Genomic DNA, 48,449 nt, shown 5'->3' with positions numbered 1-48,449 from the left:
CGCTAAAGAAACCGCGCGAGTCGAGGCACTCAAGCTTGCCGACTTTGCGTCCGGTTTTCGGTTCAATCACCCACACGTCGGTGGCATCGGGTAATAATGCGCGTACTTCCAGCCCGGCATCGGTGGCATGCATGCCAAGCACGGAAAAAGGGTCCGCAAAATGACCGGCAATAAGCGCATTAATCACGTCTCTATCAATATGATTAGACATGGTTTCATCCTGTTGTAAGTGCCGCCCTTTCCTGTATCTGGCGACTTTTTTTGACCTGAACGGCGCAGCACGCTGTGCATCCCTCTGCTCCGTCCCACCTTCAGGCAAGGAAACGTCGTTCCTTACTAAAGCATAGCCAAGGCTTTCTTACCCCCGTTGAGAAAAATCAAACATCCGCGTTTACTCCTTGTATTACGCAAAAAAAGGGGGTGTCAGACACCCCCTTTATTGTTCATCCTGTGTTTACGCTAGCTGTCGCAGCATGCGTCGTAGCGGCTCGGCGGCGCCCCACAACAGCTGGTCGCCGACGGTAAAGGCCGAGAGATACTCCGGCCCCATATTCAGCTTGCGCAGGCGACCAACCGGAGTCGTCAGGGTGCCGGTCACGGCAGCCGGAGTCAGCTCGCGCATGGTGATGTCACGATCGTTAGGTACCACTTTCGCCCACGGGTTATGCGCCGCCAGCAGCTCCTCAACGGTCGGGATGGAAACGTCTTTTTTCAGCTTGATGGTGAACGCCTGGCTGTGGCAGCGCAGCGCGCCAACGCGCACGCAAAGGCCGTCAACCGGAATAGCCGCGGAGGTGGCGAGGATCTTGTTCGTCTCCGCCTGGCCCTTCCACTCTTCACGGCTCTGGCCGTTATCGAGCTGTTTGTCGATCCACGGGATCAGGCTACCGGCCAGCGGTACGCCAAAGTTGTCCACCGCCAGATCGCCGCTGCGGGTTAACGAGGTGACTTTGCGCTCAATATCCAGAATCGCGGAGGCCGGATTTGCCAGCTCCGTCGCGACGTGACCGTGCAGCTGGCCCATCTGGGTCAGCAGTTCACGCATATGGCGCGCGCCGCCGCCGGAGGCCGCCTGGTAGGTCGCCACGCTGACCCACTCGACTAAATCCTGAGCAAACAGGCCGCCGAGGGACATCAGCATCAGGCTGACGGTACAGTTGCCGCCGACGAAAGTCTTCACGCCATTATTCAGGCCGGCGGTAATCACGTCCTGGTTAACCGGGTCAAGAATAATGATCGCGTCATCCTTCATGCGCAGCGAAGAGGCCGCATCAATCCAGTAACCCTGCCAGCCGCTTTCACGCAGCTTCGGATATACGTCATTGGTATAATCGCCGCCCTGGCATGTCACGATAATATCCAGCGCCTTCAGTGCTTCCAGGTCAAACGCGTCCTGAAGCGTACCGCCGGTGCTGCCACCGAATGATGGAGCAGGCTGCCCCAGCTGGGAGGTGGAGAAAAAAACGGGGCGGATGGCGTCGAAATCGCGCTCTTCAACCATGCGTTGCATGAGTACAGAGCCGACCATTCCGCGCCAGCCGATAAAACCAACATTTTTCATAACGTATTTCCTGGGAGATGTGTGCTGTTTGTGCCAAGCCAGTTTCCTACTGGATCATCCCTCACATTACAAAATGCTGCTAAAGTCGCAAGTGAAATTAATCAATGATTGACCGACAATCAGTAAAGCAACTTATCTCATGCGGCATCTGTAGCCATTGGCATTCAGAAAAACCTTAAAGATTATCGGGGAAAGCGCGGCGGAAAGGGAATAATTTCCGCCGCGCTTTTATTGATCTGGATTATGAATTAACGCGGAAAACGGGCCGTTAACCGCAGCGCGGCGAAATCCGGCGAACTCTTGCGGAGCCTGGGATGGTGAGGTGTCAGGCTTTTGTCGTAGCTCTCATTATGCCGCAGAAATGGGCTATTGACGGGGCAGGAGGCGAGGATAAAAACGGCCTCTGCGGTCAGACGAAGAGAACCCGGCATCGCCGCGCCGGGCCCTCTTATTGACGTTTAGCTGAGCAGCGAAAACGCAATCATACCGACGATGGCGCCGGTGGTGCCGAGAATGGTTTCCATCATGGTCCAGGTCTTCAGCGTCTGGGCTTCCGTTGCGCCGGTAAACTTACCGAACAGCCAGAATCCCGCGTCGTTGACGTGGCTCACGACGATTGAACCGCCGGCGATGCAGATGGAAAGAGCTGCCATTTGCGCGCCGCTGTAGTTCAGCTGCTCGATAACCGGCATCACCAGCCCTACCGCCGTTAAGCAGGCGACGGTTGCAGAGCCCTGGATAATACGCACCGCAGCCGCCAGCACGAAGCAGGTAATCGCAATCGGCAGGCCCATCCCGGTCAGCGCTTCGCCGAGCGCCGGGCCGACGCCGGAATCAACCAGCACCTGTTTAAAGACGCCGCCCGCACCGATGACCAGCAGAATAATCCCCGCAGGCTGCAGCGCGTGACCACAGATCTCCATGACGCGGTCTTTCGCCATCCCCTGGCGGTACGCCAGGCCATAAATCGCCACCAGACACGCCACCAGAATCGCGGTGAACGGATGGCCGATAAATTCGAACCATTCATAGGCGCTGGAGCCAACCGGGACAAAGCGCGCGGCGATCGTTTTCAGCCCCACCAGCACCAGCGGCAGAAGGATCAGCGACAGGCTAAAAGCAAACGACGGCATCTTACCTTCGCCCAGGCTCGGCTCGCTGATATCGTCCGGAATATGCAGTTCGACATAGCGGCTGATAAAGTTGCCCCACAGCGGCCCGGCGATAATCATCCCCGGGATCGCGGCGCACAGGCCAATCAGGATCATCCAGCCAAAATCGGCGTGCATTTGCGATGCCAGCAGCATAGGCGCGGGCCCCGGCAGCAGAAATGCCGCAGCGGCGGCTACGCCGGCAAACAGCGGAATGACCAGCTTAACCAGGTTGGTGCCGGTATGGCGCGCCATCGAGAAGGCGACGCTAATCAGCAGTACGATAGCCACTTCGAAAAACAGCGGCAGCGCGCAGATAAGGCCGGCCAGGCCAATGGCGTAATGCGCCCGGCTGTGGCCGAAAGATTTCAGCATCTTAACGGCTATCTGGTCGACGGCGCCGGTTTCATGAAGGATCTTACCGAACATCGCCCCCAGCGCCACGACGATCGCCAGAAAGCCGAGCGTCCCACCCATCCCTTTTTCCATCGTCGCCGCAATTTTATCCAACGGCATCCCGGAAAAGAGACCTGCACCAATAGAAACCACCATCAAAGCCACGAAGGCATGCATACGCGCCTTCATGACTAAAAACAGCAGCAGCAAAACGGAGCCGACTGCTGTTAAAACAAGCGTTAATGTACTCACTAGTTACTGCCTTTGTTGATCACCTCAATGGTGCTCGCGACCACGCCTTCCAGCGATTGATCAATATCGACGATTAACACATCGCCTTCGTCTACGCCGGGCTCTTGCAGGGTTTCAAACTGCGTCACCAGCATCTGGGTTTTGAAGAAGTGACCTTTGCGCGCCTTCAGGCGGCTTTCGATCAGGTCGAAATCACCTTTCAGGTAGACAAAGGAGAGGTTCGGGTTGCCTTTGCGCAGAATGTCGCGATAGCTTTTTTTCAGCGCCGAGCAAACGATAAGCGACACTTTGTTCGTCCGCTGCATGGCGAAGGCGGCATCGTTCAGCGCCTGAAGCCACGGCGTTCGGTCATCGTCATTCAGCGGCTCGCCGGAGGCCATCTTGTTGATATTGCTACGCGGATGCAGAAAGTCGCCATCGAGAAACGCGGCATGCAGCTGATACGCCACTTCGCTGGCGACAGCGGATTTTCCACTACCGGAAACGCCCATCAGGACATAGACGTGGTGATCATGGTTAGTCGTGCTCAAAGCTTCCTCCCACTGGACACATACGCGTCGTCCTTCAGGCCGTTTGGATTCGGAGGTGAACGGGCGCGCGCACAGGTTGATTGTTACGGGTAACTGTTATCGGTAACATTGTCATACCGGACTTATGGAGAAGCAATCACCATTCGTGCCAGAAGTGAATATGTGTGATCTACTTCAAACTTGTCAGTTTAAATAGATCCACCCGGTGACAATGTGAAACCTAAATCTAACATCTTAGGGGTAACGATCTCACCACGAATACGTGCCAGCAGGCGTTCGGCGCCAATGCGCCCCATCCGCTCACGCGGCGTGAGCACGCTGGCAAGGCGCGGCTCCATAACCTGGCCAATATCGTGGCCGTGGAAGCCGGCAATCGCCATATCATCCGGAATTCTTAATCCCAGACGCTGGCACTCAAAGGCCGCGCCGACCGCAAGGTCATCGTTGGTGCAGAAGATCCCGTCAAGCTGCGGATATTCGCGACGCGCCTGACGCATCAGCTCAATCCCCGACGAGTAGGAAGAAGATTGTTCGACCATCACGCTGTACGGCGTCATGCCCGCGTCGTGCATCGCCTGCTCATAGCCCTTCTGCTTGATAATAGTACGTTCATCAAGACGCGCGCCAAGATAGGCCACGTGGCGATGGCCGCGGGCAATAATGGCGGCGGTCATCTGGCGCGCGGCGTCGAAGTTATCAAAACCGACGGCGATATCGAGGCACGGCGAGCGGCTGTCCATCAGCTCGACGACCGGGATGCCGGCGACTTCGATCATTTTCAGCGTCCGCGGCGTGTGGGTACGTTCGGTGAGGATCAGGCCATCGATGTTCCATGAGAGCATCGATTCGAGGCGTTTCTCTTCCATTTCAGGCTTATAGCCGTAGTGCGCCAGCATGGTCTGATAGCCAAAAGCATCGGTGACGCTTTCAATACCGCGCAGCACTTCAGAAAAGACCTGATTGGTTAACGAGGGCAGGAGCACGCCGATGGCGCGGCTGGTGGCGTTGGAGAGAATATCAGGGGCACGATTGGGGATATAACCCAGTTCATCGAGAGCAACGGCAATCTTGCCACGCAGAGCCTCGGAAACCTGTTCCGGGTTACGTAAAAAGCGACTGACCGTCATTTTGGTCACGCCGACAAGATCGGCTACATCCTGAAGTACGGGTCTTTTCTTTTTCATCGTCCTGACTGTGATAAATGGGAGAGATTTTCTCAGTTTATCACGGACAAAGCGCAACCTTCCCGGAGAAAAGCGCGCTAACGACTTTATTTAGCGTTAATGGCCGAAATCGCGCGAGCGGCACCGAAGCCGCTGCGCCAAAAATCCCCGGCCGCGTAAGCGACCGGGTGACCGACAGAAAGCAGGCCTGAGTATTAGACCGGCGGCAGATCGAACAGCAGGATTTCGCTGTCGCTATCGGCGTGAACCGAGATCGCCTGCTCATCCCAAATCGCCAGGCCATCGCTGGTCGTCGCTTTGGTACCGTTGATGGTCACTTCACCTTTCACCACCTGAATCCACACGCGACGCTCCGCGGCAATCTGATGGACCGACTGCTCGTCTTTCAGCAGCGCCCAGCGGTAAAGCTCCATATCCTGATGCACTTTCAGCGAGCCTTCGCGCGCGTCCGGCGACAGCACCAGCTGTTTGCCCTGCAGAGCATCAAACCGGCGCTGCTCATAGCGCGGAGCAATGCCGTTTTCTTCCGGCATAATCCAGATTTGATACAGGTGCAGACGCTCGGTGCTGCTCGGGTTGTATTCCGAGTGACGAACCCCGGTACCGGCGCTCATAATCTGGAATTCACCTGCCGGAACCTGCTCTTTGTTACCCATGCTGTCCTGGTGCTCAACCACCCCTTCCAGCACGTAGGTCAGAATTTCCATATCTTTATGCGGGTGTGTCCCGAAGCCCTGGCCGGCGTCAATCACGTCATCGTTAATGACGCGCAGAGCGGAAAAGCCCATAAAATTGGCGTCGTAATAGTTGGCGAAAGAGAAAGTATGCCAGGAATCGAGCCAGCCATGATTAGCGTGACCGCGTTCGTTAGCTTTGCGTAAGTAGATCATGTTGCACCCCCGTATGTTTTCGATGGAATAAGTGTGGACCCATTCCGGTAACGATCATAGAGGGTGAAAATTGACTCCTCTGTTCAAAAAATATGAATAAGAGCAGAGGAGCTCAGGAAGCTTATTTATCTAAGGTTATCGTGGCCGGCGATGGCTGTCTGAAGCCGCGTTCAAGGATCTCCATATTGGTGAGAACTTCAGTTTCCTTGACGTAATTCTCCGCCCCGTTCACCACGGTCTCGTATAGCGAATCATACACCCGCCCGTAGTCGCCGGGCTCCACCCGCAGATCTTCACGCACGCTCGCGCCGTTATCATCAACGTACTCCAGCAGGCCAATGCTCTCATCTGCCGAAAAGCCCGGCTCACCCGGCATGATATTCGCCTTCAGGCTGGTTTCCTGCTGGTCGATGCCATATTTGATAAATGACCCTTTATGGCCGTGAACGATAAATTTCGGATACGCCAGCTTCACCAGGTGGCTGGTTTTGACAATCGCCTTCAGGTCGCCGTAGAACAGCTGAGCTTCAAAGGTATCATCCGGGTTGGCCTTATTACGCAGGCTGCGGATATCGTACGCCACGCGATCCGGGCGGCCGAGCAGGGAAATGATCTGATCCATCGTATGCACGCCAAGGCCATAAAAAGCGCCATCCTGCGCTAATCCAGGCTGCGTTTCCGCCACCGGGCGATAGAGGTCGAAATGACTTTCAATTTCAACGATCTCACCCAGCTTACCGCTTTCAATCACCTTCTTAGTGGTCAGGAAGCAGGAGTCAAAGCGGCGGTTCTGGTACGGCGTTACCGTCAGCCCCTTGCTTTTTGCCAGCGCAAACAGCTCTTTCGCTTCGGCCAGCGTCGGGGTGAAGGGTTTTTCCACCAGTACGTTCTTCCCTGCTTCCAGCGCGCGTTTCGCGTAGTCAAAGTGGCTGTCGGCATGGGTGCAGACAATCACCAGCTTGACCTGAGGGTCATTGAGTACCTCATCGAGATCGCTGGTGAAGTGGATATGCGAGTACTGCGGCGCCTGCTCTTCCGGCTTCGCGCTACGGCGATAGATATGCGCAACATGCCAGCGGTCTTTGCGGTGCAGGACGTAAGGAAGATGGTAGCGGGTGGTGCTTTTGCCGAATCCAATAAACGCGCAGTGCAGAGTCATAACGCAGTCCTTAGTTGAGGTTTCTGCTCCTAACCATAGCGCACCCCGGTCACGAACTTAACTCTTAACCCACTCAAGATGGTGGAAACGACCGGCAAAAAAAGGCAAAAAAAAAGCCAGCACCTGGCTGGCTAAAGTAATACTGGAAGCAATGTGAGCAATGTCGTGCTTTCAGGCTTTCCGCAAGGGTCTCCCTGAATGCAGGACAATAATAATCATTCTCATTCGCACTTGTCTACTTCTTTTTGCAAAAATTAGCCGTTGACGCGTTTTTTAAAGTCAGGGATGTTGAAAGGGACTAAACGAGCAGATAAAGCCTGATATGCAGGCGCTAAGGAGAAGAGGAATGAGTGAGATAGTGATACGCCACGCCGAACCGCGCGATGCAGAGCCGTTACGTCAGCTGACTGCACACAGCTTCCTCATCCGGCGATGGAAACGTGGCAGGAACGACTACAGCCCCGGCCCAACGGCCACCATCTGGTCGCCAGCATCGACGAGCAGGTCGTCGGACACCTGATGCTAAGCGTTGAAACCCGTCCGCGCCGTAGCCATGTCGCAACCTTCGGCATGAGCGTGGCGGCAAACTTTCACGGACGCGGCGTCGGCAGCGCCCTGATGCGCGAGATGGTAAATCTGTGCGATAACTGGCTACGCGTCGAACGCATTGAATTAACGGTATTTTCTGATAACGACCCCGCCATTGCCGTCTATCGCAAATACGGATTTAGCGTTGAAGGTACCGGGCGTAAATTTGCGCTGCGCAACGGCGAATACGTCGATGCCCTCTTTATGGCGCGCCTGAAAGAGTAGCCCTTCCCAACCCTCTCCCGTTCGGGGAGAGGGTTAAAGATAGCTTAGTATCCGGCGGTTAAATCCCCCGGCGAACGCGGGTCAGATGCGCCATACAGCGTGCCGTCCGGGCCGACCATAATACTTTGCGTACTGCCCATCGCCTCTTTCACCGCTACCTTCTGCCCTCTTTCCGTCAGTAGCTTCAGGGTATCCGGGCTAAAGCCCTTCTCCACCCGCAGCTCATCGGGCAGCCACTGATGATGGAAGCGCGGTGCGTTGGTGGCTTCCGCTACGTTCATCCCAAAATCGATGGAGTTCACCACCATTTGCAGCACGGTCGTGATAATACGGCTGCCGCCAGGGCTGCCGGTGACCAGCCAGGTTTTACCATCCTTCACCACAATCGTCGGCGACATTGACGACAGCGGGCGTTTTTGCGGCCCGACGGCGTTGGCGTCACCGCCCACCAACCCGTAAACGTTGGGCACGCCGGGCTTCGCCGAGAAATCATCCATCTGATTATTCATTAAGATACCGGAGTTCCCCGCCACAATACCGGTGCCAAAAGTGGTATTCAGCGTGTAGGTCACCGCCACCGCATTGCCGTCTTTATCCACCACCGAAAAGTGGGTGGTCTGATTGCTCTCGTAAGGCGCCAGCTTGCCCGGGCGGATCTGGCTGGAGGGTTTCGCTTTGTTAATATCGATCTGTTCAGCTATCGATTTGGCGTAGGCCTTGCTGGTGAGAGCCTGCCACGGAACCTTGACAAAATCCGGGTCGCCAAGATACTCCGAGCGATCGGCATAGGCGTGCTTCTCCGCTTCCGCCATCACCTGCATGGCGTCCGCGCTGCCGAAGCCGAACTTATGCATATCGAAGTTTTCGAGGATGTTGAGGATCTGCACGATGTGGATCCCCCCGGAGGAAGGCGGCGGCATCGAGAATACCTGGTAGCCGCGATAATCGCCGCTTATCGGCGTGCGTTCTACCGCCCGGTAGCCCGCCAGATCGGCTTTGGTTATCAGCCCGCCGTTTTTTTGCATCTCATCGGCGATCTGATCGGCAATCGCCCCTTTATAAAACGCGTCCGGGCCGTGCTCGGCGATCAGCTCCAGGCTTTTCCCCAGCTGCTTTTGTACCAGCTTGTCGCCCTTTTTCAGCGGCTCACCGTTTTTCCAGAAGATAGCCCGACTGTTGGCGTGGTTCGGGATCACCTCGCTGCCGTAGGTTTTCAGGTCGTCCGCCAGCGCATCGTTTACCGTGAAGCCCTCTTCAGCCAGCTTAATGGCCGGACGAATCACCTTGTTCAGCGGCATCGTGCCGTATTTTTCCAGCGCCAACGAGAAGCCGGCAACGCTGCCCGGCGTGCCGGACGCGAGATGCGAGGTCAGCGACTTTTTACTATCCGGGTTGCCCTGATCGTCGAGGAACATATCGCGGGTCGCCTGCTCCGGCGCCATTTCGCGGAAATCAATGGCCGTCGTTTTACCGTCTTTGGTGCGCAGCATCATAAAACCGCCGCCGCCAATATTGCCCGCCTGAGGGTGCGTGACCGCCAGCGCATAGCCCACGGCAACCGCCGCATCGACGGCATTCCCTCCCTGGCGCAAAATATCCACGCCTACGCGGGTGGCCAGCGCGTCAACCGAAGCCACCATTCCCTGCTGGGCGCGAACCGGGTGAAATACATCCTCTTCAACGCCGTAGGATACGGGAGGCGGTGCGGGGCTTGCGGCGACGGTAAAACTCCCGCCCGCCAGCAGCAGTGCGATGACCGCCTGACGCCAGAATACTGTTGTTCTCATTGCCATACTCCTGAATGTGTTTTTATCCCTGCATAAGTCTGGTTGATAAGTCCTAAAAAATCATTGTTATGCCGGAAAGGAGGTACACTTAAGCGATCCCACGCACGGGAGGAGAGAACAATGAAAGCAATACTATTTCTGGCGGCGCTGATGCCGTTGACCGCCCTGGCACAGCCGCTCAATACCACCAACAATCCCAACCAGCCGGGGTATGTCGTCCCCAGCCAGCAGCGGATGCAAAACCAGATGCAGGTCCAGCAGCAGCAACAGCAGAATATGCTGAAGCAGGATATCCAGAGCCAGACGCGCGCTCAGCAGCAGCATCTTCAGACGCAGCTGAATAACAACCAGCAGCGCGTATCGCAAAGCGGGAATTTGAATCCGTCACAGCAGCAGGTGCTGCCAAACAATAGCGGCGGCATGCTGCCACGACAGACGACCCCGTAAGGGCCGCCTGTCGGCAGATTATGGCTGGAAGTTGGGGCCAATGACGTCTATCGCATCGGTACAGATGCTGTCTACGCCCCAGCGCAGCAGCTCGGCGGCACGCTGGGGTTTATTGACGGTATACACCAGAATATGCAGGCCGGCGGCCTTCAGGCTCGCCACCCGCTCTTCATCGAGCAGCTTATGGTTCAGGTGAATCGACACGCAGCCCAGCCGGGCGGTCAGCTCGCGCCAGTCCTCACGCCACTCGTCCAGCAGCAGCCCGCGCGGCAGCTCCGGCACGGCCTGCTGCGCCGCTTCCAGGGCGTCGATTTCAAACGATGAAAGCAGCGGCGCGGTCATACCTTGCCATAGCTCGCGGGCCGCTAAGGCCACCACCTTGCCGGTCAGCGGGCCGGTGCCGGTGGTTGGCTTAATTTCGATATTGGCCATCATGTTCAGCTTGCGGCAACGCTCCGCCACGGCGGACAGCAGCGGCAGCGGTTCGCCTTTAAATTCGCGGCTGTACCAGCTTCCCGCATCGACGTTCAGCAGCTCATGCCACGCCAGCTCGCCCGCCACGCCCCAGCCGTTGCTGGTGCGCTCAAGGTTATCGTCATGCAGCAAAAAGATTTGCCCGTCTTTCGACAGCTTGGCGTCGAACTCGATCATGGTATGACCAAAGCGAGCGCCGGTATCGATAGCGGCGAGGGTATTCTCCGGCGCCAGCTTTCCGCCGCCGCGATGGGCGACGATATGGGGGTAAGGCCAGTAACTCATGCGCGTTGTCCTGTTTCACCATCAAAGAGGTGCAGATGATCCTGCGGCAGATGCAGCCACAGGGTGCTGCCCGCCGCCGGACGCTGCTGATGCGGCAGCCTGACGACCAGCTTCTGCGCGCCCCAGCGCCCGTGGGCGAGGTTATCGGCACCTAAAATTTCCAGCGTATCCATCACCAGCGGTACGCCGCCTTCCGTCTCGGGGCCTGCGGCAAAATGTTCCGGACGGATGCCGAGGGTCATCTTACGCCCGGCGTGGCGACGATGCTCGCTATTGATCGGCAGACGCAGGCCGCCTTCCAGTTCAAAACGGCTGCCGTCGTCGCTGATGCGCCCGTCCAGCAGGTTCATCGCCGGGCTGCCGATAAAGCTCGCCACAAAGCGGCTGGCCGGCTTTTCGTAAACCTCTACCGGCGTGCCAATCTGCTCGGCGACGCCTTTATTCATCACCATCACCCGCTGGGCGAGGGTCATCGCCTCAACCTGGTCGTGGGTAACGTACAGCGAGGTGGTTTTCAGCCGACGGTGCAGCTGCTGGAGCTCCAGACGCATCTGCACGCGCAGCTTGGCGTCAAGGTTCGACAGGGGTTCATCAAACAGGAATACCGCCGGATCGCGAACGATGGCGCGGCCCATCGCCACGCGCTGGCGCTGGCCACCGGAGAGCTCGCGCGGGCGGCGCTTGAGCAGGCCATCAAGCTCCAGAATACGCGCCGCTTCCTGCACCCGCTCGTCAATCAGGCTTTTACCCATCCCGCGAATTTTCAGCCCCCAGGCCATGTTCTCCTCCACGCTCATATGCGGGTAGAGGGCGTAGTTCTGGAACACCATCGCGATGCCGCGATCCTTCGGCTCCATCTCGGTGACGCGCTGGCGATTAATCCAGATATCGCCGCTGGTCACCCGCTCAAGCCCGGCCACCATCCGCAGCAGCGTCGATTTTCCGCAGCCGGAAGGCCCGACCATTACGATAAACTCCCCGTCCGCCACGTCGAGCGTCAGCGGCTGAATCACCTGGGTTTTGCCATCCCAGCTTTTGGTTACTGCCTGTAATTTAAGTCCTGCCATAAAAGGTTGTATCCCTTGATTGTTCATGAACGTCGCTGGCGGCTATTTTTGCTCGGGGCAAGGCGCAAGCGTCGCAGTTTGGTGGGCCCAAATAAGACGCGAGTAACGCGGTACCGGGCAAAAATGGCCCCAGCCCTTCGGGACGCGTGCCGAAACCGCGTACTCTGCGTTGTCGGATTTGGACATAGGCCCACTATGTCCATCATCCTCCGCCTTGATTACGCGGTTTCGGCTCAGCGTCGACGCCACGAACAATCAAGGGATACAACCTACTTCTCACTGTCCACTAAACCGCGCACAAACGCGCGCTGCATGGCTAATACAATGACGACCGGCGGGATCAGCGTCAGCAGCATCGCTGCCATCACCTGGTTCCACTGCGTGGTACCCTCGCCGGTGGCGATCATGCCTTTGATACCCGCCACCGCGGTGCCGAGATTGATATCCTGAATAATCAGCAGCGGCCACAGGTACTGGTTCCAGCCGTAGATAAAGGTGATAACGAACAGCGCCGCGAGATTGGTTTTCGACAGCGGCAGCACGATGTCGCGGAAAAAGCGCATCGGCGAAGCGCCGTCGATCCGCGCCGCTTCAATCAGCTCATCCGGCAGGGTCATAAAGAACTGGCGGAACAGGAAGGTGGCGGTTGCCGAGGCCATCAGCGGCAGCGTCAGCCCGGCGTAGCTATCGAGCATCTTCAGGTTGGCAATCACTTCCACCGTCGGGAAAATTCGCACCTCAACCGGCAGCATCAGGGTGATAAAGATCATCCAGAAGAACAGGTTACGTAGCGGGAAGCGGAACCAGACGATGGCGAATGCCGACAGCATCGACACCACGATTTTGCCCACCGTAATGCTGAACGCCATGATGAAGCTGTTGAGCATCATCAGCCAGAACGGCGCGCTGTTGGCCCCCACGCCCTGTTTCCAGATGGTGGCCATATTTTCCAGCAGGTGGCCGCCGGGGATCAGCGTCATCGGCGTCTCAAAGACCGCCTTGTTGTCCAGCGTTGCCGCGACAAAGGCGACGTACAGCGGAAACAGAATGACGGCAATCCCCGCAATCAGCATGGTGTGGCTGAAAATCGTCAGCCCTGGACGGTTCTCAATCATTGGTAGCGCACCTTACGTTCAACATAGCGGAACTGAACCACCGTCAGCACAATCACCAGCATCATCAGCACCACCGACTGCGCGGCGGAAGCGGAGAGATCGAGCCCGGCGAAACCTTCACGATAGATCTTATAAATCAGCGTCGTCGTCGCCTGGACCGGGCCGCCGGCGGTGGCGGCATCGATAACCGGGAAGGTATCGAAGAAGGCGTAAACCAGGTTGACGACCAGCAGGAAGAAGCTCACCGGCGCAATCAGCGGCAGCGCCAGCTTGAAAAAGCGGCGGACAGGGCCGGCCCCGTCAATCGCCGCGGCCTCCACCAGCGAGCGCGGGATCGACTGCAGCGCGGCGAAGAAGAACAGGAAGTTGTAGCTAATCTGCTTCCATACCGAAGCAAACACCACGAGGAACATCGCCTGGCCGCTGTTCTGCGCGTGGTTCCAGTCGTAGCCCATCTCGGCGAGAAAATGGGTAATCAGCCCGCGTCCTGGGTTAAAGAGGAAAATCCACAGCACCGCGGCGACCGCGGGCGCGACGGCGTAGGGCAGCAGCATCAGCGTTTGATAGAAGCGGCTGCCGCGCACCACGTAGTCGACCAGCGCGGCGAAAAACAGCGAGACGATCAGGCCGCTAAACGTCACCATCGAGCTGAACTTGATGGTGGTCCAGAATGAGTCCAGATAGTACGGGTCGTGGAACAGGGTAACGAAGTTATCCATGCCGACGAACTGGCTGGAGAGGCCAAACGGGTCGACGCTCTGCAGCGAATACCACAGCGCCTCGCCCGCGGGCCAGATAAAGAAAATAATGGTGATAATCAGCTGCGGCGCAACCAGCAGATAGGGCAGCCAGCGCGAGCGGAATACCGGACGGGTTGATGACATGAGGTTACTCTTTTGCTCGATGATGCCTACCGATTCACTGCTACCGGCGATCGCCAAAGGCGGATGTCCCCCGGTAAGCGCGGCGCTACCGGGGAACCTCCGTTCGACCTACTGCCCTGAACCTATCGGCATCAATACGTTACGACTTAGTCGACTGCTCGAAACGACGCAGCAGCTGGTTACCGCGCTCAACCGCTGAATCCAGCGCCTGCTGCGGGGTTTTCTTGCCGGTCCAAACGCTTTCCAGCTCCTCGTCCACAACGGTGCGGATCTGCGGCATATTGCCCAGGCGCAGGCCTTTGGTGAACGGCAGCGGCGGCTTGTTCAGCATCTGACGGGTGGCGATATCGGCGCCAGGGTTCTTGTCATAGAAGCCCTGCTGACGGGTCAGATCGTAGGCGGCGGTGGTGATCGGCAGATAGCCGGTTTTCTGGTGCCATTCCGCAGCGATTTCCGGTTTTGTGAGGAACTCGAGGAATTTCGCCACTCCGGTGTAGGTCTCTTTATCTTTACCCTGCATGACCCACAGGCTCGCCCCGCCGATAATGGCGTTCTGCGGCGCGCCCTTAACGTCGGCATCGTACGGCATCATACCGACGCCATAGTTGAATTTGGCGTACTGGCGGATATCAGCAAGCGAGCCGGAGGAGGCGGTGGTAATCGCACAGTCGCCGTTATAGAACTTCTCGGTGGACTCATCTTTACGCCCGAAGTAGCTGAAGTCGCCCTTCTTGTTCATCGCTTCCAGCATGGCGATATGCTTCACCTGCTCCGGCTTGTTGAACTCCAGAACCGCATCGGTGCCGTCGAAGCCGTTATTTTTCGTTGCCACCGGCAGACCGTGCCAGGCGCTGAAGTTCTCAATCTGAATCCAGCCCTGCCAGCCGCTGGCGTAGCCGCACTTCATTCCGGCGGCCTTCAGCTTCTCGGTATAGGCGGCCAGATCCTGCCAGGTTTTCGGCGGCTGCTCCGGATCTAAGCCGGCTTTTTTGAAGGCGTCTTTGTTGTAGTACAGCACCGGGGTGGAGCTGTTAAAAGGCTGGGAGAGGAGGTGGCCGGTTTTAGAATCGGTGTAGTAGCCGGAAACGGTCGGCACGAACTGCGATTCATCAAACTTAATGCCCGCATCGGTGAAGACCTGATACACCGGCTTAATGGCTTTTGATGCCATCATCGTCGCGGTACCGACTTCATAAACCTGAAGCAGCGCGGGAGCGTTACCGGTACGAAACGCAGCGATACCGGCGCTCAGGCTCTGCTCGTAGTTACCTTTGTACACCGGCGTAATTTTGTAATCCGGATTAGCTGCGTTGAAACGTTGCGCCAGAGAATCAACTTCTTTACCCAGTTCCCCTTCCATTGAGTGCCAGAACGGGATGGTAGTTACTGCGAGGGCCTGACCAGCAAATGCCAGGCTAAGCGCCAGTCCTAAAGCCGTATGTCGTAACGATATCATCGGTTATCTCTCTTGTTGTTCCAGATGCGCGATTTCACGCGTTTTATGTTCGCGGGGGTAACATGACATGCTCGAATTACAGAAAAATAACTCTTTTATTACAAAAAAAAGATAGTAAGGCGTCAGAGAGATGGCAAGACGATGAAAGATCGGAGACAGGAAAGTGGGAGCTGCGACACGCCAAGGGGATAATTCCCGGCCAGCGGCGTCAGCGCTCCGTTCTGGCTAAGGAATATCCCGGCCGGGCGGCCGGGAATAAGAGCGAGGAGATTAGCCTCCCAGGTAGGCGCTACGCACCGCCTCGTTAGCCAGCAGCGCGTCGCCCGTATCTTCGAGCACCACGTGGCCGTTTTCCAGCACGTAGCCGCGATCGGCAAGCTTCAGCGCCTGGTTGGCGTTCTGCTCCACAAGGAAAATGGTCATCCCCTGCTCGCGCAGCTGTTCGATGGTGTTGAAAATCTGCTGGATAATAATCGGCGCCAGGCCCAGAGAAGGTTCATCGAGCAGCAGCAGGCGCGGCTGGCTCATCAGCGCACGGCCAATCGCCAGCATCTGCTGTTCGCCGCCGGACATGGTGCCCGCGCGCTGAATGCGGCGCTCAAGCAGACGCGGGAACAGTTCGTATACCCACTTAATGCGGGTCTGGAACTGGTCACGGTCGGCAAAAAAACCGCCCATCGCGAGGTTCTCTTCGACCGTCATACGCGAGAAGACGCGACGCCCTTCCGGAACAATCGCCACCGCTTCGCGCATGATTTTCGCGGTCTGCCAGTCGGTAATATCCTTACCATCAAACACCACCTTCCCGCTGCTGGCGCGCGGGTCGCCGCACAGGGTGCCGAGCAGCGTGGTTTTACCCGCGCCGTTGGCGCCAATCAGGGTCACTATCTCCCCCTGATTAATATGCAGGCTGACGTTATGCAGCGCCTGAATCTTGCCGTAGTGGGCGCTTACGTTGTCAAAAGATAACATCACTTTTTCCATGCTTATGCCTCACCAAGGTATGCGCGGATCACGTCCGGGTTGTTGCGGATCTCTTCCGGCGTTCCGTTAGCCAGCGGCGTCCCCTGGTTTACCACGTAAATGCGATCGGAAATGCCCATCACCAGCTTCATATCGTGTTCAATCAGCAGGATGGTGGTGTTGTGATGACTGCGCAGCTCGGCGATCAGCTCGTCCAGCTCCTTGGTCTCTTTGGGGTTCAGACCCGCAGCGGGTTCATCCAGCATCAGGATTTCCGGCTGCGTCACCATGCAGCGAGCGATCTCCAGACGCCGCTGGTCGCCGTAGGCGAGGTTGCTGGCCTGGCGGTTAGCCTGCTCCAGCAGGCCGATACGCTCAAGCCAGGCGGCGGCGCGATCCAGCGCTTCGCTCTGCGCGCGGCGGAAGGTCGGCGTTTTCAGCAGCCCGGAGAAGACGCCGGTTTTCAGCTGCTGATGCTGCGCCACCAGCAGGTTTTCAATCACCGTCATTTCGCGGAACAGGCGCACGTGCTGGAAGGTACGCACGACGCCCATGCGGGCAATCTGCTGACCCGGCAGCCCTTCCAGGTGCTGGTCACGCAGCATAATCGAACCGCCCGTCGGCTTATAGAAACCGGTGAGGCAGTTAAAGACCGTGGTCTTCCCGGCGCCGTTAGGGCCGATCAGCGAAACAATTTCCTGCGGACGCAGCTCCAGCGACACGTTGTTGACCGCCAGCAGGCCGCCAAAGCGCATCATCAGGCCGCTTACGGATAATAATGGCTGACTCATGCCTGCTCTCCTTTAGCCTGACCTTTTTTCAGCTTCAGCTGCGGGCGCGTCATCGGCAGCAGACCCTGCGGACGCCAGATCATCATCAGTACCATCAGGCCACCCAGCATCAGCATGCTGTATTCGTTGAAATCACGCATCAGCTCGCGCGATACCACCAGTAAAATAGCGGCCAGAATCACCGCAAACTGCGAGCCCATCCCGCCCAGCACGACGATTGCCAGTACGAAGGCCGACTCGGCGAAGGTAAAGGATTCCGGGCTGACGAAGCCCTGGCGGGCGGCAAACAGCGTCCCGGCAAAACCGGCAAACGCCGCGCTGATGGTAAAGGCGGTCAGCTTGATGCGCGTCGGATTGAGGCCCAGAGAACGACAGGCAATCTCATCTTCACGTAGCGCTTCCCACGCGCGGCCCAGCGGCATGCGCAGCAGGCGGTTAATCACGAACAGCGAGAGGACGACCAGCAGCAGCGCCACCAGGTAGAGGAAAATAACCCGATCGCTGGGGTCGTATTTAACGCCAAAGAAGTTGCTGAAGGTATCCCAGCCCCCTTCGCGCGCGCTGCGGCTAAATTCCAGGCCAAACAGCGTCGGTTTAGGGATCTGGCTGATGCCGTTCGGGCCGCCGGTCACTTCAGTGTTATTGAGCAGTAAAATACGCACAATTTCGCCGAAGCCGAGGGTCACAATCGCCAGATAGTCACCGCGCAGGCGCAGCACCGGGAAGCCCAGCAGGAAGCCCGCAGCGGCCGAGACCAGCCCCGCCAGCGGCAGGCAGGTCCAGAAGCCGAGGCCGTAATAGTGGTTCAGCAGCGCGAAGGTGTAGGCTCCGATGGCGTAGAAACCGCCGTAGCCGAGTACCAGCAGGCCGGACAGCCCCACCACCACGTTCAACCCCAGGCCCAGGATAATGTAAATCATGGTCAGGGTGGCGATATCCACCGTGCCGCGCGACACCATAAACGGCCACGCGACGGCGATAACCAGCAGCGCCACCAGGAACAGCTTCTGCTTTACCGTCGACCCGTCGATGGCCGGCAGAATAAACTTCGGCCCGGAGACGTTTTTCCAGGTTTTCTGGAACAGCGGGCGCATCAGCTGGAAGAAGAAAACCACCGCTGTGCCGATGAAAATCCACTGCCAGCGGATATCCGCGGCGGTATCCACCACCAGTTTGGTGCCGTCCAGCTCCAGCTGTACGCCCATAAAGACGCCGGCCAGAATAAAGAACATCACCGCAGACAGCAGCGCCATTGCAATATGCATCGGTTTCATACTTTCTCAACCTCCGGGCGACCCAGGATGCCGGTAGGCATCACTAACAGCACCAGAATCAGCAGCGCAAAGGAGACCACGTCTTTATATTCGGTGCTGAGGTAGGCGGAGGAGAGAGCTTCGGCGATGCCCAGAATCAGGCCGCCGATCATCGCGCCAGGAATGCTGCCAATGCCGCCCAGTACCGCGGCGGTAAATGCTTTCATCCCGGCCATAAAGCCGATATAGGGGTTGATAACGCCGTAGAACTGACCGAGGAGCACCCCGGCGACCGCGGCCATAGCGGCGCCGATAACAAACGTCAGGGCAATAACGCGATCGGTGTTAATTCCCAGCAGGCTGGCCATTTTCAGGTCTTCCGCGCAGGCGCGGCAGGCACGACCCATACGCGAATAGCGAATAAACAGCGTCAGCGCCAGCATCGCCACAAAGGTGACGATCCAAATCACCAGCTGCATGGTGGTGATCGTGGCAGAGAAGTTTTCGCTGCTGCCCACCGTCCACTGGCCGTTAAACAGGCTCGGCAGCGCCACATCGCGCGACCCTTCCGTCAGGCTGACGTAGTTTTGCAGGAAGATTGACATCCCGATGGCGGAAATCAGCGCAATCAGTCGCTTGGAGCTCCGCACCGGCCGATAGGCCACGCGTTCAATACTCCAGCCATAGGCGCTGGCAATAATGATAGCCCCGACAAATCCAGCGGCGACCAGCAGCCAGCTGGTGTCGATGCCCATCATCATCAGCGCGGCAATGATCATGAAGGAGACGTAGCTACCTATCATATACACCTCGCCGTGGGCGAAGTTAATCATGCCAATAATGCCGTATACCATCGTGTAACCGATGGCGATCAGCGCATAGGTACTGCCCAGCGTGACGCCGTTAAACATCTGCTGCAGAAAGTAGAGAAACTGCTCGGACATAAGGTAACCTTTCTAAACCCGACAAGGCGGGATGTTGAATCCCACTCTCAACGACTCGAGCGGCGGACGGGCGGCAAATGTTTCCCTCCCCGGAAGCCCCGGGGCGGATAAACGTCGTCTACGCATCTGCGGCTCAAACCATGCGAGTGGTTGTCTTATTTTGCGGCCGAGGATGCCCCATCCGCGTGCCACTGGAAGACACCAAACTCAAATCCCTTCAAATCGCCTTTTTCGTCCCAATTCAGCGGCCCAATCACGGTTTTCGCGCCGTGAGCTTTCAGATCTTTGATTAAGTCCAGCGGCTCCTGGCTGCTGCTTCTGTCCATCGCCTGCGCTAAGGACTGCACGGCAGCGTAGGTAATCCAGACGTACGGCCCGCTCGGATCTTTTTTCTCCGCTTTCAGCGCGTCTACGATAGCGCTGTTTGCCGGATCCTGGTCATAGCGTTTCGGCATTGTCACCAGCATGCCTTCTGCCGCGGCGCCTGCGATATTGGACAGCGAAGCATTGCCCACGCCCTCAGGACCCATAAATACGGTTTTCAGGCCGTTAGCTCGCGCCTGGCGCAGCATCTGGCCCATTTCCGGGTAATAGCCACCGTAGTAAACGAAATCAATATTCTCTTTCTGCAGGCGAGACAGCAGCGCGGAGAAGTCTTTCTCACCGGCGGTGATCCCGTCGAAGAAGACGATGTTGGCGTTGCCTTTTTTCAGGCTCTCCTGAACCGAACGCGCCAGGCCTTCACCGTACTGCTGCTTGTCATGAATGATAGCAATACGCTGCGGTTTAACCTTTTCCAGAATATATTTTGCGGCGGTCGGCCCCTGCGAGGAGTCGAGGCCGGCGGTACGCATGATGTACTGATAACCGCGTTGAGTCAGCTCGGGGTTAGTGGCCCCCGGAGAGATCATCAGAATGCCTTCATCTTCGTAGATATCGGATGCCGGCTGCGTTGAGGAGGAGCAGAGGTGGCCGATAACGTATTTAATCCCTTCGTTAACGATTTTGTTCGCCACCGCGACGGCCTGTTTAGGGTCGCAGGCGTCGTCATATTCCACGCCAACCAGCTTATCGCCCTTAATCCCACCCTGCGCGTTAATATCTTTAATTGCCTGACGCGCACCGTTGAACTCCATGTCGCCCCATTGCGCTACCGGACCAGACATCGCACCAACGACGGCGACTTTTATCTCTTTGGCGATTACCGCGTGCGACATGGTCAGTGCGACTAATCCCGCAATGATTGTTTTCGCGTTCCTTTTCATGTTCCAGGACCCCGTTCGTGATGTGGTGTAAATATTTTGTATTTTTATGGTTAAAAAGCATTCTGTGCTTTTATTAAACAACGCTACTTTTACCATGATCTTTAATGGTTTAGCGCAGTTTTTTACCTGAAACCAGATTAAAATCTCTATTTTTCAGGCGATTAAGCAAAGATAATATTCTGTATTCACGCGAAGATAAACAAAAAAAGTCCCGTTTTTAGCATAAAATAACGATACATACGGCGGAATAAAACGCTGCACTTTAGGTTAAAACTCTGCTTATTTTTCGATCCATAACGCATTGCGCTACCCTGCCTTCCCCAGGAAAACGAATCGCCTGATGAATCCGCAAAAAACAGCGCTCCGCCGGGTAGTAATTTTGGGTACACTGGCGCATCCGTTTTGACTGGACTTGCAGCGCATGAAACTGACCATTATTCGTTTAACGCACTTCAGCGATCAGGATCGCATCGATTTAGGGAAAATCTGGCCATCACGCGATCTGGCCGGGCTCCCCGTGGATGATAGCCACGCTATTTACGCCGCCCGCTTTAACGAACGTCTGCTGGCCGCCGTTTGCGTGACCTTAGACGGTGCAGAGGGCGAGCTGAGCGCGCTGTACGTGCGCGAAGTCACCCGCCGTCGCGGCGTCGGGCAGTATCTGGTGGAAGAAGTGCTGCAAAGAAATCCAGAAATCGGTCGCTGGCGGATGGCGGATACCGGAATTGAAGACTACCGCGTCATGTCAGCGTTTATGCAAGCGCTGGGCTTCAGCGCCCATAACGGCGGTTGGGAAAAGCGTTAAAAACGAAGCGGGAGAATCCCGGATAGCGGCATATCACGCCTTATCCGGGCGATGATGACTTCAATTTGTCCAGCATGACCATTTATCCAGGCAACGATATCACTCTTCATTTCACCCATAACCCCCCTCTTTTCCAGGTCGTAAATTGACCATTCATTTAACCAGGATCTCTCTTATCCGGCCTACAAATTGACAATTTATTTAACCGAGAATTTCTACTTTACCCGGCCAGAATCACGCCGTATTTAACCAATCTCCCCGCTTTTCCCGGCCTAAAAGAGGCCATTTATTTAACCGAGAATTTCGCGCTACAGGCAGGCGGCAAGCTCTGAAATCCCCGGGAGCTTACATGAGTAAGTGACCGGGGTTGAGGAGCGCAGCCAACGCACCTGTAGCGTGAAAGGCGAAGGTTAAATTATTTGGCGTCGGTCGCGGTGCCATCGGCATGCCACGTAAACACGCCGAACTCGAAGCCTTTCAGGTCGCCCTTCGCATCCCATGACAGCGGCCCCATCACGGTATCAACAGAGTTTGCTTTCAGGTATTTCGCAATGGCTGCCGGGTCTTCAGACTGGTTCAGGCCTGCCTGCAGCGACTGGATAGCTGCATAGGTGGTCCAGACAAACGCGCCGCTCGGATCCTGTTTTTTCGCTTTGATGGCGTCGACGATCGGTTTGTTCGCCGGGACCTGGTCGTAGTTCTTCGGTTTAGTGACCAGCATGCCTTCAGCGGACTGACCGGCAATGTTTGACAGGGAAACGTTCGCTACGCCTTCCGGCCCCATAAACTGCGTTTTCAGGCCGGCCGCGCGCGATTGACGCAGAATCTGCCCCATCTCCGGGTGATAGCCGCCGTAGTAGACGAAGTCGATATTTTCTTTCTTCAGACGCGCCACCAGAGTGGAGAAATCTTTCTCACCGGCGGTGATACCGTCAAAGAACACGACGTTAGCGCCGCCTTTTTTCAGGCCATCCTGCACCGCACGCGCCAGACCTTCGCCATACTGCTGCTTATCGTGAACGATAGCGATACGCTTCGGTTTAACCTTATCAATGATGTATTTAGCCGCCGTCGGGCCCTGGTCAGAATCGAGGCCGGTGGTGCGCAGAATCATTTTATATCCGCGCGCGGTCAGCTCCGGCGCCGTCGCGGCCGGGGTGATCATCAGAATGCCTTCGTCTTCATAGATATCGGACGCCGGCTGAGTAGAAGAGGAGCATAAGTGGCCGATAACGTACTTAATGCCGTCATTAACGACCTTGTTGGCCACCGCTACCGCCTGTTTCGGGTCACAGGCATCATCATATTTTACGCTTTGCAGCTTATTGCCTTTGATACCGCCCTTAGCGTTAATATCGGCAACCGCCTGCTCAGCGCCGGTAAACTCCTGATCGCCATACTGCGCCACCGGGCCAGACATCGCCCCAACCACGGCAATTTTAATATCTTCAGCCAGCGCTGCGTTGCTCATTATCAAGGCGATACATCCTGCCAGTAACGCTTTACCCTTCATATTCATCCTGAAGCTCCCCACTATTATGGTTTTTTGCATTTGTTGTGATGTTGTTTTTTAGCGCATTATTCTAATTAATCACATAAGAAAAGCATATGATAGCTAGATTAAGGTCTGCCGCTCGCGCCTATGCAGCACACTATGCTAGAACATATCCCATTTTTCAGAATTTGAAACAACAATTTTTTAGGTTATGTAACAGTTATGTGACTGAAGCAGAACGCCACTCCGCAGAGTGGCGAGATGTGAGGCTATGCGGCCAGCGCGCGCTGAATAATCGTCAGCGCCTGGCGGAATTGAGCATCGGGGATAGTGAGCGGGTAGAGGAAGCGGATGACGTTGCCGTAAACGCCGCAGGTCAGCAGCAGCAGCCCTTCGGCCAGCGCGCGCTGCTGGACGGCCCGGGTGAACTCGCCCGCCGGCTCGCCGGTTTGCGGATCAAAAAACTCGACCGCAACCATCGACCCCTGCGCCCGCACCTCGGCAATCTGCGGGCACGATGCTTTGGCCTGATTGAGAACTTCCACCAGATGGTGGCCAAGCTCATTTGCCCGCTGGCAAAGCTGCTCTTCGGCGATCACATCCAGCACCGCATGCGCGGCGGCAATCGCCAGCGGGTTCCCGGCGTAGGTTCCGCCAAGGCCGCCCGGCGCAGGGGCATCCATAACCTCTGCCCGCCCGGAAACCGCCGAAAGCGGCATCCCGCCCGCCAGGCTTTTCGCCATCGTGATCAGGTCTGGCTGCACGCTATAGTGCTCCATCGCAAACAGCTTGCCGGTTCGCCCAAAGCCAGACTGAACCTCATCCGCAATCAGCAGGATGCCGTGGGTATCGCACAGCGCGCGCAGCGCCTGCATAAACCCGGCAGGCGCAACGTTGAACCCGCCCTCGCCCTGTACCGGCTCAAGGACGATGGCCGCCACCTGATCCGCCGCGATATCGGCTTTAAAGAGGCGTTCGAGGCTTTTTATCGCCTCTTCGCTGCTGACGCCGTGCAGCGAATTAGGGTACTGAGCATGAAAAACAGAGCCAGGGAACGGACCAAAGCCGATTTTATAGGGCGCGACCTTGCCGGTCAGCGCCATCGTCATGTAGGTTCGGCCGTGGAAGGCGCCGCCAAAGGTGATGATTCCCGGCCGACGGGTCCAGGCGCGGGCAATTTTGACCGCATTCTCTACCGCTTCCGCGCCGGTAGAGAAGAAGGCCGTTTTCACGGCGCCGGATATCGGGACCAAAGCGTTAATGCGTTCGGCCAGCGTGACGTAGCTGGCGTAGGGGACAATCTGATATGCCGTATGGGTAAAGGCCTCCAGCTGCGAGGCCACCGCGGCGACAACTTTGGGGTGCCGATGCCCGGTATTCAGCACCGCAATCCCCGCCGCAAAATCGATAAACTCCCGGCCTTCGATATCCCACAGCGTCGCGTTCTCAGCTTTTTGCGCGTAGAAGTCGCACATCACGCCTACGCCGCGCGGCGTCGCCTGCTGGCGGCGCTGATTAAGATCGTTATTTTTCACCCGCTTTCTCCCTTCATGAATTTAGTAAGCCGTGCCTGTCTAAAAACAATAGCGCCTGCCCGGCATTCAAGCCCAGCGGAAGAAGAAATTAATATGGTTGACGCATGGAGGGATAAAAAACAAAAAGCCCCCGCTGAGACAGCGAGAGCTTTTTTTGATGCCGGTCGGATTTACGCTTCGATAGCGGTACGCAGTTTCTTCATGGCGTTCTTTTCAAGCTGGCGCACGCGCTCAGCCGAAACGCCGTAGCGATCCGCCAGCTCCTGCAGCGTGGACTTATTGTCTTCGTCCAGCCAGCGGGCGCGAATGATATCCTGGCTACGCTCGTCGAGGCCCTGCATCGCGTCAGTCAGCTTGTTTGCCGCCTGCTCTTCCCAGTTATCATCTTCAATGCCGTCGGCAAAGTTAGACGTTTTATCCTGCAGATAGAGCACCGGAGCCATCGGCTGGCTATCGGACTCATCGTCCGACGACATGTCGAAGGTCATGTCCTGCGCCGCCATACGCGATTCCATCTCACGCACGTCTTTGCTCGACACGCCCAGCTCGCGGGCAACCATTTCGACTTCATCCTGGTTAAACCAGCCCAGACGCTGCTTGGTTTTACGCAGGTTAAAGAACAGTTTACGCTGGGCCTTGGTGGTCGCGACTTTCACAATACGCCAGTTACGCAGAACGTATTCGTGAATTTCGGCCTTAATCCAGTGCACGGCAAAGGAGACCAGGCGCACGCCGACTTCCGGATTAAAACGGCGCACGGCTTTCATCAGACCAATGTTGCCTTCCTGAATCAGGTCCGCCTGCGGCAGGCCATAGCCCGAGTAGTTACGAGCAATATGAACAACAAAGCGCAGGTGAGACAGGATCAGCCTTTTCGCTGCTTCCAGATCGCCCTGGTAATGCAGCTTTTCAGCAAGCTCCCGCTCTTCATCGGCCGATAACATCGGCCATGTGTTCGCAGCCCGGATGTAAGATTCCAGGTTACCAACGGGGGCTAAGGCTAAAGTTTGCATATCTTTGGTCATTCAAATCCTCTCAATCGATATCGTCTGGCTTGACAGTTCCCGCTTAGACAACCGGGCAACAAACATGCCAGCGTTTATGAGCAACGAGAATATCACCCACATTAGTATCAGACAGTGATTTTATCCACAAGTTCCATGCAACGGTGTGAATACATTACGCACAAAATGTGACATGGAGATGAAGCGTAGGGAAGAGACAACAGGGACTCTTTCCCTGCAGAGAGACATTCAGTCAGTGCAGGGAAAGATTATACCAGAAAATTTTTAATCGGGAGTAAAGTGACGTAAATGTTGCACCGTCGCCAGCCAGGCCGCGACCCAGCCAATCATCGAGCAGACGATCAGCATCAGCAGACACTCGTCGAAGCCTAAGCCGCTGAGCTCAAACTGGGTACCGAATACCTTCGCCACTTCCGTTACCGCTGATGACAGGCGCATCACCATAATCTCCGACAGGATCAGCGATAAAAATGCGCCGCAGAAGCCCAGCAGCGCACCGCCGTAGAGGAACGGACGCAGGATAAAACCGTCGGTCGCCCCAATCAGCTTCTGCACGTTGATGGTATCGCGGCGAGCAAAGATGCTCAGACGCACGCTGTTGCCGATCACCAGGAACACGGCGGCAACCATCAGCACGCCGATCAGCGCCGATACGCGGCCAACCAGCCCGGTCAGCGAAGAGAGGCGCGCAAACCAGCTGTCATCCATACGGACTTCATCGACGCCCTGAATATGCGCAACCCGATCGCGCAGGGTGTTGAGGGAGTCGGTTCCCTGGAAATCCAGCTTCGGCACGACAATCGCCACCGCCGGCAGCGGGTTCTCTTCCAGCATATCCAGCGCGCCGCCAAAGCCGGACCAGTTGCGGAACTCGCCTAAAGCTTCATCCCGCGACAGATAGTTGACCTTCTCCACGCCCTGCTCTGCCTGCAGCTGCCCGACCACCCGCGCCGCGGCGTCATCGTCCAGCGTCTTCTCCAGATAAACGGTGATCTGCGGCGATGGATAGTACTGCGACGCCGCGCTGTTAACGTTTTTGTACACCATGTAGCACACGCTCGGCAGCGTCAGCGAAATGGCGATGACCATGATGGTCAGGAAGGTGGCCAGCGGCGTGCTTTTCAGATCCTGAACCGCGCCGTGCCAGGCATAGCGCACCTGCTCATTGAAAACGTTACTTTTCCGGGAAGCCGGATTCGGCGCCGCTTTCGGCCGCTTCGGCGCATTGCGCCCACCGCCTGCCCCTGCGGCATTGCGGATGCGGTCAAATCGGCTGCCAAACTGGCGAATGTGGTTTATTGCCTCGCGCTTATTCACCCCAGTGGCCTCCGTGCATATGCCCGTCGCTCAGGGTCAGCATGCGATACGAACGACTGGAAATCAGCCCCAGGTCGTGCGTCGCCATCAGAACCGTTACCCCTACGCGGTTAAATTCTTCAAACAGACGTAAAATCCCCTCCGAGAGCGCCTCATCGAGGTTACCGGTCGGTTCATCCGCCAGCAGCACCGCAGGCTTGTTCACCACCGCGCGGGCGATGCCCACGCGCTGCTGCTCACCGCCGGAGAGTTGGATAGGAAGATTTTTCGCTTTGTCCAGCAGCCCGACTTTATCCAGCGCGGCCGATACCCGGCGGCGGATATCATCCCCGCTGGCGCCGGCAATAATCAGCGGGATCGCCACGTTGTCAAACACGGTACGATCCATCAGCAGGTGGTGATCCTGGAAAATCATGCCGATCTGGCGGCGCAAAAACGGCACCTCCCGGCTCTTCAGGCGGCTAATATCGTGGCCGCCGAACAAAATTTTGCCGGCGCTCGGCCGCTCGATGCCGCAGATAAGCTTGAGCAGGGTACTTTTCCCCGCGCCGGAGTGGCCGGTCAGGAACGCCATCTCGCCCGACTGCAGGTGGAAGTTCACCCCCTGCAGCGCTTGTCTCCCACCGAGATAGGCTTTGCTGACTTGTTCAAAGCGAATCATTATTAATCCTCTCGGGCAAAAAGTGCCTCAATAAAGTCGCCCGCATTAAACGGACGCAGATCCTCAATACGTTCACCGACGCCAATATAGCGAATCGGAATACCGAACTGGTCAGCGACCGAGAAGATAACCCCACCTTTCGCGGTACCGTCCAGCTTCGTCAGCGTGATGCCGGTCAGGCCAACGGCCTCATGGAACAGTTTGGCCTGGCTAATCGCGTTCTGCCCGGTGCTGGCATCAATTGTCAGCATCACTTCATGCGGGGCATCTTCGTCCAGCTTCTTCATCACGCGGACGATTTTCTTCAGCTCTTCCATCAGGTGCGATTTATTCTGCAGACGGCCCGCCGTATCGGCAATCAGGACGTCAACGTTGCGCGCCTTGGCGGCCTGAATGGCGTCGAAAATAACCGAAGCCGAGTCCGCGCCGGTATGCTGCGCAATCACCGGGATATTATTACGCTGACCCCAGACCTGCAGCTGCTCTACCGCGGCGGCGCGGAAGGTATCCCCCGCGGCCAGCATGACCGACTTACCCTGCTGCTCAAACTGACGCGCCAGCTTGCCGATGGTCGTGGTTTTACCCACCCCGTTGACGCCAACCATCAGAATAACAAACGGCGTTTTCCCTTCAACGTTCAGCGGCTCGTCAACTTTAGCCAGAATATCGCCCATCTCTTCTTTCAGCAGGCCATACAGCGCTTCGGCATCGCGGAGCTGCTTACGGCTGGCGCCTTCGGTAAGGTGGGTAATAATCTTACGGGTCGTTTCCACGCCAACGTCGGCGATCAGCAGCTGCTCTTCCAGCTCTTCGAAGAGATCATCATCTATTTTTTTGCCGCGGAACAGACTGATAAATCCGGAACCGAGGTTCTGTTTGGTTTTAACCAGGCTGCGCTTGAGTCGGGCGAAGAAACCTTCTTTTGTCGGCTTCTCCTGCTCGATCTGGGCGGCTTCCTGCGGCTCGCTCTGCTCCTCAGCTTCTGCCGCCAGCGCCTGGGCTTCCAGCTCGTCGTCCGACAGCGCAGGCTCATCCTCAATCAGCGCCTCTTCAACGACGGCAGCCTGCGGCTGGGCGACAACCTCTTCCGGCAGCTGTTCAACAAGCGCTTCGGCAACCGCCGGCTGGGCAATAACGTCTTCCACCAGCGGCTCTTCCACCGCCGTTTCTTCGACGGCGGCTTGCGCAGCTTCCGGCTCTACGACAGCCGGCTCGGCGGCAAGTTCTTCTTCCACTTCGCCAACGGCCGGCGCATCGTCTGTCGCGGCGACCGGCGGAGCAATCTCTTCAACGGCGGATTCTGCCGCCGCCACCGGATGCGGCAGCTCGCTTTCGACAACCTGTTCGGTGACCTCAACGACGTCAGCGGCAAAGGCCTCCGCGTCCTCTTTCTCTGCCGCCGGGGCGCGCTCCGCCTCGGCTTCAGGCGCAACAACGGCCTCAGCCGGCGCTGCGGGAGCCTGTTCCGCAGCTTCCTGCAGCCCTTCTACTTTTTGCTCAACTTCTGTTTCCTGCGCCTGCTCTTTTTGTCCAAAGCCCAGCCAGGAAAAGAAGCCACGTTTTTTCTCTTTCGCCATTTGCGACTACACTCCTCGCTGATTATTCATGGCACAGCTTCGGCATATCTGTCGCGGAAGCTGAAAAATAATGAAATTAGTCAGATAGTCTATCACTTAACTTAACGCGCATCACCGCCCCCGGATTAAGGTTTCGTCATCCGCCTTCGATCGCTAGAATAGCAGGCTGGAAGTTAAGACTTGAGCAGAGAGATGAAGAAACCAAACCACGCAGGCAGCGGCCAGATCCGCATTATCGGCGGACAGTGGCGGGGCCGAAAATTACCGGTGCCGGAGAGCCCGGGCCTGCGCCCGACCACCGACCGGGTTCGTGAAACCCTTTTTAACTGGCTGGCGCCGTCTATGGTCGACGCGCGCTGCCTTGACTGCTTTGCCGGCAGCGGCGCGCTGGGGCTGGAGGCGCTATCCCGCTACGCGGGCAGCACCACGCTGCTGGAGATGGAGCGCGGCGTTGCCCAACAGCTGCAGAAAAACCTGGCGACCCTGAAAGCCAGCAACGGCACGGTGGTCAACGCCAATACCCTGACCTGGCTTAATCAGCCCGGCACGCCGCACCAGATAGCGTTCGTCGACCCGCCGTTCCGCAAAGGGCTGCTGGAAGAGACGCTGCGGCTGCTGGAGAGTAACGGCTGGCTCGCCGACGAAGCGCTGATCTACGTCGAGAGTGAAGTCGAAAATGGGCTACCGCCGGTACCGGCAGGCTGGCACCTGTATCGTGAGAAAGTGGCCGGACAGGTCGCCTACCGCCTCTATCAACGAGAGGCACAAGGAGAGAAGAATGCTGATTAATCTAGGCCGGGTACTGATGCTATGCGTATGGGCGTTTTTGCTCTTAAACCTGTTTCAGCCTTTCCCTAAGCCGCTGAATATTTTCGTTAACGTCGCGCTTATCTTTATGATCCTGATGCACGGCCTGCAGCTGACGCTGCTGAAAGCCACTCAGCCCAAAGATGCGCCGCCGCTGGGCCGCTTCGAGCAGGTGCGCATTTTTATCTTCGGCGTGTTCGAGCTGGTCGCCTGGCAGAAAAAGCTCAAGGCTACGCTGCGTAAGAAGTGATGGCGGCAGGCTCAGGGATCTGGCGTAAACGCGACAAACCTTGAGCCTTTGTAGCTCAGCATGCCCCTGTCGCCGACGCTAAGCGCATGATACTGCGCCTCTTCAAGACGAAAGCTGACGTCGAGCCCGCCGGTTTCCGGCCTGAAGCTGGCCTCATAGCGCATTTCGCTGCCGGCCGGAGCGACGGTTTGCTGGCGCGAACGGCGATCGTTAACCACCTTTTCCCGTTTGTTACTCACCACCACCTGCCTTTGCAGCAGCGGCGCGGCGTCGTTGTCCCTGCTTTCCCGTCGCTGCTGCGCGTAGCGAACCGATGCCGCTATCACAATGATGGCCACGACAATAATAAAAAACAGCGGGATCTTGCTCATTCATCTTACCCATAAGAATTCTCAGGAATAAGCATACCGCGCCTTGATTAACATTGTCATCTGCCCGCCCGAGCCACTACACTGAGTTTTAGTACCGTCAGTACAACTACTTATACCCTATGCATTTCGGGTTACGGCTTGAAAGGCGGCGGGTATAGCGATAACAGATACAGGGACTCACTATGCTTTGGTCGTTTATTGCTGTCTGTTTTTCCGCATGGCTTTACGTCGATGCGTCCTACCGTGGACCAACCTGGCAACGTTGGTTGTTTAAACCCGTCACGCTGATTCTGCTGCTGCTCCTTGCCTGGCAGGCGCCCATGTTCAACGCCATCAGCTATCTGGTGCTGGCCGGCCTGTGCGCCTCGCTGCTCGGCGACGCGCTGACGCTGCTGCCGCGCCAGCGGGTGATGTACGCCGTCGGCGCATTTTTCCTTTCGCATCTGCTCTATACCATCTGGTTTGCCAGCCAGATGACGCTGTCATTTTTCTGGCCGCTGCCGCTGGTGCTGCTGGTCGTTGGCGCGCTGCTGCTGGCGGTTATCTGGAGCCGGCTGGAAGAGATGCGTCTGCCGGTCTTCACCTTTATCGGCATGACGCTGGTAATGGTCTGGCTGGCGGGCGAACTGTGGTTCGTGCGCCCGACCGATACCGCGCTCTCCGGCTTTATCGGCGCCGCCTTCCTGCTGCTGGGTAATATTGTCTGGCTGGTCAGCCACTATCGCCGCCGCTTCCGCGCCGATAACGCGATTGCCGCCGCATTTTACTTCGCCGGGCACTTCCTGATCGTTCGCGCGCTGTACCTCTAATTTAGCGCTTGACTCTGGAGTCGACTCCAAAGTGTATCCTCTGGGCAATGAGAAAATTATCATTACCCGGAGGGTGTCATGTCGACTCCAGAAGCTCAGGATAAAAAAGTCCCACAGTTCTCGTCATTCAAATTAAAGCCCGCTGCCGCACAGCCTGACAGCTGCTGTACGGACTCCTCCTGCGCGGCGCAAACCCGCGAAGAACCCCTGGAAACCGCGCGCTACAGCTGGCTGGTCGACGGCATGGACTGCGCCGCCTGCGCCCGGAAGGTGGAGAATGCCGTACGCCAGGTGCCGGGCGTCAGCCAGGTGCAGGTGCTGTTTGCCACGGAAAAGCTGCTGGTGAACGCCGGGAGCGATATCCGCCCGCAGGTGGAAAGCGCGGTACGCGCGGCGGGCTATACGCTGCGAGATGAGAATACTCCGCAGCGGGAAACCTCCTGGCTGCGGGATAATCTGCCGCTGATAACCCTGGTGCTGATGATGGCCCTGAGCTGGGGACTGGAGCAGTTTAATCACCCCTTCGGCGAGCTGGCCTTCGCTGCCACCACCCTCGTTGGCCTATGGCCGGTCGCGCGCCAGGCGCTGCGGCTGATCAAAAGCGGCAGCTGGTTCGCCATTGAAACGCTAATGAGCGTCGCGGCCATCGGGGCGCTGTTTATCGGCGCAACCGCCGAAGCCGCAATGGTGCTGCTGCTGTTCCTGATCGGCGAACGCCTTGAAGGCTGGGCCGCCAGCCGCGCTCGCCAGGGCGTCAGCGCGCTTATGGCCCTGAAGCCCGATACCGCCACGCGGGTCCGCGACGGCGTGCGGGAAACCGTCGCCCAGCGCGACCTGCGCCCCGGCGATCTGATTGAGGTCGCCGCCGGCGGGCGCCTGCCCGCCGATGGTCGGCTGATGACGCCGTTTGCCAGCTTCGATGAAAGCGCGTTAACCGGCGAATCCGTCCCGGTGGAACGCAGCTCCGGCGAACGCGTGGCGGCAGGCGCAACCAGCGTCGATCGTCTGGTGCAGCTGACGGTTATCTCTGAACCCGGCGACAGCGCTATCGATCGTATCCTGAAGCTGATTGAAGAAGCCGAAGAGCGCCGGGCGCCCATTGAACGCTTTATCGATCGCTTTAGCCGTATTTATACCCCGGCCATTATGCTCGTCGCCCTGCTGGTGGCCATCGTACCGCCGCTGTTTTTTGCCAGCGCCTGGCTACCGTGGATCTACAAAGGGCTGACGCTGCTGCTGATCGGCTGCCCGTGCGCGCTGGTCATTTCAACCCCGGCGGCAATCACCTCCGGGCTGGCGGTCGCGGCCCGTCGCGGCGCGTTGATTAAAGGCGGCGCCGCGCTTGAACAGCTCGGGCAGGTTCGCCAGGTCGCCTTTGATAAAACCGGCACCCTGACCGTCGGCCAGCCGCGCGTAAGCGCGGCGATTGTCACCGCCGACATCGATGAGAACGGCCTGCTGGCGCTGGCCGCCGCGGTGGAGCAAGGCTCCAGCCATCCGCTGGCCCAGGCCATTGTCCGCGAAGCGGAGCAGCGAGGGCTGAGCATCCCGGCCGCCAGCGCCCAGCGCGCGCTGGCCGGTTCCGGTATAGAAGCTGAAGTTGCCGGCCGCCGGGTGTTAATTTGCGCGGCGGGTAATGGGGCGGCGGCCGAGTACGAAGAGCAGATCCAGCAGCTGGAGAGCGCCGGCCAAACGGTGGTGCTGGTGCTACGTGAGGATATCCTGCTCGGCATTCTGGCGCTGCGCGATACCCTGCGCGACGACGCCCGCCAGGCGGTGGAAGATCTGCATCAGCTCGGCGTGCAGGGGGTGATCCTGACCGGCGATAACCCGCGCGCGGCGGCGGCCATCGCCAACGAGCTGGGGCTGACGTTCCGCGCCGGGCTGCTGCCTGCAGATAAGGTCACGGCGGTGATGGCGCTCAACGCCGAAGCGCCGCTGGCGATGGTCGGCGACGGCATCAACGACGCGCCGGCCATGAAGGCGGCCACCATCGGTATTGCGATGGGCAGCGGCACCGACGTGGCGCTGGAGACCGCCGATGCGGCGTTAACCCATAACCGCTTAACCGGCCTGGCGCAGATGATTTCGCTGGCTCGCGCCACCCATGCCAACATCCGGCAGAACATTGCGATTGCGCTGGGTCTGAAGGGGATTTTCCTGATAACCACGCTGCTCGGCCTGACCGGACTGTGGCTGGCGGTGCTGGCGGATACCGGAGCCACGGTGCTGGTCACCGCCAACGCCCTGCGGCTGTTACGCCAGAAGTAGCGGACACGCTCCCCGGCGGCGCTGCGCTTAGCGGGGAGCTCAGTGGTTTTTGCGAATCAAATAGCGGTACGGCAGCGCGCTAATTTCCTGGGCAACCAGCTCATGTTCCATAAAGCGGCAAAAGCCGGGAATATCGCGGGTTGTCGCCGGATCGTCGGCGATAATCAGCAGCGTCTCGCCAACCGGCATCGTACGCACGGCTTTGCGCACCATCATTACCGGCTCCGGGCAACGCAGCCCCTGCGCATCCAAAGTGTGGTCAGGAGTGGAAAAAAGTTCGCTCATTTTCATCTCACGTTAACAAAACGGCCCTAGTTTACCGCCACCCGCACGCGACGCAAGCCAGGTTAACGTTTGCGCGAAAAACAACCGTTGCATTACGCCCCCAACGCAGTATCATGCAGCCGTTTTTAATTGGGTTCCCTCACCCCAAATTTCAGTCCCTCACTCATTCGTGTTGTAGACAAGCGGCGACGCCTCTGCAGCCTGAAGGATAACGGGCATAAAAAGGTCACAATATGAATCCCTTTACTACCGTACAGCGTAAAAAAGCGCTGGTCTGGCTATCGCTATTCCATTTGCTGGTGATCACCTCCAGTAACTATCTGGTGCAGCTACCGATCTCCATTTTTGGTTTCCATACCACCTGGGGCGCGTTCAGCTTTCCGTTTATTTTCCTCGCCACCGATCTGACGGTACGCATTTTTGGCGCACCGCTGGCGCGACGCATCATCCTCGCGGTGATGGTCCCGGCGCTGCTGATCTCCTACGGCGTCTCCGCTCTGTTTTATATGGGCGAATGGCAGGGCTTTGCCGCACTCGCCCACTTCAACCTGTTCGTGGCGCGTATCGCTGTCGCCAGCTTTATGGCCTATGCGCTGGGGCAGATCCTCGACGTCCACGTCTTTAACCGCCTGCGGCAAAATCGCCGCTGGTGGCTGGCGCCAACCGCCTCCACGCTGTTTGGCAACGTCAGCGATACGCTGGCCTTTTTCTTTATCGCCTTCTGGCGTAGCCCGGACCCCTTTATGGCGGCCCACTGGGGAGAAATCGCCATCGTCGACTACTGTTTCAAGGTGCTGATTAGCATCGTATTCTTCCTGCCGATGTACGGCATGTTGTTGAATATGCTGCTGAAAAAAATGGCAGATAAATCTGATTTGTCAGCATTGCAGCCAGGTTAAGAGTACTCACAGACTGATGTGATAAGATAAGCGAATGAGCCGTTAATGGCCGTTTATCGAAAGGAAGATGTCAATGCGCAATTTGGTTAAATATGTCGGTATTGGCCTGCTGGTTATGGGCCTCGCGGCCTGTGATAACAGCGATTCAAAAGCGCCAACCGAAGGGGCTGCGGCTGAAAGCAACGCCAGCGGACAAACCGTGAGCCTGCTGGACGGCAAGCTGAGCTTCTCCCTGCCTGCAGGGATGACCGACCAGAGCGGTAAGCTGGGTACTCAGGCCAACAACATGCACGTCTATTCTGATGTAACAGGTCAGAAAGCGGTGATCGTGATTGTGGGTGACAGCACCAATGAAGATTTAGCCGTACTGGCTCAGCGCCTGGAAGAGCAGCAGCGCAGCCGCGATCCGCAGCTGCAGGTCGTGACCAATAAATCCGTTGAGATCAAAGGCCACACGCTGCAGCAGCTGGACAGCATCATCTCCGCCAAAGGACAGACCGCCTGGTCTTCGGTGCTTCTCGGCAAGGTGGATGATAAATTGCTGACCCTGCAGATCACTCTGCCGGCAGACAACCAGCAGCAGGCGCAAACTGCTGCGGAAAACATCATCAATACCCTGACCATTCAGTAATTCGCGGTCAGACGTTATGGCCTCCGGTGTCGCCACCGGAGGCCATTTTTTTGCCGCCAGCCCGGCGGCAGAGCGATGTCAGCCGCCGGCAAAATTAAACGTCGCTACCGGGACAATCCGCAGCCTGAAGCGGAATCCGTTAAGCGCCGGTTCAGGCATTAAGGTTCAGCGGGTTTCCCCCACTCGGTTTTTGCCCGTTACCACGTCGTCATTTGAAAAACAGCTACCAGAACAGAATATTGATTTACGCTTTTCACAGCATAACCGGGTAAATAAAGCTAAATTTCCGCTGCGTCCTGAGCCCGGGGAAATAATCCCCCATTATATAGCCGGGTAATAATTTGCTTATTATTAAATGGCGGGAATGATATGACTGAATAAGCCGACTGCTTAATTCCATGCTGAAGAATAGCGATGATTGTATAATTTTTGTGAATTTTAGGCTAGCAAAGTAAATTTTAACCATCTGAAATCCATCATCATTACTCATTGTTGCTGGTGACCTCGCGATCTATGCTTTATGATGAACCCCCTTCTCGCCTGACGTCAAAACGGAAAACGCGCGAGATATTTACCTGAGACATAATTCCGGCCCGGTGAGACTGATATTAATTATTCTTAGCATTGGGCATCTCATCATATAACCCATAATTCGACAGGAAGCGTTCATGAAAAAGGTTGTTAAGTGGTTGGCGGCTATTGCCGTTATCGGGACATTGGCAGGCTGCGCCCGCACGGCGCCCATCGAACAAATTCAGACTACGGTCAGCGCAGGCCATACCGATGCCCAGGTAAAAAACGCTATTCTCAGAGCTGGCGTACAGCGTCAGTGGATAATGTCGGAAACGGCGCCGGGTATTATCAAAGCCCGCCAGCAGGCGCGCGATCACGTCGCTGAAGTACAAATTAACTATTCCGCGACCGGTTATTCTATTCATTACCTCAGCAGCCTCAACCTGATGGCCTCCGGTGGTCAAATCCATAAAAACTATAACCGCTGGGTACATAATTTGGATAAAGACATCCAGGTTAATTTGGCCGCGGGAAGCGTACAGTAACAGCCCGCTCTCCGGCGCGATATGATTAGGGGCAGGTCGTTTTCTTACCCCCAAAGAGGAATATAGCGCCCGGAGCTATATCGGCATCATCCCGCTAACGCCAGCCGGCGATCGCCGGAAAGCGCGCGGGATATGCCGAACCGCCATTTGATTCGGCATTATCCTATGTATTCGCGAGTCGCCCTGTATGATATGTGGTGGGCGCTGAGAAAAATGCGCCTCAGACCGCGGCCAGAATGATGAAAATATTCGGGTCATGCTCTTAGATTTGCCACAATAAATTGCACTGATGCGCGAAAATATTGAAAATACGCGAAATCGATCGGCAAATAATGCGGACAGCGGCGCCCGATAACCTGACGTCGGTCATACTGTATTGGCAGGTCAGCAGAAAAATAACAAGGTGGCGTTAAAAAACGCTACCGGAATCACCGATTTACCGCGGACTCGCGTTGATGAAATTTGCACTAAACATAATTGACTGGCAGGGCAGAGCCCCAGGACTTAGCGAAACGGCGCAGTGGCAGCAGTGGTCACGGCTTTCGCACGCCATCGATCCGGCGGCGCCTCAGGCAAAGCTAAGCGAATTACCGATGATGACCGCCAGACGACTCAGCTCCGGCAGCCGGCTTGCCGTTGAGTGCGGACTGGCGATGCTGCGCCGCCATCCCATCGATGCCGTGCTGTACACCAGCCGTCATGGTGAGCTTGAACGCAACTACCGCATCCTGCACGCGCTGGCGACGGAACAGGCGCTCTCCCCTACCGACTTCGCGCTGTCTGTCCATAATTCCGCGGTCGGCAACCTGACCATCGCCGCCGAAAAGCCGATCGTCTCCTCTTCACTTTCCGCCGGGCGGGATACCTTCCAGCAGGGGCTGTGCGAGGCGATCTGTCTGCTGCAGGCGGGCTATCAGCGCGTGCTGATGGTTGATTTCGACGGCCACCTCCCGGAGTTTTATCACCCGTATCTTCCCCCCGCGATGCCCACCTGGCCCTATGCGCTCGCGCTGGTTATCGAAGCGGGCGAAGAGTGGCGCTGCTCGACGCGGCGCGCGGCGCGGAGCGAAGAGGCGGAGCTGCCGCAAAGCCTGCAGTTTTTACGCCACTACCTGCAGGATACCCCAACCTTTACCCTGCCCGGCGAGCGCCTGCAGTGGCAGTGGAGCCGCTCATGACCGGCATTCTGTCACGCATAAATCGCGCCTGGCGCGGGCTCATGACCGGCGTCTGCTTCGCGCTGTTTGGCCTTGGCGGGCTGCTGCTGTCCGTGGTCTGGTTTAACCTGCTGCTGCTGGTGATCAGAGATAAATCTCGCCGCCGTCGCCTGGCGCGGCGCAGCATTGCGGCCAGCTTCCGCCTCTTCTTAACGGTGGTCAAAGCCGTCGGCGTGCTGGATTACCGAATCGTGGGCGACGACATCCTGCGCCAGGAGCGCGGATGCCTGGTGGTGGCGAACCATCCTAGCCTGATCGACTACGTGATGCTGGCTTCAATCATGCCCGAGACCGACTGCCTGGTAAAAAGCGCCTTACTGAAAAACCCGTTCGTCAGCGGCGTGATCCGCGCGGCGGACTACTTAATTAACGATCAGGCCGATGCGCTACTGCCCGCCAGCCGGCAGCGCCTGCAGCAGGGCGATACCATTTTAATTTTCCCTGAGGGAACCCGCACCCTGCCGGGCGAACCCATGATCCTTCAGCGCGGCGCGGCCAATATTGCCGTGCGCTGTGCCAGCGATTTACGCGTAGTGGTCATTCGCTGCAGCGAACATATGCTGGGCAAAAACAGTAAATGGTACGATGCGCCGGCGACCCGGCCCCTGTTTACCATCGAGGTAGGCGAGCGGGTGCGGATCGCCCAGTTTTACGACGAAAACTCACAAGAACCGTCGCTGGCAGCAAGACAGCTAAATCGGCATATTTTGCTTCAATTACAATCAGGTACTACGCCTACTTCAGGAATTAATGATGCAAGCGCTCTATCTTGAACTGAAAAATCTCATCATCAACACGTTGAATCTGGAAGAGCTGTCGGCTGACGACATCGACACCGACGCGGCGCTCTTTGGCGACGGCCTGGGCCTGGATTCCATTGACGCCCTGGAGCTCGGGCTGGCGGTGAAAAACCGTTACGGCGTGGTGCTTTCCGCCGAAAGCGACGAGATGCGCCAGCACTTCTTCTCCGTCGCGACCCTGGCCGCGTTCATCCATGCTCAACGTACCTGAGGCACGACCTATGACTGAATCACATGATATTTATGCCGAAGTCTCGGCGCTTCTGGTTAAGCTGTTTGAAATCGACCCGCAGGAGATCCGCCCGGAAGCGCGCCTGTACGAAGACCTCGAGCTGGACAGCATTGATGCCGTCGATATGATCGTCCATCTGCAAAAGAAGACCAGCAAGAAAATTAAGCCGGAAGAGTTTAAGGCCGTGCGTACCGTACAGGACGTGGTTGATGCGGTTGAACGCTTGTCCCGAGAAGCCTGACCCGCATGTCGGGAGCCCCTTCATCTAAGGGCATACAGCTGCTAACGAGCCTGCTCCTGCTGGCCTGGCCGTTTTTAATCTGGCTGGGCCTCGCGCGCAACAGCCTGCACTGGCTGCTTCCCTTGATGGCGCTGATTCTGCTGTTACGCTTTCGCCAGACCCGGCGACAGGCGGGACCGCTGGGCGCCGTCACCCGGCTGGTGGCGCTGGCGGGTATCGCCCTTTGCACCGCCAGCTACCTGCTGAAAACGCACCAGCTGCTGCTGTTTTACCCGCTGGTGGTCAACGGCGTGATGCTCGCCGTTTTCGGCGGCTCGCTGTGGTCAGCGATGCCGGTTGTTGAACGGCTGGCGCGCCTGCGCGATCCGCGGCTTTCCGCGGCAGGCGTACGCTATACCCGCCGGGTGACGCAAATCTGGTGCGGCCTCTTTATTCTTAACGGCGGCATGGCGCTCTTTACCGCGCTGTATGGCGATATGGCGCTCTGGACGGCGTGGAACGGCATGATTGCCTATCTGCTGATCGGCACGCTGATGGCCGCAGAGTGGCTGGTGCGCCGGCGGATGATAAAGCGAGAATCGTCATGATACCGCCTCTCTCTTTGGCGCGCTGGCTGGACGCGCCGCGTCCGTCGGACACGCCGATCGCCTGGCTGGATGAGCAGACCTGGACCCTGGGCCATTTGCGCTATGACGTGGCGCAATGGGTCGAGCAACTCCAGCGGCATGACGCCGAGCGCTGGGCGCTGTGCTTTGAAGACAGCTATCTGTTTCTCGTTGCGCTACTGGCCACGCTGCACGCGCATAAAATTCCGGTGATTCCGGGACATAGCCGCGGCTCGCTGCTGAATGAACAGCGGGCGCTGTTTGACGGAGTCCTCAGCGACGGGCCCCTCGGCTGGCACGGACCCTCGCTGGTCATCGGCAGCGCGGGGCGCGCGATGGCGGAGCCCGGCGCGTTGCAAAGCATCGCCGGCGACGCCTGCGTAGAGCTGTTTACCTCAGGCTCAACCGGGAAGCCAAAGCGGGTTATCAAACCGATCGCCTATCTTGACCGCGAAGCCGAACTGCTGGCCTCGCGCTTCGCTACCCGCCTTGAAGGCTGCCGCATCGTGGCCTCGGTGGTGCCTCAGCACCTCTACGGGCTCACCTTTCGCATCTTTCTGCCGATGGCTCTCGGCCTGCCGCTCCATGCGGCCATGCTCTACTACGCGGAGCAGCTCAGCGCCCTGGGCCATCAATACCGCTATGCGTTTATCAGCAGTCCGGCGTTTTTGAAACGTCTCGATCCCCATCTGACGCCGCCGCCGGTAGAGATGATCCTCTCCGCCGGCGGCCAGCTTCCCGCCGAGGATGTCGCCCGCGCGGCGGCCTGGCTGAAGGTCTGGACGGATGAAATATACGGCAGCACCGAAACCGGCGTGATCGCCTGGCGTTCGCGCCGCCAGGAAGAGGCGGCCTGGCAGCCCTTTGCCGGCATCAGGCTCCTGCAGCAAGGGGCGTCTTTTCGCCTGTTTTCACCGCTTATCGCCGATGAAGAAGGGCTGTTAATCGACGATACCCTGGAATTTACCGCCAACGGCCAGTTTCGCCTGACCGGGCGACGGGGGCGGGTGGTCAAAATCGAAGAGAAGCGGATTTCGCTCAGCGAAATAGAGCTCAGGCTCCTGAACCTGCCGGGGATCAGCGACGCGGTGGCTCTGCCTGTCACCCGCGGCGATCGCCAGGGGATTGGCGCGCTGCTGGTACTGGATGCGCAGACCCGTCAGCGCTGGCGGCACGAGGGCAAAACCCTTGAGCGGCAGTGGCGACAGGCGCTGCGCCCGACGCTGGAACCGGTGGCGATCCCCCGCTACTGGCGCGTTATTGACGACATCCCGGTCAACAGTATGAACAAGCGTGTCTATGCGCAACTACAGGAATTTTTTTCATGATACCCCATGAAATAGAGCGCCATCAGGCACAGCCGCAGCAGGTAGAGATCGTCCTGCACCTCGACCCTAACCTCTTCTGGTTCGGCGGGCATTTTGCCGTACAGCCGCTGCTGCCCGGCGTCGCGCAGCTGGACTGGGCGATGCACTACGCCACCACGCTGCTGGCGCCGGGCTGGCGCTTTCACAGCATTCAGAACGTAAAATTCCAGGCTCCGCTGCTGCCGGAGGCCACCGTCACGCTGGCCCTGAGCTGGCAGGAAGCGCGTCAGATACTGACCTTTAGCTATCAGCGCCACGACGGCGACGCGCGCCATACCGCCAGCAGCGGGAAAATTCGCCTATGTCGCTAACCTTCCGCCCCTGCGTGGTGATCCCCTGCTACAACCACGGGGCGATGATGGCGCGCGTGCTGACCCGGCTGCAGCCGTTCAGCCTGCCCTGCATTGTGGTGGACGACGGCAGCAGCGAGGAGACGCGCCGGCAGCTGGCCCGGCTGGCAGCGCAGGAGCCGAACCTCACGCTGATCCGGCTGGCCGAAAACGCCGGCAAGGGCGTCGCGGTGATCCGCGGGCTGCAGGCCGCCGCCGAAGCCGGCTATAGCCACGCCGTGCAGGTCGACGCCGACGGCCAGCACGCCATCGAAGATATTCCGCAGCTGCTCGACCTCGCCCGCTGCCATCCGGCGGCGCTGATTTCCGGCCAGCCGATTTACGACGACTCCATCCCCCGCTCGCGCCTGTACGGACGCTGGATAACCCACGTTTGGGTGTGGATCGAAACGCTATCGCTGCAGCTGAAAGACAGCATGTGCGGGTTTCGCGTTTACCCGATAGCGCCGACGCTGCGCCTGGCGCAGCGCGTCGCCCTCGGTCAGCGCATGGATTTTGATACCGAAGTGATGGTCCGCCTCTACTGGCAGGGCAACCCCAGCTATTTTGTGCCGACGCGCGTCACCTATCCGCCGGACGGGCTGTCTCATTTTGATGCCTTCAAGGATAACTGCCGCATCTCCTGGATGCATACGCGCCTGTTCCTCGGCATGCTGCCGCGCATCCCTTCCCTGCTGCTGCGCCGCTCCCCCGTACACTGGGCGCGGCAGCAGGAGGTCAAAGGGCTGTGGGGCATGCGCCTGATGCTGCTGGTCTGGCGCCTGCTGGGGCGCAAGGCGTTTTCGCTGCTGCTCTATCCGGTGGTCGCCGTCTACTGGCTCAGCGCGCACCGCGCCCGCCGGGCCTCACGGGAGTGGCTCTCCCGCGTGCGGGCGCAGCTTATCGCCCGGCAGCAGCCGCTGCCTGCGCTGAACAGCTATCGCCACTTTCTGCGCTTTGGCCATGCGATGCTCGATAAAATCGCCGGCTGGCGCGGCGAACTCCGCTTCGATCGCGATGTGGTTTTTGCGCCGGGAGCGCAGGAAACGCTGCACCGCAGCGCCCCCACCGGCAAGCTGCTGCTGGCATCGCATCTTGGCGACGTCGAAGCCTGCCGGGCGCTGGCGCAGCTCCAGGGAACAAAAACCATCAATGCGCTGGTGTTTAGCGAGAACGCGCGCCGCTTTAAGCAAATCATGCAGGAGATGGCGCCGCAGGCCGGGCTGAACCTGATACCGGTAACCGATATCGGCCCGGATACCGCCATCCTGCTGAAAGAGAAGCTGGAGCGCGGTGAATGGATTGCGATTGTCGGCGACCGCATTGCGGTGACGCCCCAGCGCGGCGGTACATGGCGCGTCTGCTGGAGCGAGTTTATGGGCCAGCCCGCGCCGTTCCCGCAGGGACCGTTTATTCTGGCATCCGTTCTGCGCTGCCCGCTGCAGCTCATTTTCGCCCTCCGCCAGCAGGACAAGCTGCATATTCACTGTGAACCGTTCGCCGATCCGCTGATCCTGCCGCGCGCCGGGCGCGAGGAGGCCATACAAAGCGCGGTCGATCGCTACGCCAGCCGCCTTGAGCACTACGCGCTGCGCTCGCCGCTGGACTGGTTTAATTTTTTCGATTTCTGGCAACTGCCAGACGCCAAAGAGAAGGAGTAAAGGGTGCTTAACGATCCCCGTTTTACTGCCGAGGTAGAGCTGACCGTCCCGTTTCACGACGTCGATATGATGGGCGTGGTGTGGCACGGCAACTACTTCCGCTACTTCGAGATTGCCCGCGAGGCGCTGCTCAATCAGTTCAACTACGGCTACCGGCAGATGAAAGAGTCCGGCTACCTGTGGCCGGTCGTCGACACCCGCGTCAAGTACCGCGACGTGCTGACCTTTGAACAGCGTTTTCGCGTGCGCGCCCGCCTCGAAGAATATGAGAACCGGCTACGCATTGGCTATGAGATCGTTGACGCGGTCAGCGGAAAACGGACCACCACCGGCTACACCATTCAGGTCGCGGTAGAAGAGAAAAGCCGGGAAATGAGCTTCGTCAGCCCGGATATTTTGTTTGAACGCATGGGGGTCACGCCATGAAACTCTGGCCCCTGCTGGCGCTGCTCGTCAGCCCGCTGGTCAGCGCGCTGACGCTCGACGATCTGCAGCAGCGCTTCACCGGGCAGCCGGTTATCCGCGCCCACTTCGATCAAACCCGCACCATCAAGGATCTGCCGCAGCCGCTGCGATCCCAGGGGACGATGCTGATCGCCCGCGATAAGGGTCTGCTGTGGGATCAAACCCAGCCGTTCCCGATGCAGCTGCTGCTCGATGACAAGCGAATGGTGCAGGCGATTAACGGCCAGCCGCCGCAGACCATCACCGCCGACAGCAACCCGCAGATGTTCCAGTTCAACCATCTGCTGCGGGCGCTGTTCCAGGCCGACCGCAAGGTGCTGGAGCAGAACTTCCGCGTTGAATTCACCGATGCGGGCGCAGGCCGCTGGACGCTGCGCCTGACGCCGATAGCCACGCCGCTGGATAAAATCTTCGCCACCATCGATCTCGGCGGGCAGGCCTACCTGGAACGCATTCAGCTGAACGACAGGCAGGGCGACCGCACCGATATCACCCTTTCTCAACATCAACTTACGCCAGCGCAACTGACCGATGACGAACGCCAACGATTTGCTGCACAGTAACCGCAAGAGCTTCGCGCTGCTGTGGGGACTCGTCTGCCTGGTGATGCTGGGCGTGCTGCTGGCGCTGCTGCCCCAGTCGCGGATGAACAGCAGCGTGCTGGCGATGCTGCCGAAACAGGCGCTGGGCGCCGTTCCTCCGAGCCTCAATGAGGGCTTTATGCAGCGCCTTGATCGGCAGCTGGTGTGGCTGGTCAGCCCCGGCAAGCAGGCCGATCCGCAGGTTGCCCGCGAGTGGCTCAGCCTGCTGCAGAAATCCCACGCGCTGGCGACGGTGAAAGGCCCGATGGATGCCGACAGCCAGCAGGCCTGGGGCACGTTTTTCTGGCAGCACCGCAACGGGCTGATTGATGATGCCACCCGCGCCCGCCTGCAAAACGGCGGCGAAGCCCAGGCGCAGTGGGTCCTCTCCCAGCTCTATTCCGCTTTTTCCGGCGTCAGCGGCAAAGAGCTGCAAAATGACCCGCTGATGCTGATGCGCGGTTCGCAGCTGGCGATGGCGAAAAACGGCCAGCGCATGCAGCTGAAGGATGGCTGGCTGGTGACCGAGGATCGGCAGGGCAACCAATGGTACCTGCTGCACGGCGAGCTGGCGGGCTCCTCGTTTGATATGCAGCAAACGCATCGTCTGGTGACCACCCTCTCCGCCCTGCAAACGGAGCTCAAGGCCCGCTATCCGCAGGCTCAGCTGCTCTCGCGCGGCACGGTATTTTACAGCGACTACGCCAGCCAGCAGGCAAAACGGGACATCTCAACCCTCGGCGTTGCCACGATATTTGGCGTTATTCTGCTCATCGTCGCGGTCTTTCGCTCGCTGCGTCCGCTGATCCTGAGCCTGATCTCCATCGGCATCGGCGCGCTGGCGGGCACCGTCGCCACGCTGCTGCTGTTCGGCGAGCTGCACCTGATGACGCTGGTGATGAGCATGAGCATTATCGGTATTTCTGCCGACTATACGCTCTACTACCTGACCGAGCGGATGGTGCACGGCAACGAGGTCACGCCGTGGCAAAGCCTCGCCAAGGTACGCAACGCGCTGCTGCTGGCGCTGCTGACGGTGGTCGTAGCCTATCTGATCATGATGCTCGCGCCTTTCCCCGGCATTCGCCAGATGTCGGTATTCGCCGCCGCCGGGCTCAGCGCCTCCTGCCTGACGGTCATATTCTGGCATCCGCTACTCTCCCGCGGCCTGCCGGTGCGTCCGGTGCCGGCGATGCTCCTGATGCTGCGCTGGCTGGCGGCATGGCGACGCAATAAAAAGCTCGCCATCGGCCTGCCGGTCGCCCTGGCGCTGTTCTCGCTGGCAGGGATCGCCACCCTGCGCGTCGACGACGATATATCCCAGCTGCAGGCGCTGCCGCAGCCTCTTCTGGCGCAGGAAAAGACGATCGCGGCCTTAACCGGTCAGGGCGTCGATCAGAAGTGGTTCGTGGTCTACGGCAGGACGCAGCAGCAAACGCTGGAGCGGCTGGAAGCCTTTGTACCCGCGCTGGAACAGGCGAAAAATCAGGGTCAGCTTAACGGCTACCGAACGATCCCGCTGAACTCGCTGGCCCGTCAGCGCCAGGATCTGACGCTGCTGAAAGCGGCCTCCCCGGCGGTCAGCCGCGCGCTGCAAAGCGCCGGGCTGCAGGCGGTCAATGCGGATCTCAGTCCCATGCCGGTCACCGTGGACGCCTGGCTTGCCAGCCCGGCCAGCGAAGGCTGGCGCCTGCTATGGATAACCCTGCAGAACGGCGAGAGCGGCGTGCTGGTGCCGGTTGACGGCGTGAAGGAGAGTCCGGCGCTGAAGGCCCTCGGCGCAAAATATAGCGGCGTGGCGTGGGTCGACAGGAAAAGCGCTTTCGACGAGCTCTTCGCCCTCTATCGCCATTTGCTGACCGGACTGCTGGGTATCGCGCTGGCCACCATCGCCTGCGGGGCGGTTCTGCGCCTCGGCTGGCGCAAAGGGCTTATCAGCCTCGCGCCTTCGGTACTCTCATTAGGCTGCGGCCTCGCGGCGCTCTCCCTCAGCGGCCATACGCTTAATCTGTTTTCGCTGCTGGCGCTGGTGCTGGTGCTGGGGATCGGCATCAACTACACGCTGTTTTTCAGCAATCCGCGCGGCACGCCGCTGACCTCGCTGCTGGCCGTCACCCTGGCCATGATGACCACGCTGCTGACCCTCGGCATGCTGGTGTTTAGCTCAACCCAGGCGATCGCCAGCTTTGGCATCGTGCTGGTTAGCGGGATTTTCACCGCCTTCCTGCTATCGCCCCTGGCGATGCCCGGCAAAAAAGGGAAAAAAAGAAGATGATGAAGCACAAACTCGGCCGCGCCCTCGCGCTGATTGCCACCTTAGTCCTGGCCGGCTGCGGCCATTCGCAAAAGGCGCAGCAGGGGCGCCCGCAGGCGTGGCTGGAGCCGGGCGCCCGCGTGACGCTCCCGGCGCCGGGCATCTCGCCGTCGCTCAGCTCACAGCAGCTGCTGACCGGCAGCTTTAACGGCCAGACCCGGTCGCTGCTGGTAATGCTCAACGCCGATGCGCACAAGGTGACGCTGGCCGGGCTCTCGTCGGTGGGCATTCGTCTGTTCCTCGTCACCTATGACGAAAAAGGCGTGCATACCGAACAGTCGATCGTGGTGCCGCAGATGCCGCCCGCCAGCCAGGTGCTGGCGGACGTGATGCTCAGCCACTGGCCGATCGCGGCCTGGCAGCCGCAGCTGCCGAAAGGCTGGACGCTGACCGACGCCGGCGACAGGCGCGAGCTGCGCAACGCCCGCGGCAGGCTGGTGACGGAAATCACCTACCTGAACCGCAAAGGCCGCCGTGAACCCATCAGCATTCAGCAGCAGGCCTTCGGCTACCACATCACCATTCAATATTTGGGCGACTGAGATGATCTACATTTCCGCTGTCGGCATGATCAACGCGCTGGGCAACAGCCTCGACGAGATCGCCTGCAACCTGACGCGCGGTATCGCCCCCGGTATGCGCCCGCGCGCCGGCTGGCTGCAGGGACAACCGCAGGCGATACTCGGCGGCGTTGACGGCGAGCTGCCCGCCATCGGCGATGCTTTTGCGGCCCACCGCTCGCGCAACAATCAGCTGCTGCTGGCGGCGCTGGCGCAGATTCAGCCGCAGGTGGACGACGCTATCGCCCGCTACGGCCGCGATCGGGTGGCGGTGGTGCTCGGCACCAGCACCTCCGGGCTCGATGAGGGCGACAGGCACGTGGACTTCACGCTCAACGCGAAGGCGAGCGCAGCCTGGCACTACCCGCAGCAGGAGCTGGGCGACCCGTCGCGCTTTCTTAGCCACTGGCTGGATCTCGACGGCCCGGCCTTTACCCTCTCCACCGCCTGCTCCTCCAGCGCCCGCGCGATAATCAGCGGGCGGCGGCTGATCGAGGCCGGCCTCGCGGACGTGGCGATTGTCGGCGGCGCCGACTCCCTCAGCCGGATGCCTGTGAACGGCTTCCACAGCCTGGAGTCCCTCTCCCCAACGCTATGCCAGCCCTTCGGCCGCGACCGCTGCGGAATTACGATTGGCGAAGGCGCGGCGCTGATGCTGCTGACCCGGGAGCCGCAGCCCATCGCCCTGCTCGGCGTGGGCGAGTCCAGCGATGCGCACCATATTTCGGCTCCCCATCCGCAGGGCGAAGGGGCCATCCGCGCCATTCGCCAGGCGCTCGACGATGCCGGTATCGCCGCCGACGCGGTGGGCTACATCAACCTGCACGGTACCGCCACGCCGCTTAACGACCAGGTGGAATCGCAGGTGGTGAGCGCGCTGTTTGGCGAGCAGGTGCCGTGCAGCTCCACCAAGCATCTGACCGGCCATACGCTTGGCGCGGCGGGGATCACCGAGGCGGCAATCGCCATGCTGATCCTCCAGCGCAGCCTGCCGCTGCCCGCCCAGGATTTCAGCCTTTCGCCGCGCGACCCGGCGCTGCCCGCCTGCGGCATTATCGAGAAAGCGCAGCCGCTCGCCCGGCCGACGATCCTGTCCAACTCGTTCGCCTTCGGCGGCAATAACGCCAGCATTCTGCTCGGGAGAGTTTTATGAACCACTATTTGTCGCCCGGCGACTACCTGCCGCACGACGCGCCGATGCTGCTGCTGGAAGAGGTGCTGAAGGTCACTGACGAAACCGCCGTTTGCCGCGTTGCCGTCACCGGCCGCAGCGTGCTGGCGCCGTTTCTTGACGCCGACGGCAACCTGCCCGGCTGGTTTGCGCTGGAGCTGATGGCGCAGACCGTCGGCGTCTGGTCAGGCTGGCATCGCCGCCGGCAGGGGCAAAGCAGTATTGCGCTCGGCATGGTGCTCGGCGCCAGGGAGCTGATCTGCGCCGCGGGGGTTCTGCCCGCCGGCCGGACGCTGACCATCAGCGTTAATCTGTTAATGCAGGACGCGCGTTTTGGCAGCTTCGAGTGCGCCATCAGCGCCGGGGATGAGGCGCTGGCAACCGGCAGGGTGAATACCTTCCAGCCTACCGCCGAAGAGTTAACGACGCTTTTTAATCAGGGA

Annotated in this window: 49 protein-coding genes and 1 pseudogene (1 of these 50 cut by a window edge); 24 read left to right on the top strand and 26 right to left on the bottom strand. The window is 58.6% G+C overall.

The window, feature by feature from the left end; all coding sequences use genetic code 11:
- The 7 genes from GO007_RS19950 to GO007_RS19920 all read right to left on the bottom strand — a co-directional run.
- Nucleotides 1-211: GlgB N-terminal domain-containing protein (locus tag GO007_RS19950; protein WP_143350190.1), on the bottom strand; the 211-nt coding region annotated here is incomplete at its 3' end.
- A 243-nt stretch (nt 212-454) separates the two neighbouring features.
- On the bottom strand, nt 455-1,561 hold the full coding sequence (asd, locus tag GO007_RS19945; protein ID WP_095102970.1) for an aspartate-semialdehyde dehydrogenase: 1,107 nt from the start codon (nt 1,559-1,561) through the stop codon (nt 455-457).
- A gap of 458 nt (nt 1,562-2,019) precedes the next feature.
- Entirely contained in the window at nt 2,020-3,360 is a 1,341-nt protein-coding gene (gene gntU / locus GO007_RS19940) for a gluconate transporter (protein WP_095102968.1), read from the bottom strand.
- Nucleotides 3,360-3,890, bottom strand: coding sequence for a gluconokinase (gene gntK / locus GO007_RS19935; protein ID WP_095102966.1), 531 nt, complete (start codon nt 3,888-3,890; stop codon nt 3,360-3,362). The genes gntU and gntK overlap by 1 nt, the downstream gene beginning before the upstream one ends.
- A 188-nt stretch (nt 3,891-4,078) precedes the next feature.
- Nucleotides 4,079-5,074, bottom strand: coding sequence for a gluconate operon transcriptional repressor GntR (gene gntR, locus GO007_RS19930; protein WP_095102964.1), 996 nt, complete (start codon nt 5,072-5,074; stop codon nt 4,079-4,081).
- Nucleotides 5,075-5,268: 194 nt separating this feature from the next.
- Nucleotides 5,269-5,964, bottom strand: coding sequence for a quercetin 2,3-dioxygenase (gene yhhW / locus GO007_RS19925; protein ID WP_041143039.1), 696 nt, complete (start codon nt 5,962-5,964; stop codon nt 5,269-5,271).
- 121 nt (nt 5,965-6,085) lie between these two features.
- A complete protein-coding gene (locus GO007_RS19920; RefSeq protein ID WP_095102962.1) occupies nt 6,086-7,123 on the bottom strand; it encodes an oxidoreductase in 1,038 nt (345 codons plus the stop codon).
- 358 nt (nt 7,124-7,481) lie between these two features.
- Here GO007_RS19920 and GO007_RS19915 point away from each other — a divergent pair.
- Nucleotides 7,482-7,936, top strand: a pseudogene (locus GO007_RS19915) (GNAT family N-acetyltransferase).
- 44 nt (nt 7,937-7,980) lie between these two features.
- Here the strand turns inward: GO007_RS19915 and ggt are convergent.
- The gene (gene ggt / locus GO007_RS19910; protein WP_095102959.1) at nt 7,981-9,723 is read right to left on the bottom strand and encodes a gamma-glutamyltransferase; all 1,743 of its coding nucleotides are present in this window, start codon (nt 9,721-9,723) and stop codon (nt 7,981-7,983) included.
- A 120-nt stretch (nt 9,724-9,843) separates the two neighbouring features.
- Here ggt and GO007_RS19905 point away from each other — a divergent pair, with 120 nt between their 5' ends.
- Entirely contained in the window at nt 9,844-10,170 is a 327-nt protein-coding gene (locus GO007_RS19905; RefSeq protein ID WP_095102957.1) for a DUF2756 family protein, read from the top strand.
- 18 nt (nt 10,171-10,188) lie between these two features.
- Here the strand turns inward: GO007_RS19905 and ugpQ are convergent, their stop codons facing one another.
- The 10 genes from ugpQ to livK all read right to left on the bottom strand — a co-directional run bounded on the left by ugpQ (nt 10,189) and on the right by livK (nt 20,667).
- On the bottom strand, nt 10,189-10,929 hold the full coding sequence (gene ugpQ, locus GO007_RS19900; protein ID WP_095102955.1) for a glycerophosphodiester phosphodiesterase: 741 nt from the start codon (nt 10,927-10,929) through the stop codon (nt 10,189-10,191).
- The gene (locus GO007_RS19895) at nt 10,926-11,996 is read right to left on the bottom strand and encodes a sn-glycerol-3-phosphate import ATP-binding protein UgpC (protein WP_095102953.1); all 1,071 of its coding nucleotides are present in this window, start codon (nt 11,994-11,996) and stop codon (nt 10,926-10,928) included. The genes ugpQ and GO007_RS19895 overlap by 4 nt, the downstream gene beginning before the upstream one ends.
- 269 nt (nt 11,997-12,265) lie before the next feature.
- Nucleotides 12,266-13,111 (bottom strand): sn-glycerol-3-phosphate ABC transporter permease UgpE, encoded by an 846-nt coding sequence (gene ugpE, locus GO007_RS19890; RefSeq protein WP_095102951.1) that lies wholly within the window; start codon nt 13,109-13,111, stop codon nt 12,266-12,268.
- Entirely contained in the window at nt 13,108-13,995 is an 888-nt protein-coding gene (gene ugpA / locus GO007_RS19885) for a sn-glycerol-3-phosphate ABC transporter permease UgpA (RefSeq protein WP_095102949.1), read from the bottom strand. The genes ugpE and ugpA overlap by 4 nt, the downstream gene beginning before the upstream one ends.
- A gap of 139 nt (nt 13,996-14,134) precedes the next feature.
- Entirely contained in the window at nt 14,135-15,451 is a 1,317-nt protein-coding gene (ugpB, locus tag GO007_RS19880; RefSeq protein WP_095102947.1) for a sn-glycerol-3-phosphate ABC transporter substrate-binding protein UgpB, read from the bottom strand.
- A gap of 270 nt (nt 15,452-15,721) precedes the next feature.
- Nucleotides 15,722-16,435, bottom strand: a complete 714-nt coding sequence (livF, locus tag GO007_RS19875) for a high-affinity branched-chain amino acid ABC transporter ATP-binding protein LivF (protein ID WP_004868545.1) — start codon at nt 16,433-16,435, stop codon at nt 15,722-15,724.
- 2 nt (nt 16,436-16,437) lie between these two features.
- On the bottom strand, nt 16,438-17,205 hold the full coding sequence (gene livG, locus GO007_RS19870; protein ID WP_041143048.1) for a high-affinity branched-chain amino acid ABC transporter ATP-binding protein LivG: 768 nt from the start codon (nt 17,203-17,205) through the stop codon (nt 16,438-16,440).
- Complete coding sequence (gene livM / locus GO007_RS19865) at nt 17,202-18,479, bottom strand: branched chain amino acid ABC transporter permease LivM (protein WP_095102945.1); 1,278 nt, start codon at nt 18,477-18,479, stop codon at nt 17,202-17,204. The genes livG and livM overlap by 4 nt, the downstream gene beginning before the upstream one ends.
- On the bottom strand, nt 18,476-19,402 hold the full coding sequence (gene livH / locus GO007_RS19860; protein WP_041143050.1) for a high-affinity branched-chain amino acid ABC transporter permease LivH: 927 nt from the start codon (nt 19,400-19,402) through the stop codon (nt 18,476-18,478). The genes livM and livH overlap by 4 nt, the downstream gene beginning before the upstream one ends.
- A 155-nt stretch (nt 19,403-19,557) precedes the next feature.
- Nucleotides 19,558-20,667, bottom strand: a complete 1,110-nt coding sequence (gene livK / locus GO007_RS19855; RefSeq protein WP_095102943.1) for a high-affinity branched-chain amino acid ABC transporter substrate-binding protein LivK — start codon at nt 20,665-20,667, stop codon at nt 19,558-19,560.
- A 421-nt stretch (nt 20,668-21,088) separates the two neighbouring features.
- Here livK and panM point away from each other — a divergent pair, with 421 nt between their 5' ends.
- A complete protein-coding gene (gene panM, locus GO007_RS19845; RefSeq protein WP_095102939.1) occupies nt 21,089-21,472 on the top strand; it encodes an aspartate 1-decarboxylase autocleavage activator PanM in 384 nt (127 codons plus the stop codon).
- Between the two features lie 415 nt (nt 21,473-21,887).
- Here the strand turns inward: panM and livJ are convergent, their stop codons facing one another.
- The 6 genes from livJ to ftsY form a co-directional block, all read right to left on the bottom strand.
- Nucleotides 21,888-22,991, bottom strand: coding sequence for a branched chain amino acid ABC transporter substrate-binding protein LivJ (livJ, locus tag GO007_RS19840; RefSeq protein WP_095102937.1), 1,104 nt, complete (start codon nt 22,989-22,991; stop codon nt 21,888-21,890).
- A gap of 245 nt (nt 22,992-23,236) precedes the next feature.
- Nucleotides 23,237-24,502 (bottom strand): 4-aminobutyrate--2-oxoglutarate transaminase, encoded by a 1,266-nt coding sequence (locus tag GO007_RS19835; RefSeq protein WP_095102935.1) that lies wholly within the window; start codon nt 24,500-24,502, stop codon nt 23,237-23,239.
- 170 nt (nt 24,503-24,672) lie between these two features.
- Complete coding sequence (rpoH, locus tag GO007_RS19830; protein WP_041143056.1) at nt 24,673-25,527, bottom strand: RNA polymerase sigma factor RpoH; 855 nt, start codon at nt 25,525-25,527, stop codon at nt 24,673-24,675.
- Between the two features lie 264 nt (nt 25,528-25,791).
- On the bottom strand, nt 25,792-26,844 hold the full coding sequence (gene ftsX / locus GO007_RS19825; RefSeq protein WP_095102933.1) for a permease-like cell division protein FtsX: 1,053 nt from the start codon (nt 26,842-26,844) through the stop codon (nt 25,792-25,794).
- Complete coding sequence (gene ftsE, locus GO007_RS19820) at nt 26,837-27,505, bottom strand: cell division ATP-binding protein FtsE (protein WP_004868565.1); 669 nt, start codon at nt 27,503-27,505, stop codon at nt 26,837-26,839. Before ftsE ends, ftsX begins: the two co-directional genes overlap by 8 nt.
- A 2-nt stretch (nt 27,506-27,507) precedes the next feature.
- Nucleotides 27,508-29,082: a signal recognition particle-docking protein FtsY gene (ftsY, locus tag GO007_RS19815; RefSeq protein WP_095102931.1), complete on the bottom strand. Its 1,575-nt coding sequence runs from the start codon at nt 29,080-29,082 to the stop codon at nt 27,508-27,510.
- A gap of 192 nt (nt 29,083-29,274) precedes the next feature.
- On the opposite strand from ftsY, the gene rsmD reads away from it, so the two are divergent.
- Together rsmD and GO007_RS19805 are read left to right on the top strand one after the other, a co-directional pair.
- A complete protein-coding gene (rsmD, locus tag GO007_RS19810; protein ID WP_095102929.1) occupies nt 29,275-29,871 on the top strand; it encodes a 16S rRNA (guanine(966)-N(2))-methyltransferase in 597 nt (198 codons plus the stop codon).
- Nucleotides 29,861-30,139, top strand: a complete 279-nt coding sequence (locus GO007_RS19805) for a DUF1145 family protein (RefSeq protein WP_095102927.1) — start codon at nt 29,861-29,863, stop codon at nt 30,137-30,139. The genes rsmD and GO007_RS19805 overlap by 11 nt, the downstream gene beginning before the upstream one ends.
- Nucleotides 30,140-30,150: 11 nt before the next feature.
- Here the strand turns inward: GO007_RS19805 and GO007_RS19800 are convergent, their stop codons facing one another.
- A complete protein-coding gene (locus GO007_RS19800) occupies nt 30,151-30,501 on the bottom strand; it encodes a DUF2500 domain-containing protein (RefSeq protein WP_189339903.1) in 351 nt (116 codons plus the stop codon).
- A 191-nt stretch (nt 30,502-30,692) separates the two neighbouring features.
- Here GO007_RS19800 and GO007_RS19795 point away from each other — a divergent pair, with 191 nt between their 5' ends.
- Entirely contained in the window at nt 30,693-31,319 is a 627-nt protein-coding gene (locus GO007_RS19795; RefSeq protein WP_095102922.1) for a lysoplasmalogenase, read from the top strand.
- A gap of 78 nt (nt 31,320-31,397) precedes the next feature.
- Nucleotides 31,398-33,590, top strand: a complete 2,193-nt coding sequence (gene zntA / locus GO007_RS19790; RefSeq protein ID WP_095102920.1) for a Zn(II)/Cd(II)/Pb(II) translocating P-type ATPase ZntA — start codon at nt 31,398-31,400, stop codon at nt 33,588-33,590.
- Between the two features lie 39 nt (nt 33,591-33,629).
- Here the strand turns inward: zntA and tusA are convergent, their stop codons facing one another.
- Nucleotides 33,630-33,875 carry a sulfurtransferase TusA gene (tusA, locus tag GO007_RS19785; RefSeq protein WP_095102993.1) on the bottom strand — a complete coding sequence of 82 codons (246 nt, stop codon included), beginning with the start codon at nt 33,873-33,875 and terminating at the stop codon, nt 33,630-33,632.
- A gap of 233 nt (nt 33,876-34,108) precedes the next feature.
- Here tusA and GO007_RS19780 point away from each other — a divergent pair, with 233 nt between their 5' ends.
- From GO007_RS19780 to GO007_RS19700, 17 genes are all read left to right on the top strand, one after another.
- Nucleotides 34,109-34,774 (top strand): 7-cyano-7-deazaguanine/7-aminomethyl-7-deazaguanine transporter, encoded by a 666-nt coding sequence (locus GO007_RS19780; RefSeq protein WP_095102918.1) that lies wholly within the window; start codon nt 34,109-34,111, stop codon nt 34,772-34,774.
- Nucleotides 34,775-34,847: 73 nt separating this feature from the next.
- On the top strand, nt 34,848-35,405 hold the full coding sequence (locus GO007_RS19775; RefSeq protein ID WP_095102916.1) for a DcrB family lipoprotein: 558 nt from the start codon (nt 34,848-34,850) through the stop codon (nt 35,403-35,405).
- 668 nt (nt 35,406-36,073) lie between these two features.
- Nucleotides 36,074-36,463, top strand: coding sequence for an LptM family lipoprotein (locus GO007_RS19770; RefSeq protein WP_095102912.1), 390 nt, complete (start codon nt 36,074-36,076; stop codon nt 36,461-36,463).
- Nucleotides 36,464-36,918: 455 nt separating this feature from the next.
- Complete coding sequence (locus GO007_RS19765) at nt 36,919-37,641, top strand: beta-ketoacyl synthase chain length factor (RefSeq protein WP_095102910.1); 723 nt, start codon at nt 36,919-36,921, stop codon at nt 37,639-37,641.
- Nucleotides 37,638-38,453, top strand: coding sequence for a lysophospholipid acyltransferase family protein (locus GO007_RS19760; RefSeq protein WP_095102908.1), 816 nt, complete (start codon nt 37,638-37,640; stop codon nt 38,451-38,453). The genes GO007_RS19765 and GO007_RS19760 overlap by 4 nt, the downstream gene beginning before the upstream one ends.
- Nucleotides 38,434-38,691 (top strand): phosphopantetheine-binding protein, encoded by a 258-nt coding sequence (locus GO007_RS19755; protein WP_095102906.1) that lies wholly within the window; start codon nt 38,434-38,436, stop codon nt 38,689-38,691. Before GO007_RS19760 ends, GO007_RS19755 begins: the two co-directional genes overlap by 20 nt.
- A gap of 10 nt (nt 38,692-38,701) precedes the next feature.
- Nucleotides 38,702-38,953, top strand: coding sequence for an acyl carrier protein (locus GO007_RS19750; protein WP_045853985.1), 252 nt, complete (start codon nt 38,702-38,704; stop codon nt 38,951-38,953).
- A 5-nt stretch (nt 38,954-38,958) separates the two neighbouring features.
- Nucleotides 38,959-39,540: a COG4648 family protein gene (locus GO007_RS19745; RefSeq protein ID WP_095102904.1), complete on the top strand. Its 582-nt coding sequence runs from the start codon at nt 38,959-38,961 to the stop codon at nt 39,538-39,540.
- Entirely contained in the window at nt 39,537-40,886 is a 1,350-nt protein-coding gene (locus GO007_RS19740) for an AMP-binding protein (RefSeq protein WP_095102902.1), read from the top strand. Before GO007_RS19745 ends, GO007_RS19740 begins: the two co-directional genes overlap by 4 nt.
- Nucleotides 40,883-41,236: a 3-hydroxyacyl-ACP dehydratase FabZ family protein gene (locus GO007_RS19735; protein WP_095102901.1), complete on the top strand. Its 354-nt coding sequence runs from the start codon at nt 40,883-40,885 to the stop codon at nt 41,234-41,236. Before GO007_RS19740 ends, GO007_RS19735 begins: the two co-directional genes overlap by 4 nt.
- The gene (locus tag GO007_RS19730) at nt 41,227-42,915 is read left to right on the top strand and encodes a glycosyltransferase family 2 protein (RefSeq protein WP_095102900.1); all 1,689 of its coding nucleotides are present in this window, start codon (nt 41,227-41,229) and stop codon (nt 42,913-42,915) included. Before GO007_RS19735 ends, GO007_RS19730 begins: the two co-directional genes overlap by 10 nt.
- Nucleotides 42,916-42,918: 3 nt before the next feature.
- Nucleotides 42,919-43,341: an acyl-CoA thioesterase gene (locus GO007_RS19725; protein WP_095102898.1), complete on the top strand. Its 423-nt coding sequence runs from the start codon at nt 42,919-42,921 to the stop codon at nt 43,339-43,341.
- Nucleotides 43,338-43,943: a LolA family protein gene (locus tag GO007_RS19720; RefSeq protein WP_095102897.1), complete on the top strand. Its 606-nt coding sequence runs from the start codon at nt 43,338-43,340 to the stop codon at nt 43,941-43,943. Before GO007_RS19725 ends, GO007_RS19720 begins: the two co-directional genes overlap by 4 nt.
- The gene (locus GO007_RS19715) at nt 43,912-46,236 is read left to right on the top strand and encodes an MMPL family transporter (protein WP_095102895.1); all 2,325 of its coding nucleotides are present in this window, start codon (nt 43,912-43,914) and stop codon (nt 46,234-46,236) included. Before GO007_RS19720 ends, GO007_RS19715 begins: the two co-directional genes overlap by 32 nt.
- Entirely contained in the window at nt 46,233-46,817 is a 585-nt protein-coding gene (locus GO007_RS19710; RefSeq protein WP_095102894.1) for a DUF3261 domain-containing protein, read from the top strand. Before GO007_RS19715 ends, GO007_RS19710 begins: the two co-directional genes overlap by 4 nt.
- A gap of 1 nt (nt 46,818) precedes the next feature.
- Nucleotides 46,819-47,988 carry a beta-ketoacyl-[acyl-carrier-protein] synthase family protein gene (locus GO007_RS19705; RefSeq protein ID WP_095102893.1) on the top strand — a complete coding sequence of 390 codons (1,170 nt, stop codon included), beginning with the start codon at nt 46,819-46,821 and terminating at the stop codon, nt 47,986-47,988.
- On the top strand, nt 47,985-48,449 hold the 5' portion of the coding sequence (locus tag GO007_RS19700) for a hotdog family protein (RefSeq protein ID WP_095102892.1). Its footprint extends 12 nt past the window's final position; 465 of the gene's 477 nt are visible here — the first part of the coding sequence; the start codon lies at nt 47,985-47,987; the stop codon falls past the right edge of the window. Before GO007_RS19705 ends, GO007_RS19700 begins: the two co-directional genes overlap by 4 nt.

This window comes from Klebsiella sp. 10-1, assembly GCF_009758445.1.
Taxonomy (GTDB): Bacteria; Pseudomonadota; Gammaproteobacteria; order Enterobacterales; family Enterobacteriaceae; genus Klebsiella; species Klebsiella scottii.
This window is presented reverse-complemented; position numbering and strand designations above follow the sequence as displayed.

Coding starts and splice junctions, on each gene's coding strand:
- GO007_RS19770 (WP_095102912.1), top strand. CDS start 36,074: ATGAAAAAGGTTGTTAAGTGGTTGGCGGCTATTGCCGTTATCGGGACA.
- GO007_RS19750 (WP_045853985.1), top strand. CDS start 38,702: ATGACTGAATCACATGATATTTATGCCGAAGTCTCGGCGCTTCTGGTT.
- GO007_RS19805 (WP_095102927.1), top strand. CDS start 29,861: ATGCTGATTAATCTAGGCCGGGTACTGATGCTATGCGTATGGGCGTTT.
- GO007_RS19920 (WP_095102962.1), bottom strand. CDS start 7,123: ATGACTCTGCACTGCGCGTTTATTGGATTCGGCAAAAGCACCACCCGC.
- tusA (WP_095102993.1), bottom strand. CDS start 33,875: ATGAGCGAACTTTTTTCCACTCCTGACCACACTTTGGATGCGCAGGGG.
- ugpB (WP_095102947.1), bottom strand. CDS start 15,451: ATGATATCGTTACGACATACGGCTTTAGGACTGGCGCTTAGCCTGGCA.
- GO007_RS19795 (WP_095102922.1), top strand. CDS start 30,693: ATGCTTTGGTCGTTTATTGCTGTCTGTTTTTCCGCATGGCTTTACGTC.
- ugpE (WP_095102951.1), bottom strand. CDS start 13,111: ATGATTGAGAACCGTCCAGGGCTGACGATTTTCAGCCACACCATGCTG.
- GO007_RS19720 (WP_095102897.1), top strand. CDS start 43,338: ATGAAACTCTGGCCCCTGCTGGCGCTGCTCGTCAGCCCGCTGGTCAGC.
- yhhW (WP_041143039.1), bottom strand. CDS start 5,964: ATGATCTACTTACGCAAAGCTAACGAACGCGGTCACGCTAATCATGGC.
- GO007_RS19905 (WP_095102957.1), top strand. CDS start 9,844: ATGAAAGCAATACTATTTCTGGCGGCGCTGATGCCGTTGACCGCCCTG.
- GO007_RS19730 (WP_095102900.1), top strand. CDS start 41,227: ATGTCGCTAACCTTCCGCCCCTGCGTGGTGATCCCCTGCTACAACCAC.
- GO007_RS19760 (WP_095102908.1), top strand. CDS start 37,638: ATGACCGGCATTCTGTCACGCATAAATCGCGCCTGGCGCGGGCTCATG.
- ftsY (WP_095102931.1), bottom strand. CDS start 29,082: ATGGCGAAAGAGAAAAAACGTGGCTTCTTTTCCTGGCTGGGCTTTGGA.
- ugpQ (WP_095102955.1), bottom strand. CDS start 10,929: ATGAGTTACTGGCCTTACCCCCATATCGTCGCCCATCGCGGCGGCGGA.
- ftsE (WP_004868565.1), bottom strand. CDS start 27,505: ATGATTCGCTTTGAACAAGTCAGCAAAGCCTATCTCGGTGGGAGACAA.
- GO007_RS19705 (WP_095102893.1), top strand. CDS start 46,819: ATGATCTACATTTCCGCTGTCGGCATGATCAACGCGCTGGGCAACAGC.
- livK (WP_095102943.1), bottom strand. CDS start 20,667: ATGAAAAGGAACGCGAAAACAATCATTGCGGGATTAGTCGCACTGACC.
- GO007_RS19710 (WP_095102894.1), top strand. CDS start 46,233: ATGATGAAGCACAAACTCGGCCGCGCCCTCGCGCTGATTGCCACCTTA.
- gntR (WP_095102964.1), bottom strand. CDS start 5,074: ATGAAAAAGAAAAGACCCGTACTTCAGGATGTAGCCGATCTTGTCGGC.
- rpoH (WP_041143056.1), bottom strand. CDS start 25,527: ATGACCAAAGATATGCAAACTTTAGCCTTAGCCCCCGTTGGTAACCTG.
- GO007_RS19895 (WP_095102953.1), bottom strand. CDS start 11,996: ATGGCAGGACTTAAATTACAGGCAGTAACCAAAAGCTGGGATGGCAAA.
- livG (WP_041143048.1), bottom strand. CDS start 17,205: ATGAGTCAGCCATTATTATCCGTAAGCGGCCTGATGATGCGCTTTGGC.
- GO007_RS19740 (WP_095102902.1), top strand. CDS start 39,537: ATGATACCGCCTCTCTCTTTGGCGCGCTGGCTGGACGCGCCGCGTCCG.
- panM (WP_095102939.1), top strand. CDS start 21,089: ATGAAACTGACCATTATTCGTTTAACGCACTTCAGCGATCAGGATCGC.
- rsmD (WP_095102929.1), top strand. CDS start 29,275: ATGAAGAAACCAAACCACGCAGGCAGCGGCCAGATCCGCATTATCGGC.
- GO007_RS19765 (WP_095102910.1), top strand. CDS start 36,919: ATGAAATTTGCACTAAACATAATTGACTGGCAGGGCAGAGCCCCAGGA.
- ugpA (WP_095102949.1), bottom strand. CDS start 13,995: ATGTCATCAACCCGTCCGGTATTCCGCTCGCGCTGGCTGCCCTATCTG.
- livF (WP_004868545.1), bottom strand. CDS start 16,435: ATGGAAAAAGTGATGTTATCTTTTGACAACGTAAGCGCCCACTACGGC.
- ggt (WP_095102959.1), bottom strand. CDS start 9,723: ATGAGAACAACAGTATTCTGGCGTCAGGCGGTCATCGCACTGCTGCTG.
- zntA (WP_095102920.1), top strand. CDS start 31,398: ATGTCGACTCCAGAAGCTCAGGATAAAAAAGTCCCACAGTTCTCGTCA.
- GO007_RS19735 (WP_095102901.1), top strand. CDS start 40,883: ATGATACCCCATGAAATAGAGCGCCATCAGGCACAGCCGCAGCAGGTA.
- GO007_RS19780 (WP_095102918.1), top strand. CDS start 34,109: ATGAATCCCTTTACTACCGTACAGCGTAAAAAAGCGCTGGTCTGGCTA.
- GO007_RS19715 (WP_095102895.1), top strand. CDS start 43,912: ATGACGAACGCCAACGATTTGCTGCACAGTAACCGCAAGAGCTTCGCG.
- livM (WP_095102945.1), bottom strand. CDS start 18,479: ATGAAACCGATGCATATTGCAATGGCGCTGCTGTCTGCGGTGATGTTC.
- asd (WP_095102970.1), bottom strand. CDS start 1,561: ATGAAAAATGTTGGTTTTATCGGCTGGCGCGGAATGGTCGGCTCTGTA.
- livJ (WP_095102937.1), bottom strand. CDS start 22,991: ATGAATATGAAGGGTAAAGCGTTACTGGCAGGATGTATCGCCTTGATA.
- GO007_RS19775 (WP_095102916.1), top strand. CDS start 34,848: ATGCGCAATTTGGTTAAATATGTCGGTATTGGCCTGCTGGTTATGGGC.
- GO007_RS19745 (WP_095102904.1), top strand. CDS start 38,959: ATGTCGGGAGCCCCTTCATCTAAGGGCATACAGCTGCTAACGAGCCTG.
- GO007_RS19755 (WP_095102906.1), top strand. CDS start 38,434: ATGCAAGCGCTCTATCTTGAACTGAAAAATCTCATCATCAACACGTTG.
- livH (WP_041143050.1), bottom strand. CDS start 19,402: ATGTCCGAGCAGTTTCTCTACTTTCTGCAGCAGATGTTTAACGGCGTC.